The 56415-nt window shown below is 67.6% G+C and carries 47 protein-coding genes and 3 tRNA genes (2 of these 50 running past the window's edge); 24 read left to right on the forward strand and 26 right to left on the reverse strand.

Features of this window, described 5'->3' with window-relative positions; all coding sequences use genetic code 11:
* Window positions 1-526, reverse strand: the 5' portion of a protein-coding gene (locus tag AC5P5W_RS02055; protein WP_032956855.1) for a Csu type fimbrial protein. It extends 5 nt beyond the left edge of the window; 526 of the gene's 531 nt are visible here — the first part of the coding sequence; it begins with the start codon at window positions 524-526; the stop codon falls past the left edge of the window.
* 230 nt (window positions 527-756) lie between these two features.
* On the opposite strand from AC5P5W_RS02055, the gene map reads away from it, so the two are divergent.
* The 6 genes from map to dapE are packed head-to-tail and all read left to right on the forward strand — an operon-like array spanning window position 757 to window position 7647.
* Window positions 757-1542 carry a type I methionyl aminopeptidase gene (gene map, locus AC5P5W_RS02060; protein WP_005412748.1) on the forward strand — a complete coding sequence of 262 codons (786 nt, stop codon included), beginning with the start codon at window positions 757-759 and terminating at the stop codon, window positions 1540-1542.
* 20 nt (window positions 1543-1562) lie between these two features.
* The gene (locus AC5P5W_RS02065) at window positions 1563-4172 is read left to right on the forward strand and encodes a [protein-PII] uridylyltransferase (RefSeq protein ID WP_495220874.1); all 2610 of its coding nucleotides are present in this window, start codon (window positions 1563-1565) and stop codon (window positions 4170-4172) included.
* A complete protein-coding gene (dapD, locus tag AC5P5W_RS02070) occupies window positions 4172-5251 on the forward strand; it encodes a 2,3,4,5-tetrahydropyridine-2,6-dicarboxylate N-succinyltransferase (RefSeq protein ID WP_014646511.1) in 1080 nt (359 codons plus the stop codon). The genes AC5P5W_RS02065 and dapD overlap by 1 nt, the downstream gene beginning before the upstream one ends.
* A 2-nt stretch (window positions 5252-5253) precedes the next feature.
* Window positions 5254-6120 carry a hypothetical protein gene (locus AC5P5W_RS02075; protein ID WP_014646512.1) on the forward strand — a complete coding sequence of 289 codons (867 nt, stop codon included), beginning with the start codon at window positions 5254-5256 and terminating at the stop codon, window positions 6118-6120.
* Window positions 6121-6151: 31 nt separating this feature from the next.
* Window positions 6152-6523: an arsenate reductase gene (locus AC5P5W_RS02080; RefSeq protein WP_014646513.1), complete on the forward strand. Its 372-nt coding sequence runs from the start codon at window positions 6152-6154 to the stop codon at window positions 6521-6523.
* Window positions 6520-7647, forward strand: coding sequence for a succinyl-diaminopimelate desuccinylase (gene dapE, locus AC5P5W_RS02085; RefSeq protein ID WP_197574138.1), 1128 nt, complete (start codon window positions 6520-6522; stop codon window positions 7645-7647). The genes AC5P5W_RS02080 and dapE overlap by 4 nt, the downstream gene beginning before the upstream one ends.
* A 120-nt stretch (window positions 7648-7767) precedes the next feature.
* On the opposite strand, the gene AC5P5W_RS02090 is transcribed toward dapE, so the two are convergent.
* Window positions 7768-8646 (reverse strand): SEL1-like repeat protein, encoded by an 879-nt coding sequence (locus tag AC5P5W_RS02090; RefSeq protein ID WP_197575511.1) that lies wholly within the window; start codon window positions 8644-8646, stop codon window positions 7768-7770.
* A 338-nt stretch (window positions 8647-8984) separates the two neighbouring features.
* On the opposite strand from AC5P5W_RS02090, the gene asnB reads away from it, so the two are divergent.
* Together asnB and AC5P5W_RS02100 are read left to right on the forward strand one after the other, a co-directional pair.
* Window positions 8985-10676 carry an asparagine synthase B gene (gene asnB / locus AC5P5W_RS02095; RefSeq protein WP_014646516.1) on the forward strand — a complete coding sequence of 564 codons (1692 nt, stop codon included), beginning with the start codon at window positions 8985-8987 and terminating at the stop codon, window positions 10674-10676.
* Between the two features lie 101 nt (window positions 10677-10777).
* Entirely contained in the window at window positions 10778-12166 is a 1389-nt protein-coding gene (locus tag AC5P5W_RS02100) for a cation:proton antiporter domain-containing protein (protein ID WP_014646517.1), read from the forward strand.
* A gap of 82 nt (window positions 12167-12248) precedes the next feature.
* On the opposite strand, the gene AC5P5W_RS02105 is transcribed toward AC5P5W_RS02100, so the two are convergent.
* The gene (locus AC5P5W_RS02105) at window positions 12249-14576 is read right to left on the reverse strand and encodes a penicillin acylase family protein (RefSeq protein ID WP_046429734.1); all 2328 of its coding nucleotides are present in this window, start codon (window positions 14574-14576) and stop codon (window positions 12249-12251) included.
* Window positions 14577-14700: 124 nt separating this feature from the next.
* On the opposite strand from AC5P5W_RS02105, the gene bfr reads away from it, so the two are divergent.
* Window positions 14701-15189, forward strand: a complete 489-nt coding sequence (gene bfr, locus AC5P5W_RS02110) for a bacterioferritin (RefSeq protein ID WP_005408763.1) — start codon at window positions 14701-14703, stop codon at window positions 15187-15189.
* Between the two features lie 318 nt (window positions 15190-15507).
* On the opposite strand, the gene parC is transcribed toward bfr, so the two are convergent.
* Window positions 15508-17751, reverse strand: a complete 2244-nt coding sequence (gene parC, locus AC5P5W_RS02115; protein ID WP_197574755.1) for a DNA topoisomerase IV subunit A — start codon at window positions 17749-17751, stop codon at window positions 15508-15510.
* Between the two features lie 60 nt (window positions 17752-17811).
* A complete protein-coding gene (locus AC5P5W_RS02120) occupies window positions 17812-18693 on the reverse strand; it encodes a helix-turn-helix domain-containing protein (RefSeq protein WP_046429737.1) in 882 nt (293 codons plus the stop codon).
* 172 nt (window positions 18694-18865) lie between these two features.
* Between AC5P5W_RS02120 and emrR the strand changes: the two genes are divergently transcribed.
* Genes emrR through emrB form a run of 4 tightly spaced genes read left to right on the forward strand, consistent with a single transcriptional unit; the run spans window position 18866 to window position 23586 of the window.
* Complete coding sequence (emrR, locus tag AC5P5W_RS02125; RefSeq protein WP_014646521.1) at window positions 18866-19309, forward strand: multidrug efflux system transcriptional regulator EmrR; 444 nt, start codon at window positions 18866-18868, stop codon at window positions 19307-19309.
* On the forward strand, window positions 19306-20799 hold the full coding sequence (emrC, locus tag AC5P5W_RS02130) for a multidrug efflux transporter outer membrane subunit EmrC (RefSeq protein WP_046429738.1): 1494 nt from the start codon (window positions 19306-19308) through the stop codon (window positions 20797-20799). The genes emrR and emrC overlap by 4 nt, the downstream gene beginning before the upstream one ends.
* Before the next feature lie 11 nt (window positions 20800-20810).
* Window positions 20811-21992, forward strand: coding sequence for a multidrug efflux MFS transporter periplasmic adaptor subunit EmrA (gene emrA / locus AC5P5W_RS02135; RefSeq protein WP_032956867.1), 1182 nt, complete (start codon window positions 20811-20813; stop codon window positions 21990-21992).
* Between the two features lie 7 nt (window positions 21993-21999).
* The gene (gene emrB / locus AC5P5W_RS02140) at window positions 22000-23586 is read left to right on the forward strand and encodes a multidrug efflux MFS transporter permease subunit EmrB (protein ID WP_005408769.1); all 1587 of its coding nucleotides are present in this window, start codon (window positions 22000-22002) and stop codon (window positions 23584-23586) included.
* A 152-nt stretch (window positions 23587-23738) separates the two neighbouring features.
* Here emrB and AC5P5W_RS02145 read toward each other — a convergent pair.
* Both AC5P5W_RS02145 and AC5P5W_RS02150 read right to left on the reverse strand, forming a co-directional pair.
* A tRNA-Leu gene (locus tag AC5P5W_RS02145) sits at window positions 23739-23823 on the reverse strand.
* A gap of 50 nt (window positions 23824-23873) precedes the next feature.
* Window positions 23874-24773: a LysR family transcriptional regulator gene (locus AC5P5W_RS02150; RefSeq protein WP_075075670.1), complete on the reverse strand. Its 900-nt coding sequence runs from the start codon at window positions 24771-24773 to the stop codon at window positions 23874-23876.
* 98 nt (window positions 24774-24871) lie between these two features.
* On the opposite strand from AC5P5W_RS02150, the gene AC5P5W_RS02155 reads away from it, so the two are divergent.
* Window positions 24872-25618: a TSUP family transporter gene (locus AC5P5W_RS02155; protein ID WP_197574754.1), complete on the forward strand. Its 747-nt coding sequence runs from the start codon at window positions 24872-24874 to the stop codon at window positions 25616-25618.
* A 56-nt stretch (window positions 25619-25674) separates the two neighbouring features.
* Here the strand turns inward: AC5P5W_RS02155 and AC5P5W_RS02160 are convergent.
* Together AC5P5W_RS02160 and AC5P5W_RS02165 are read right to left on the reverse strand one after the other, a co-directional pair.
* Window positions 25675-25759, reverse strand: a tRNA-Leu gene (locus tag AC5P5W_RS02160).
* A 206-nt stretch (window positions 25760-25965) separates the two neighbouring features.
* A tRNA-Leu gene (locus AC5P5W_RS02165) sits at window positions 25966-26050 on the reverse strand.
* 128 nt (window positions 26051-26178) lie between these two features.
* On the opposite strand from AC5P5W_RS02165, the gene rnr reads away from it, so the two are divergent.
* From rnr to rlmB, 3 genes are all read left to right on the forward strand, one after another.
* Window positions 26179-28638, forward strand: coding sequence for a ribonuclease R (gene rnr, locus AC5P5W_RS02170; RefSeq protein WP_197574753.1), 2460 nt, complete (start codon window positions 26179-26181; stop codon window positions 28636-28638).
* 84 nt (window positions 28639-28722) lie between these two features.
* Window positions 28723-29205, forward strand: a complete 483-nt coding sequence (locus AC5P5W_RS02175) for a GFA family protein (protein ID WP_197574752.1) — start codon at window positions 28723-28725, stop codon at window positions 29203-29205.
* A 77-nt stretch (window positions 29206-29282) separates the two neighbouring features.
* A complete protein-coding gene (gene rlmB / locus AC5P5W_RS02180; RefSeq protein WP_005408775.1) occupies window positions 29283-30026 on the forward strand; it encodes a 23S rRNA (guanosine(2251)-2'-O)-methyltransferase RlmB in 744 nt (247 codons plus the stop codon).
* 77 nt (window positions 30027-30103) lie between these two features.
* Here rlmB and AC5P5W_RS02185 read toward each other — a convergent pair whose 3' ends face one another.
* Genes AC5P5W_RS02185 through AC5P5W_RS02195 form a run of 3 tightly spaced genes read right to left on the reverse strand, consistent with a single transcriptional unit; the run spans window position 30104 to window position 34736 of the window.
* Window positions 30104-31543, reverse strand: coding sequence for a TolC family protein (locus AC5P5W_RS02185; RefSeq protein ID WP_126411883.1), 1440 nt, complete (start codon window positions 31541-31543; stop codon window positions 30104-30106).
* Window positions 31540-33498, reverse strand: coding sequence for a MacB family efflux pump subunit (locus AC5P5W_RS02190; RefSeq protein WP_126411884.1), 1959 nt, complete (start codon window positions 33496-33498; stop codon window positions 31540-31542). Before AC5P5W_RS02190 ends, AC5P5W_RS02185 begins: the two co-directional genes overlap by 4 nt.
* Window positions 33495-34736, reverse strand: coding sequence for an efflux RND transporter periplasmic adaptor subunit (locus AC5P5W_RS02195; RefSeq protein WP_014646531.1), 1242 nt, complete (start codon window positions 34734-34736; stop codon window positions 33495-33497). Before AC5P5W_RS02195 ends, AC5P5W_RS02190 begins: the two co-directional genes overlap by 4 nt.
* A 204-nt stretch (window positions 34737-34940) precedes the next feature.
* Between AC5P5W_RS02195 and AC5P5W_RS02200 the strand changes: the two genes are divergently transcribed.
* From AC5P5W_RS02200 to AC5P5W_RS02210, 3 genes are all read left to right on the forward strand, one after another.
* Window positions 34941-35669 (forward strand): response regulator, encoded by a 729-nt coding sequence (locus AC5P5W_RS02200; protein WP_041863210.1) that lies wholly within the window; start codon window positions 34941-34943, stop codon window positions 35667-35669.
* A 6-nt stretch (window positions 35670-35675) separates the two neighbouring features.
* Window positions 35676-37085 (forward strand): ATP-binding protein, encoded by a 1410-nt coding sequence (locus tag AC5P5W_RS02205; RefSeq protein WP_032956880.1) that lies wholly within the window; start codon window positions 35676-35678, stop codon window positions 37083-37085.
* A 176-nt stretch (window positions 37086-37261) separates the two neighbouring features.
* The gene (locus AC5P5W_RS02210; RefSeq protein ID WP_053495256.1) at window positions 37262-40288 is read left to right on the forward strand and encodes a ligand-binding sensor domain-containing diguanylate cyclase; all 3027 of its coding nucleotides are present in this window, start codon (window positions 37262-37264) and stop codon (window positions 40286-40288) included.
* A 162-nt stretch (window positions 40289-40450) separates the two neighbouring features.
* Here AC5P5W_RS02210 and rnt read toward each other — a convergent pair whose 3' ends face one another.
* The 11 genes from rnt to pstS (AC5P5W_RS02265) form a co-directional block, all read right to left on the reverse strand.
* Window positions 40451-41101: a ribonuclease T gene (rnt, locus tag AC5P5W_RS02215; protein WP_032956522.1), complete on the reverse strand. Its 651-nt coding sequence runs from the start codon at window positions 41099-41101 to the stop codon at window positions 40451-40453.
* Window positions 41102-41232: 131 nt separating this feature from the next.
* Window positions 41233-41754, reverse strand: a complete 522-nt coding sequence (locus AC5P5W_RS02220) for an HvfX family Cu-binding RiPP maturation protein (RefSeq protein ID WP_032956524.1) — start codon at window positions 41752-41754, stop codon at window positions 41233-41235.
* Window positions 41755-41778: 24 nt separating this feature from the next.
* Window positions 41779-42534, reverse strand: a complete 756-nt coding sequence (locus AC5P5W_RS02225; RefSeq protein WP_069117332.1) for an HvfC family RiPP maturation protein — start codon at window positions 42532-42534, stop codon at window positions 41779-41781.
* Complete coding sequence (locus AC5P5W_RS02230) at window positions 42527-43402, reverse strand: HvfB family MNIO-type RiPP peptide maturase (protein WP_197574751.1); 876 nt, start codon at window positions 43400-43402, stop codon at window positions 42527-42529. Before AC5P5W_RS02230 ends, AC5P5W_RS02225 begins: the two co-directional genes overlap by 8 nt.
* The gene (locus AC5P5W_RS02235) at window positions 43389-43742 is read right to left on the reverse strand and encodes an HvfA family oxazolone/thioamide-modified RiPP metallophore (RefSeq protein WP_014646537.1); all 354 of its coding nucleotides are present in this window, start codon (window positions 43740-43742) and stop codon (window positions 43389-43391) included. The genes AC5P5W_RS02230 and AC5P5W_RS02235 overlap by 14 nt, the downstream gene beginning before the upstream one ends.
* 237 nt (window positions 43743-43979) lie before the next feature.
* Complete coding sequence (gene phoU, locus AC5P5W_RS02240; RefSeq protein ID WP_005408787.1) at window positions 43980-44687, reverse strand: phosphate signaling complex protein PhoU; 708 nt, start codon at window positions 44685-44687, stop codon at window positions 43980-43982.
* Between the two features lie 76 nt (window positions 44688-44763).
* Entirely contained in the window at window positions 44764-45594 is an 831-nt protein-coding gene (gene pstB, locus AC5P5W_RS02245; protein ID WP_005408788.1) for a phosphate ABC transporter ATP-binding protein PstB, read from the reverse strand.
* Window positions 45595-45613: 19 nt separating this feature from the next.
* Window positions 45614-46477 (reverse strand): phosphate ABC transporter permease PstA, encoded by an 864-nt coding sequence (gene pstA, locus AC5P5W_RS02250; RefSeq protein ID WP_014646538.1) that lies wholly within the window; start codon window positions 46475-46477, stop codon window positions 45614-45616.
* The gene (gene pstC, locus AC5P5W_RS02255) at window positions 46477-47445 is read right to left on the reverse strand and encodes a phosphate ABC transporter permease subunit PstC (RefSeq protein WP_005412771.1); all 969 of its coding nucleotides are present in this window, start codon (window positions 47443-47445) and stop codon (window positions 46477-46479) included. The genes pstA and pstC overlap by 1 nt, the downstream gene beginning before the upstream one ends.
* A 79-nt stretch (window positions 47446-47524) precedes the next feature.
* Window positions 47525-48613: a phosphate ABC transporter substrate-binding protein PstS gene (pstS, locus tag AC5P5W_RS02260; RefSeq protein ID WP_014646539.1), complete on the reverse strand. Its 1089-nt coding sequence runs from the start codon at window positions 48611-48613 to the stop codon at window positions 47525-47527.
* A 416-nt stretch (window positions 48614-49029) separates the two neighbouring features.
* Entirely contained in the window at window positions 49030-50046 is a 1017-nt protein-coding gene (pstS, locus tag AC5P5W_RS02265) for a phosphate ABC transporter substrate-binding protein PstS (protein ID WP_014646540.1), read from the reverse strand.
* 554 nt (window positions 50047-50600) lie between these two features.
* Between pstS (AC5P5W_RS02265) and AC5P5W_RS02270 the strand changes: the two genes are divergently transcribed.
* Window positions 50601-51833 (forward strand): porin, encoded by a 1233-nt coding sequence (locus tag AC5P5W_RS02270; protein ID WP_014646541.1) that lies wholly within the window; start codon window positions 50601-50603, stop codon window positions 51831-51833.
* Window positions 51834-51914: 81 nt separating this feature from the next.
* Here the strand turns inward: AC5P5W_RS02270 and nth are convergent, their stop codons facing one another.
* From nth to AC5P5W_RS02285, 3 genes are read right to left on the reverse strand one after another with little or no spacing between them, the layout of a single operon-like run.
* On the reverse strand, window positions 51915-52607 hold the full coding sequence (gene nth, locus AC5P5W_RS02275) for an endonuclease III (protein WP_197574662.1): 693 nt from the start codon (window positions 52605-52607) through the stop codon (window positions 51915-51917).
* Window positions 52607-52960 carry a hypothetical protein gene (locus AC5P5W_RS02280; RefSeq protein ID WP_049442206.1) on the reverse strand — a complete coding sequence of 118 codons (354 nt, stop codon included), beginning with the start codon at window positions 52958-52960 and terminating at the stop codon, window positions 52607-52609. The genes nth and AC5P5W_RS02280 overlap by 1 nt, the downstream gene beginning before the upstream one ends.
* Before the next feature lie 4 nt (window positions 52961-52964).
* Window positions 52965-53747, reverse strand: coding sequence for an enoyl-CoA hydratase/isomerase family protein (locus AC5P5W_RS02285; RefSeq protein ID WP_049407492.1), 783 nt, complete (start codon window positions 53745-53747; stop codon window positions 52965-52967).
* Window positions 53748-53914: 167 nt separating this feature from the next.
* On the opposite strand from AC5P5W_RS02285, the gene AC5P5W_RS02290 reads away from it, so the two are divergent.
* The 3 genes from AC5P5W_RS02290 to AC5P5W_RS02300 form a co-directional block, all read left to right on the forward strand.
* Window positions 53915-54616, forward strand: a complete 702-nt coding sequence (locus AC5P5W_RS02290) for an FKBP-type peptidyl-prolyl cis-trans isomerase (RefSeq protein ID WP_014646545.1) — start codon at window positions 53915-53917, stop codon at window positions 54614-54616.
* A gap of 177 nt (window positions 54617-54793) precedes the next feature.
* Window positions 54794-55597, forward strand: coding sequence for a CoA pyrophosphatase (locus tag AC5P5W_RS02295; RefSeq protein WP_197574663.1), 804 nt, complete (start codon window positions 54794-54796; stop codon window positions 55595-55597).
* Window positions 55594-56415, forward strand: the 5' portion of a protein-coding gene (locus AC5P5W_RS02300; protein ID WP_197574664.1) for a sulfurtransferase. It continues 81 nt past the right edge of the window; only the first 822 of its 903 coding nucleotides appear in the window; the start codon lies at window positions 55594-55596; the stop codon falls past the right edge of the window. The genes AC5P5W_RS02295 and AC5P5W_RS02300 overlap by 4 nt, the downstream gene beginning before the upstream one ends.

A 56415-nucleotide genomic window follows, 5' to 3' on the forward strand; every position in this document is an offset into this window, starting at 1 on the left:
AGGTGATCGTGGCGGTAACCGTATCCAGGTAGTTACCGGTGGCCGGGTTGTTGGTGCTCAGGTTCAGGATCTGGCCATAGACGATGTAGGGCACGGCCAGGCCAGTGCCGATGCCGGCCTGGGTATTGGTGCCGGTTGTGGCGCCCCAGACCAGGGTATGTGCGGCATCCTGGTAGAGCTGGTAGCCGACATAGTTGTTGGCGGTCACCGCGGCATTGGTGTTCTTCATGCGCCGGGTGGTGACGTCGTTGGCGGTGCCGGCGTTGGCGCCCGCGTTCAGCGCAATCGTGTAGGGCGTCAGTGCCGAGCACTGCGCGGTCACCGTACCCTGGCCCAGGGTGGGCGTGGCGGTGGTCGAGGCCGCCGTGCCGAAGTCGACGTTGGTGGCGGCCGCCGCCGTGATGGTGCAGGCCTTGGTGACCACCAGGGTGACGTTGAAGGTGGTGGTGTCGGCGGCCAGCGCCGGGCTGGACAGCAGGAGCCCGGCCATGACCCATGTCAGCGGGGATCGAACTGGGGATCGCATGGACAACCTCCCTGACCCGAAGGTCCGTTGAACAAGGCGAAGACGGCACGTTCGGCGCCGCTTTGACGACAGTGGGTCCAGCTTAGGAGGCGTAAGTGTCTGTAATCCGTGATAAATAGGCAGGCGCAAGAGTGGAGGCCATCACGCTTTCACTTTCCTTGCCGGAATCGTGCATGGCCCGGATCGCCAGTTGGGCGGCGTTCGTTCAGATTGCGGCCGGATCGGCGATAATGGGTGCCATGAGCGTGAATCTGAAAACCCCGCAGGAAATCGAGATGATGCGCATCGCCGGCCGCCTGGCCAGCGAAGTGCTCGACATCGTCACCCCCCACGTCAAGCCCGGTGTCACCACCGAGGAACTGGACCGCATCTGCCACGACCACATCGTGAACGTGCAGGGTGCCATTCCGGCCAACGTCGGCTACCGCGGCTTCCCGAAGACCGTGTGCACCTCGGTCAACAATGTCATCTGCCACGGCATCCCCAGTGAAGGGAAGGTGCTCAAGGATGGCGACATCATCAATATCGACGTCACCGTCATCAAGGACGGCTGGCACGGCGACACCAGCCGCATGTACTTCGTCGGCACCCCGTCGGTGATGGCCCGCCGCCTGGTGGAAACCACTTACGAAGCGATGTGGCGCGGCATCCGTGCGGTGCGTCCGGGCGCCACCCTGGGCGACATCGGCCATGCCATCCAGAGCTACGCCGAAGGCGAGCGTTTCAGCGTGGTGCGCGAGTACTGCGGCCACGGCATCGGCAAGGTCTACCACGACGAGCCGCAGGTGGTGCATTACGGCCGCCCGGGCCAGGGCCTGGTGCTGCAGCCCGGCATGACCTTCACCATCGAGCCGATGATCAACGAGGGCACCCGCTACAACAAGGTGCTGCCGGATGGCTGGACCGTGGTGACCAAGGACCGCAAGCTGTCGGCGCAGTGGGAGCACATGATCGCGGTCACCGAGACCGGCGTGGACGTGCTGACCCTGTCGCCAGGCGAGTCGCAGGTTTCCTGAAGATGCTGCCGGCGAGTTCGCTGCTGGACACGCCGGCCGCGTCGCTCAACGACCCGGATTGGGCTGCTGCCGCGCGCCAGGCGCTGCAGCAGGCCGACGCGCGCCTGTACCGCCGCTTCGACCAGGGCGACAACATCGATCGCCTGCTGGCGTTGCGCGCGCGCGCTGCCGACCATCTGATCCGCCTGGCCTGGCAGCGCTGCCTGCCGGCCGACAGCGGCCTGTCGCTGTTCGCGGTCGGCGGCTATGGCCGCGGTGAACTGTTCCCGCGTTCGGACATCGACCTGCTGGTGTTCGGCGATCCGCCGGCACAACTGGCGCACGAGGCGGCATTGGCGCGCCTGTTCGCGCTGCTGTGGGACTGCGGATTGGCTGTCAGCCATGCGGTGCGTTCTGCATTGCAGTGCCGGGAGGCGGCGGCTGACCAGACCGTGCTGACCGCGTTGATCGAGGCGCGCCCGATCCTGGCCGATGATGCTGCGCGCCGCGCGCTGCGCGAGGCGATCGACGACCGCGAACTGTGGCCGGCACGCGCCTTCTTCCTGGCCAAGCTGGAAGAGCTGCGCAACCGCCACCAGCGCTTCGGCGATACCGCCGACAACCTGGAGCCGGACCTGAAGGATGGCCCCGGCGGCCTGCGTGATCTCAATACGCTGGGCTGGATGGCGTTGCGTGCCTTCGGCGTGCGCGACCTGGAGGCCCTGGTCGGGCTCGGCCACCTGGGCGCCGACGAAGCCGCGGCGTTGAAGCGCGAACGTGCAGTGCTGGCGCGGTTGCGCTTCGGCCTGCACCTGGTCGCGCGCCGTCCGGAAGAGCGCCTGCGTTTCGATTACCAGAAGACCCTGGCCGCGCGGCTGGGCTTCGAAGACGATGCCGAGAACCTCGGCGTCGAGAAGATGATGCAGGGCTTCTACCGCGCCGCGCTGGTGGTGCGCCGGATCAGCGACCGGCTGCTGCAGCGCTTCGAGGAACAGTTCGACGGCGAGGCCCAGCCGGAGCCGCTGACCGTGGGTTTTTCCCTGCGCCGTGGTTACCTGGCCGCCAACGAGGCCGACTGGCCGCGCGGCGACATCGGCCAGGTGTTCGCCCTGTTTTCCAGCTGGGCCAACAACCCGCAGGTACGCGGCCTGCATTCGCTCACTGCGCGTGCACTGGCCGAGTCGCTGCCGCTGCTGCCGGCCTATGACCAGGCCGATGCCGATGCACGCGAGCAGTTCCTGGCCCTGCTGCGCGGCCAGCGTCCGGTCGATACGCTTTCGCGCATGGCGCGGCTGGGCGTGCTTGGCCAGTGGATTCCCGCGTTTGCCCAGGTCAGCGGGCGCATGCAGTTCGACCTGTTCCATGTCTATACGGTCGACCAGCACACGCTGATGGTCCTGCGCAACATCGGCCAGTTCGCCAGCAGCCGCGCCGACGAGCGCTTCTCGATCGCGCACGAAGTGTGGCCGCGCCTGCGCAAGCCGGAACTGCTGCTGCTGGCCGGCCTGTTCCATGACATCGCCAAGGGGCGCGGCGGCGACCACTCGGAGCTGGGTGCGGTGGACGCGCGCGCGTTCTGCCAGGCGCATGCGCTCAGTGGCACCGATACCGAGCTGGTGGCATGGCTGGTCGAACAGCACCTGCGCATGTCGGTGACCGCGCAGAAGCAGGACATCGCCGATCCGGTGGTGATCCATCGCTTCGCCACCCTGGTCGGCAGCCGCGACCGCCTGGATTACCTGTACCTGCTGACCTGTGCCGACATCGCCGGCACCAGCCCGAAACTGTGGAATGCCTGGAAGGACCGCCTGCTGGCCGATCTGTACTTTGCCACCCGGCGCGCGCTGCGCGAGGGGCTGGAGCACCCGGTACCGGCCGCCGAGCGCGTGGCCGAGGCACGTGACAGTGTGCGCGCACTGGTGCGCGAGCAGGGTTACGACGATGCCACCATCGACCGCCAGTTCGCGGTGATGCCGGATGAGGGCTTCATCCGCCTGCGCCCCGAGCAGCTGGCCTGGCAGGCCGCCGCACTGGTGCCGGTGAAGCAGGGCCAGGCGCTGGTGAAGGTGCGCCGGATCAGCGTCGACGACCCGGCGCTGGAAGTGTTCGTGCACTCGCCCGACCGTGATGGCCTGTTTGCCGCGATCGTGATGACCCTGGACCGCAAGGGCTACGGCATCCATCGCGCGCGCGTGCTGGACGGTCCGGCCGACACCATCTTCGATACCTTCGAAGTGAACCCGGCCGACACCTTTGCCGATGGCAGCAGTGCCAACCTGGAAGCGGCACTGCGCGAGGCACTCAACGGTGACCTGTCGCGCCTGCGGCCGTCGCGCCGGGTGGTACCGCGGCAGCTGCGGCACTTCCGCTTCGCCCCGCGCATCGAGTTCCGCGATGAACCGGGCGCAACCCGATTTGCCCTGGTCGCACCCGACCGTCCCGGCCTGCTGGCCGATGTGGCGTTCGTGCTGCGCAACCAGGGCCTGCGCGTGCATGATGCGCGCATTGCCACGTTCGGCGAACGCGCCGAAGACACCTTCGTGATCAGTGACGAACACGACCTCCCCCTGACTGAACCTGCCCGGCAGCAGCTGCATGACGCGATGCTGGCCTGCCTGGACCCTGATCGAAACGCCGGAGACCCCGCCTGATGGCCACCAAGCCCGCCAAGAAGACCGCCGCGACCCCCAAGAGCGCAGCGGCCCGGAAACCCGCTGCTGCCGCACCGGCCGCGAAGAAGACTCCTGCGCCGAAGAAGGCCGCTGCGGTGAAGGCCCCGGCGAAGAAAACGGCTGCAGTGAAGCGTGCTGTGAAGAAGCCGGCCCCGGCCAGGAGCGCCGAAGCCGTCCGCGCCGAAACCATCGCCCGCAAGTCGCTGCGCAAGCCGTCGGCACCAGGCGTGGAAGAACTCAAGTTCGGCATCGAGAGCGCCTTCGAGCGCCGCGCCACCTTGACCCTGCACGAGCTGGAAGGGTCGACCAAGCCGCTGGTCAACCGCGTGATCGACGGCCTGGAGAGCGGTGAGTTCCGCGTCGCCGAGCCGGACGGCCAGGGCGGCTGGAAGGTCAATGAGTGGCTGAAGAAAGCCGTGCTGCTGTATTTCCGCGTCAACGACATGGCGGTGGTCGATGCACGCCCGGCGCCGTTCTGGGACAAGGTCGAATCGCGCTTCGCCGGCTATGACGAAGCGAAGTTCCGCCGTGGTGGCGTGCGCGTGGTGCCGGGCGCGATCGCCCGCCGCGGTACCTACTTCGGCAAGGACGTGGTGCTGATGCCGAGCTTCACCAACATCGGCGCCCATGTCGGCGAAGGCACCATGGTCGACACCTGGGCCACCGTCGGTTCCTGCGCGCAGATCGGCCAGCACTGCCATCTGTCCGGCGGCGCCGGCATCGGTGGCGTGCTGGAGCCGCTGCAGGCCAGCCCGACCATCATCGAGGACCACTGCTTCATCGGTGCGCGTTCGGAAGTGGTGGAAGGCGTGGTGGTCGGCCACCACAGCGTGATCGGCATGGGCGTGTTCCTCAGCCAGAGCACCCGCATCTACAACCGTGCCACCGGCGAGGTCACCTACGGCTACATTCCGCCGTACAGCGTGGTGGTGTCCGGCTCGCTGCCGAGCAAGGACGGTACCCATTCGCTGTATTGCGCGGTGATCGTCAAGCAGGTTGATGCCAAGACCCGCAGCAAGACCAGCGTCAACGACCTGCTGCGCGGCCTGGCTGACTGAAGATGACGGCGCCGGAGGATCTGGCGCAGTCCGCGATCTACCAGCATCCGTCCGACACCCTGTTCGGGCGGATGCTGCCGCGCCTGCTGCACGCTCCACGCTGGACCCGGCTGCGCCGCGCGCTGTCGCGGCGCTGGCCGATGCCGGCGCTGGTAAGCGATGTGCGCGACGTGGTCTACGTGAGCTGGTGGGTCGACGTACGCCAAGCGCCGATGCCACCACCAGGCCATCACTACGTGGTCCATGCCGGACGCACGCCCTACACCATCCTCAGCTACCGGCACGGCCACTTCGGGCCCGCGCTGGCCGGGCCGCTGCGCTCGCTGATGCCGTCTCCCCGGCAGAGCAACTGGCGCTGGTACCTGCGTCGTGACGACGATCGGGATGGGACGCCAGTGGTGCTGTTTGATCGCAACGTGATGGACCAGCTGGCCTTCGTCGCCGGCGCGCGCGCTTTCAGCGATGCCATGCAGCCGCATCTGTCGGTGCGCTTCGCGCACGTGGTGCGCGCCGATGGCGGTGGGTACACCCTGATCGAGGGCGGGCAGGGCAGTGCGCCTGCGCTGCACCTCCAGTGGCAGGGCGCTGCGGGCTGGGACGATGCCGGGTGGGCGGCGGCCTTCGGCGGCCACCAGGCCCTGCTGCGCTTGCTGACCTGCCAGGACGAGGCCATCGCCCGCACCTGCGACCAGCGCTGGGCCAGCACCCGCATTGCTCTGCCGGTGGACATCGCGCAGCTGCAACCGCTGCAGCTGGAAGGCGAACAGCAGTGCCCGCGCCTGCAGGCGATGGGCGTGGCGCTGCACGAGGGGCTGGCCTTCCAGCTGCCAAGGGTACCTTTCCGGGTCGTGTCCGAGCGCCTGTTGTGAGATTCTGGCCCTCTGTTTTCCAGCATCACAGATGGCCATGAGCACCACTGTCTACGGTTTGAAGAACTGCGATACCTGCAAGAAGGCGACCAGGTGGCTGGACCGCTTCGGCGTGCCGTACACCTTCGTCGACTACCGCGACAACAAACCCAGCCCGGAAATGCTGTTGGCGTGGGCCGCGCAGCTGGGTGGCCTGGCCGCGATGGTCAACAGGTCCTCCACCACCTGGCGGCAGCTGCCTGACAACCGCAAGGCCGCCGATTCCGAGGCCGAATGGAAGCTGCTGCTGCGCGAGTACCCGCAGCTGATCAAGCGCCCGCTGGTGGTCACGGCCGATGGCACGGTCAGCCAGGGCTTCAGCGACAACGGCTTCAAGGCCCGCTTCGGCGTGGGTGACGCATGAGCGCGGTGCTCGACCTGACCTGCGAGCTGATCGCGCGGCCCTCGGTGACGCCCGATGATGCCGGTTGCCAGGCGCTGCTGGCGGCACGCCTGAAGCAGGCCGGGTTCCAGTGCGATCACCTGCGGCTGGGTGAGGTCGACAACCTGTGGGCGACCCACGGCCAGGGCGCGCCGGTACTGGTGCTGCTGGGCCATACCGACGTGGTGCCGACGGGCCCTCGTGAGGCCTGGGCCAGCGATCCGTTCAGCCCGCAGATCCGCGATGGCGTGCTGTATGGCCGTGGCGCCGCCGACATGAAGGGCAGCGTGGCGGCGTTCGTGGTGGCCGCCGAGCAGTTCGTTGCCGCGCATCCTGATCATCACGGCACGCTGGCGGTGCTGCTGACCAGCGACGAGGAAGGCGACGCCATCGATGGCGTGCGCCACGTCGCACGCCTGTTCGCCGAACGCGGCCAGCGCATCGACTGGTGCATCACCGGCGAGCCGTCTTCGACTGCGACGCTGGGTGACCTGCTGCGCGTGGGGCGTCGCGGCAGCCTGTCGGCCAAGCTGCGCGTGCAGGGCGTGCAGGGCCACGTGGCGTATCCGGAGAAGGCACGCAACCCGATCCACCAGGCGGCGCCGGCCCTGGCCGAGCTGAGTGCGCGGCGCTGGGATGACGGCTACGAAAGTTTCCCGCCGACCAGCCTGCAGGTCTCCAACATCCATGCCGGTACCGGTGCCAACAACGTGATTCCCGGCGAGCTCGAGGTGGATTTCAACATCCGCTACAACCCGCACTGGGATGCACCGAAGCTGGAAGCGGAGATCACCGCGCTGCTGGAACGGCATGGCCTGCAGTACACGCTGAAGTGGCACCGCAGCGGCGAGCCGTTCTACACCCCGGAGGGCACGCTGCGCGCCACCGCGCGTGCGGTGCTGGCCGAGCACATCGGCCGTGCACCGGAAGAAAGCACCGGCGGCGGCACCTCCGATGCCCGCTTCATCGCGCCCTTGGGCGCGCAGTGCATCGAAGTGGGGCCGGTCAACGCCAGCATCCACCAGGTGGACGAGAACGTGCGCGTGGCCGATCTGGAGGCATTGCCGGGGCTGTACCAGCGGCTGGTGGAGCGGCTGCTGGCGTGAACCTGCGACGCTGGGTGCCGACCGTTGGTCGGCACGCCTTTCGCCGGCATTGCTTTCCTGTAGAGCCGAGCCATGCTCGGCTGCTTCTGCAGGGAATGCCCAGCCGAGCGTGGCTCGGCTCTACTCAGAAAAAATGAAGAACGGCGGCTCGACCGCTTTTTCCCAGTAGCTCGGCGCCGCCATGTAGAAGCGCTGCGCCTCGGCCCGGGCGAACCAGCGTGCGGCTGCGTCGGTGTCCTTCTCCACGCGCGGTGCACCGCGGCCCAGCAGCAGTCCGGCGAAGTACTGGCCGAACACATTGCCCTTCTCGCCGGCACGCTGGTACAGCTGCAGCGCACGTGCGGGATCGCGCGGCAGTCCCATGCCCTTTTCCAGCAGCGCGCCCAGGTCTACCTGCGCTTCGGCATCGCCACGCTCGGCGCGGCGCTGGATCTGCGCAACCAGTGGATGCACGGTGCCATCCTGTGCGGCCACCGCATCCGGTAGCCGTGACGATGAACTCGGGTAGCGCTCGTAGATCATTCCGCGCAGGTCCCAGCGCAGCGCCTGTTGCGCGTCGCCTCGCTGACGATAGGCCTTGGCGAGTTCGTAGAACGCATAGGGAATGCCGTGGTAGGCCGCCGCCAGGTAGGCGCGTTCTCCGCGTCGCCAGGACGCACGCAGCACCGGCGCCGGATTGATGTGGGGGCTGTCGGCATGCCGCAGCGTGCCGGAGATCCAGATCCTGCCCAGTGCTTCTTCCGCCTTGGTGTTGTGGAAGGTCCAGGGTGTGACCGCGGCGGCACGCTCGTAGTAGGCGATGGCGCGCGGATCGTTGAAGCGTTCGAAGGTTTGCGCAGTGTCAAAGGCACCCTCGAAGCTGCCGTCGGTGCCGTGTTGCTCCAGGCCCTGCAGCTGGGCCGGCGGCAGGGGCGAGGGTGGGGCCAGGGTCTGGCAGGCGGCCAGGCCCAGGCAGAACAGGGCGGCCAGCGCCGCGTTGCGTCCAGTGCGGTGTTGCATTTCCATTACACGTTTCACGGCCGGCCATTATGCGCGCCGGGGAGTGGTTGCCAACGCAACGGTTGCACCATGCCGGAAAGCGGGGTAGGGTCAATGCCATGTCGATCCGCCTGGCCACCGCCGTCAATAACAACAACCGCAATAATCTGCGCGCGAATAATCGTGCGCGGCCGATGCGGGACTGCGCCCTGGGTAGATAGACAGCAACACACGCCCGGACACCAGAAAACCCGCATCGGTCGATGCGGGTTTTTTTGTGCCCGGGCGTAGTCCCACCCGGGCCTGGATGGCCGGTCGAACACCCTCCCACCCGTGAAATCCCCAACAGGAGCTCCCCCATGTGTTCGATCTTCGGAATCTTCGGCCTGCAGGCCGGTGACGATCTTCCCGCCCTGCGCCGGCACGCGCTGGAACTGTCGCAACGCCAGCGCCACCGTGGCCCGGACTGGAGCGGCGTGTACCTCGACGAAGGTGCGCTGCTGGTCCATGAACGGCTGGCCATCGTCGATCCGGCCGGTGGTTCGCAGCCGCTGCTGTCGGCCGATGGCCAGCTGGCGCTGGCGGTGAACGGCGAGATCTACAACCACCAGGCGTTGAAGGCGGCGCTGACCACCACCTACGACTTCCAGACCGGCTCGGACTGCGAGGTGATCAACGCGCTCTACCGCCAGGGCGGCGCGCCGGCGCAGTGGCTGGAACAGCTCAACGGCATCTTCGCCTTCGCGCTGTGGGACCGTGACAGTGGACGCGTGCTGGTGGCGCGCGACCCGGTGGGCGTGGTGCCGCTGTACTGGGGCCACGATGCCCAGGGGCGCTTGCGCGTGGCCTCGGAAATGAAGGCGCTGGTCGATACCTGTGCCGATGTCGCGCAGTTCCCGCCGGGCCACTATTTCGACAGTGCCAGCGGTGAGCTGGTGCGCTACTACCAGCAACCGTGGCGCGACTACGCCGACGTGCAGGGCCGCCAGGCCGATCTGGCTGAACTGCGCCAGGCGTTCGAGCATGCGGTGGAGCGCCAGCTGATGAGCGATGTGCCTTATGGCGTGCTGCTGTCCGGTGGCCTGGACTCGTCGCTGGTGGCGGCGGTGGCCGCGCGCTATGCACGTCGTCGCATCGAGGATGGGGGACAGACCGAAGCCTGGTGGCCGCGCCTGCACTCGTTCGCGATCGGCTTGAAGGGCTCGCCCGATCTGGCCGCCGCAGCGATCGCCGCCGAAGCGCTGGGCACCGTGCATCACGGTTTCGAGTACACGTTCGAGGAAGGCCTCGATGCGCTGCCGGAGGTGATCCGCCACATCGAGACCTACGACGTCACCACCATCCGCGCATCGACGCCGATGTTCCTGCTGGCGCGGCGGATCAAGGCGATGGGCGTGAAAATGGTGCTCTCCGGCGAGGGCAGCGACGAGATCTTCGGTGGCTACCTGTACTTCCACAAGGCACCGGATGCGCGTGAATTCCACGACGAGCTGGTACGCAAGCTCGACGCCCTGCACAACTACGACTGCCTGCGCGCCAACAAGTCGATGATGGCCTGGGGCGTGGAGCCGCGCGTGCCGTTCCTCGACCGTGAGTTCCTCGATGTGGCGATGCGCTTCGATGCCGCGCACAAGATGGTCGGTGCCGGCTTTGGTGGCCGCCGCATCGAGAAGGCGGTGCTGCGCGAGGCGTTCGATGGCTACCTGCCGGACAGCATCCTGTGGCGGCAGAAGGAACAGTTCAGCGATGGCGTGGGCTATGGCTGGATCGATGGGCTGAAGGCACATGCCGAGGCGCAGGTGAGCGACCGTGTACTGGCGGCCGCCGACAAGCGCTTCCCGCACAACCCGCCGCAGACCAAGGAGGCGTACTACTACCGCCACCTGTTCGAGCAGTTCTTCCCGAGCCGGGCAGCGGCCGAGACCGTGCCGGGAGGCAAGTCGATCGCCTGTTCGTCGCCCGCGGCCATCGCCTGGGACGCCAGCTTCGCCGCGGCGGCGGATCCGTCGGGTCGCGCGATCGCCGGCGTGCACGAGCAGGCACTGGCCTGAGCACCCCAAAAAGGGGACGGAGGGGATTAAGTCGTTTGTGGCACAAACGACTTAATCCCCTCCGTCCCCTTTTTGTATGATCGCCCCCTGCGCATTGGGGAATGTTCATGGACGTACAGGCAGGCGGCAACGCGCCGCCCACGAAATGGGGATGGCGCTACCTGGCGTGGGCCGGGGTTCCGTTGCTGGCTGGCGTGCTGCTGGCGCGGTATGCCGGGCCGGCGGCGCCCGAGGCGGTTGCCCGTGCCTCCGTCGCCGCCGAAGGCGGCTGGGTGCAGCATCTGGCGTCTCCGCTGGGCCTGTTCCTGCTGCAGCTGCTGGTACTGCTGCTGGTGGCCAAGGGCGCGGGGGCGCTGCTCAAGCGCATGGGACAGCCGGCGGTGATCGGCGAAATGGCCGCTGGCCTGATGATGGGGCCGCTGGTGCTTGGCAGCCTGCTGCCGCAGCTGCATGGTGCGCTGTTCCCGGCCAGTTCGCTGGGCCCGCTGGGCATGCTCAGCCAGCTGGGCGTGCTGATGTTCCTGCTGGTGGCCGGTGCCGAACTGGACCTGGCGGCGCTGCGTGGCCGCCGGCGTTTCGCCTTTACCGTCAGCCATGCCGGCATTGCAGTGCCGTTCGTGCTCGGCGTCGCCTTGGCGATCTGGCTGTATCCGCAGCACGGCCCACAGGGTGTGGGCTTCACCGCATTCGCACTTTTCGTAGGCATCTCGATGAGCATCACGGCCTTCCCCGTGCTGCTGCGCATCCTGGCCGACCGCGGGATCACACAGACGCCGCTGGGGCAGACCGCGATCGCCTGCGCTGCCTTGGGCGATGCCACCGCGTGGTGCCTGCTGGCGCTGATCGTGGCTGCCGCCCAGGCCAGCGGCTGGTTGCCGGCCAGCCTCAACCTGGTGTGCGTGGTCGCGTTCGTGGCGCTGATGCTGGGGCTGGTGAAGCCGTGGTTCGCGCGCCGGCAGATTGCGCCGGGCCGTGAGGGGCGCTGGCTGCTCGGCATCCTGCTGCTGTCGCTGGGCAGTGCGCTGGTCACCGAGATGCTGGGCATCCACGCGCTGTTCGGCGCGTTCGCTGCGGGTGTCGCGGTATCGTCCAACGCGCAGCTGCGTGACCTGCTGATGGCACGTGTCGAGCCGTTCGCGGTCACGCTGCTGCTGCCGTTGTTCTTCGCCATGACCGGGCTGCGCATGCGCGCCGATGCGCTGCAGGCCAGCGACATCGTGCTGTGCGTGGTGGTGATCGCGGTGGCCACGACGGGCAAGCTGCTGGGCACCTTCAGTGCCGCGCGCAGTGCCGGCATGCCCACGCGCGAAGCGTGGCGGCTGGGCGCGCTGATGAACACCCGCGGCCTGATGGAGCTGATCGTGCTCAACCTGGGGTATGAGCTGGGCCTGCTCGGTGACCGCCTGTTCGCGGTGCTGGTGATCATGGCACTGGTGACCACGGCGATGACCGGGCCGCTGCTGAACCTGATCGAACGGCGCAGGGCCTGAGCGTTGAACGGTAGTGCCGGCCGCTGGCCGGCAACCTGATGATGCTGGACACACCTGCATGGATGCCGGCCAGCGGCCGGCACTACCGCGCTGGCACCAGTGTCATCACGTGCTGCGTCTTGCCCGGCAGGAACGGTGTCGGGCGCCCATGCACCCAGTCCTCGTGGCCGGCACCCCAGTACGGTGACAGCGGATGGCCGCTCTGGCCGCCGGGCATGTGCACGATGCCGTCGGCCTCGTGGCCGGGCGAGACCACCATGCGCTCGGAGGCGCCGAAGTTCGGCGTCTGCACGCGCGGCATGTCCCGGTCGCCGGGCAGGCGGTCGGCGGGCATGCACAGCCAGCGCTTGGCGATGTCCGGCAGCGCCCGTGCAATGGGGTGGCAGATCGCCGCGGTATTGCGTTCACCCCAGCTGCGCTTGGCCAGCGGCCCCTGCTTGGCCAGCTCACCCTCGGTACGGCGGGCGGCGTCGATCAGCAGCGCATCCCAGCTGTCGAAGGCCGGTGGCAGCAGGTTGGCCGGGCGCTGTTCCAGCATCGGCCAGGCCACGCCTTCCAGCTGTGCCAGGCGTGGGTCCAGGTAGGCATCGCCCAGCTGCGCGTTGGCCGGGGCCAGCAGTGCATCGGACAGCGTGGCCATGACCTGCGTGCGGAATTCACGCACCACCCGGTAGCTGACCGAACTGGCCGAGGCGCGCCCGCCCCATTGATGGCTGGCCTCCTTCAAACGCTTCAGCGCAGGGTCGTCACTGCGTTCGATGACGTCGTGCAGCAGAGCCCACCAGCGCTGCAGGAACACCGCGCGGTCGTCGAGCTGGATCGCCAGCAGGTCGTGCTCGTCGAAGCGCTCCTGGATTGCCAGCAGGTCGCGGATCTGCCGCGCCCGCGCACCCAGGTCATAGCCGCCGTTGCCGACGCTGGCGAGTGCCTCGCCGTCGAGTACGCGTCCATTGGCGGTCCACAGGCGATGGTTGGGGGGATCGATCAATGCCGGCGAGGCATCGCTGCGGATCGGCCACGGCGCGCAGCCCTGGTTGCTGGCGGCATTGAAGCCGGCCGGTGCACAGCCGGGGCCGCGGTCCGGGCGAGCGCCGATCAGGCGCCAGGCAATGCGCCCGCTGCGATCACCGACCACCAGGTTCTGTGCGGGGATGCCGGCACGGTCGGCGAAGTGCAGTGCACCGTCGAGGTCACCGGCGCGGGCCAGGTCAGCGAAATCCAGGCGTACGGCACCGGGCAGGTGTGCGACCCAGCGCAGGGCGTCGCCACTGCCATCGGCATGGGTATGCAGGATCGGCCCCCAGTCGGTTTCGCGCACCGCGAACAGCACGTCGGCCTGGCCGGCCACGGCGATGCGCTCTTCGTGCACGGTCACGGCGGCGTTGGCCGGTTCCGTGCGATAGTCCGCCGTGTCGATGTAGCTGTTGGTGAAGCCCCAGGCGACGTGCCCGTTGCTGCCGACGATCACCGCCGGCAGGCCCGGCAGGGAGAAGCCGGTGACATCGACCTGGCCGCCGGCGGCCTGTGGGTCGGGGTAGCGCAGGCGCACGCGGAACCACAGGCCGGGTGCACGCAGGCCCAGGTGCATGTCGTCGGCAACGATGGCGCGGCCGTCGGCGGTAAGCGCCCCGGCCACCGCGAAGTTGTTGCTGCCGATGACGTCGCCCTCTTCCTGCTCAGTGCCCGTTTTTCCCTTCAATGTGCGCAGGTCCAGCTGGCTGGCATCGGGCAGGGCGGCGTTGCCGGTGGGTTCGCCAAACAGCGGCGCATCCCATTCGGTGCCGTCGTGGGCGATCAGCGCGTACAGCGCCGGCGGCACCACTGCGCGGATGCGGCTGAGCGCAAGCTCGGTCTGGTTGCCGGGGTCCTGCAGGTCGGCATACATGGCCAGCCCGGTCAGCACGCTGTCGCTGGCCTGCCACGGTTGTGGTGATTGCCGCAGCAGCAGGTAGGCCCATGGGCGCACGGAGAGATCGGCCAGGCCTTCGTTGACGCCATCCACGTAGGCGCGCACGGCCGTGCCGTTGTCGCCCAGTGCGGCCTGCAGATTCGCCTCGGTGCGTGCACGCAGCCGGTGCACGCGCATGCGCTTGTCGGCGTCGATGGCCTTCGGCCCGAACAGCGCCGACAGCTCGCCAGCGGCACTGCGGCGCATCAGGTCCATCTCGAAGTAACGTTCCTGCGCGTGTACGCGGCCGAGCGCACGCATCGCGTCGGCCTGGCTGCCGGCAGTGATGGTGACCACGCCCAGCCCATCGCGCTCGATGGTGACCGGCTTGGCCAGCCCCGGCAGCGCATGCTCGCCGTCCAGGTCGGCCAGGCTGCCGCGCAGCAGCAGCCACAGCACCAGTGCGGTGACCAGCACGATGGCGATCAACACGCCCAGCACCCAACGCCATGTACGTCGCATCGCACGTCCTTTCCGAACTCGTGGGCCGATTGTAGCCGCAGGCGCAACTGCGACTGATTCCGATTAGATCACCGTATTTTGAAATGCGGCACCCTATGCCGCATCGATTCACAGGAGCCCCCCCATGAAAGGCAACCCGGACGTCATCGCCTGCCTGAAGGAACTGCTGCGCGGCGAGCTTGCTGCGCGCGACCAGTACTTCATCCATTCCCGCCGCTACGAGGACCAGGGCCTGTTCGCGCTGTACGAGCGCCTGAACCACGAGATGGAAGAGGAAACCCAGCATGCCGATGCGCTGCTCCGCCGGATCCTGTTCCTGGGTGGCGACCCGGACATGCGCCCGCATGCCACCGAGCCGGGCAAGACCGTGGAGGAGATGCTGCAGAAGGATCTCGATACTGAATACGCCGTTCGGAACAATCTCGCCGCCGGCATGAAGCTGTGCGAGGAGAAGGGCGATTACGTGAGCCGCGACATCCTGCTGGCGCAGCTGAAGGACACCGAGGAAGACCACGCCTGGTGGCTGGAGCAGCAGCTGGGCCTGATCAAGCGCATCGGCCTGGAGCTGTACCAGCTGAGCAAGATCGACGGCAACGGCGCCCCGGCGCACTGAGCGGGCATCGTTTTTGTAGAGCCGAGCCAATGCTCGGCTGCCTTCTGGTAGAGCCGACCGCTGGTCGGCTGCTCTGCAGAAAGCAGCCGACCAGCGGTCGGCTCTACCAGGAGCCAAAAGCAGCCGACCAGCGGTCGGCTCCACCAGCAGCACAGCGTTCTGTCGCCCGCCAGCACCGGAGCACCGCCAGCCAGCCTTCGCCCGCCAGCCGCTCCACCGCCCGCCAGCCGACAACGAAAAAGCCGGGGAATGCCCCGGCTTTTTCGTGCCTGGGGTCAGAGCCCTTTCCCATGGAAAGGGATCCGACCCCCGTACCTCTTATTCCACCGACAGCCCTTCCACCTTCTGCCAGCCGCGCGGCAGCAGGTGGCCGCGGGTGGCGCGGGCGCCGAGGTAGGCGTCGAGCTCGTTGAACTTCAGGCCCATGGTGCGCTGGCCGCTGCGCACCTGCAGGGTCTGCCCCGGGCTGATCGCCACGATGGCGACCACGCGTTCAGTGGCGAGCTTGGCCTTCGGGATCTCGATGATCTTGTTGCCCTTGCCCTTGTCCAGTTCCGGCAGGTCGTTGGCGGCGATCGCCAGCAGGTTGCCGGAACTGGTCACCGCCACGATGCGGTCGGTGGCCACGTTGGCGACCATCGACGGGGTGAGCACCGACGAGCCGGACGACAGGTTCAGCATCGCCTTGCCGGCCTTGTTGCGACCGATCAGGTTCTCGAAGCGGGTGACGAAGCCGTAGCCGTGGCTGGAGGCCAGCACGAAGCGGGCATCCGGCTCGGCACTGGCCAGGGTCACGAAGCTGGTACCCGCTGCCGGCGAGAAGCGGCCGGTCAGCGGCTCACCGTTGCCACGCGCGGAGGGCAGGGTGTGCACCGGCGTCGAGTAGGCGCGGCCCTCGCTGTCGAGGAACGCGACCTGCTGGGTGCTGCGCGCACGCACTGCGCCCTGCAGGGCGTCGCCGTCGCGGTAGGACAGGGCGGACGCATCGACGTCGTGGCCCTTGGCCGCTCGGATCCAGCCCTTCTCCGACAGCACCACGGTCATCGGCTCGCTCGGCACCAGCTCGGTCTCGTCGATGGCCTGCGCGGCCTGGCGCTGCACCAGCGGCGAGCGGCGTGCGTCGCCGAACTTCCTGGCGTCGGCGGTCAGTTCGTCGCGGATCAGCTTCTTCAGCTTGGCCTTGCTGTCGAGGATGCCGAGGATCTTCTCGCGCTCCTTGGCCAGCTCGTCCTGCTCGCCACGGATCTTCATCTCTTCCAGGCGGGCCAGCTGCTTCAGCTTGGTTTCCAGGATGTACTCGGCCTGTTCCTCGGACAGGCCGAAGCGCGCGATCAGCGCGCCCTTCGGTTCGTCCTCGGTACGGATGATGTGGATCACCTCGTCCAGGTTGAGGAAGGCGACCAGCAGGCCTTCCAGCAGGTGCAGGCGGCGCTCGACCTTCTGCAGGCGGTGCTGCAGGCGGCGGGTGACGGTGTTGCTGCGGAAGGTCAGCCATTCGCTGAGCAGCATCTTCAGGTTCTTCACCTGCGGACGGCCGTCCAGCCCGATCACGTTGAGGTTGACGCGGTAGCTGCGCTCCAGGTCCGTGGTCGCGAACAGGTGGCCCATCAGCTGGTCCGCGTCGACGCGGTTGGAACGTGGCACCAGCACCACGCGCACCGGGTTGGCGTGGTCGGATTCGTCGCGGATGTCCTCCAGCCACGGCAGCTTCTTGGCGCGCATCTGCGCGGCGATCTGCTCGATCACCTTCGACGGCGACACCTGGAACGGCAGCGCCGTCACCACGATGTTGTTGGCCTCCTTGGTGAAGGTCGCACGTGCACGCACGCTGCCGTTGCCGGTCTCGTAGATGTTCCGCAGGTCGTTGGCCGATGTGATGATCTCGGCGCTGGACGGATAGTCCGGGCCCTGCACGTGCTCGCACAGGTCGCGCACGCTGGCATCGGGGTGGTCCAGCAGGTGCAGCAGTGCGCTGACGATCTCGTTGAGATTGTGCGGCGGCACGTCGGTGGCCATGCCCACGGCGATGCCGGTGGTGCCGTTGAGCAGCAGGTGCGGCAGCCGTGCCGGCATCCAGGTCGGCTCCTGCAGGGTGCCGTCGAAGTTCGGTGCCCAGTCGGTGGTGCCCTGGCCCAGTTCGCCCAGCAGCACTTCGGCGATCGGGGTCAGCTTGGATTCGGTGTAACGCATCGCCGCGAACGACTTCGGGTCGTCGCTGGAGCCGAAGTTGCCCTGGCCCTCGATCAGCGGATAGCGGTACGAGAACGGCTGTGCCATCAGCACCAGGGCCTCGTAGCACGCGCTGTCGCCGTGCGGGTGGTACTTACCGATGACGTCACCGACGGTGCGCGCGGACTTCTTCGGTTTGGACGCGGCATTCAGGCCCAGCTCGCTCATCGAATAGATGATGCGGCGCTGCACCGGCTTCAGGCCGTCGCCGATGAACGGCAGGGCGCGGTCCAGGACCACATACATCGAGTAGTCGAGGTAGGCGCGTTCGGCGTACTCGCGCAGCGGCAGTTGTTCGAATCCGTGGAACACGGGGCGGGCAAGTTCGGTCATGCGGCGTTGTTACCTGTTGTCGGGAGGCGGCGACGGCGGTCGCCGCTCGCAATCCTGTGATTATCCGGATGCGGCGGGGGATGCCAAGCCGCGCGCAGGGTCCAGCCCGGTTTCCAGGCCGTGCCCGGCCCGTGCCAGGTAGCGACCGGGCGGCAGCCCGAAGTGGCGGCGGAACACGGTAACGAACGCGCTGGCGCTGCTGAAGCCCAGCGCGTGGGCGATGTCGGCCACGCTGCGGCCGTCGGTCAGCTGGCGCAGGGCCTCTGACAGGCGCGCCTGCTGCCGCCACTGGGCGAAGCTGAGCGTGGTCTCGTCGCGGAAGTGACGGGTCAGGCTGCGCGGTGACAGACCGGCCCAATGCGCCCATTCGGCCAGGCTGCGTTCGTCGGAGGGGTCGGCCAGCAACTGCGAGGCGATCTTCAGCAGGCGCCGGTCGTGCGGCATCGGCAGGTGCATGCGCTGGCGCGGCGCGGTGCGGATCTCGTCCAGCAGCACGTCGATGATGTGCTGGCGCTCGGGCGTGGTGTCATGGCCGAGCGGCCATTCGCAGATGCGGTCGGCCAGCGCCTGCGCCAGCTTGGACAGGCCCAGCACGCAGGGGTCGGCGGGCAGGGTGGCGCAGGCCGGTGCAGCCAGTGCCATGCCCCAGCCGCGCAACGGGCCGTCGAGGGTGACGGTGTGCGGTTCCAGCGGCGGCATCCAGCCGGCCGAGCCCGGCGCCAGCGACCACGTGCCATGCGAGGTGCGGGTGGTCAGCAGGCCGCGTTCGACGCAGATCAACTGGGCACGCTGGTGGTGGTGCCAGTCGACCTCGCGGGCCAGGCCCTGCTGGCTGTCGAAGCGGAAGGCGATGACCGGCGGGCCGTCGTTGCGCTCGAACCAGTCCAGTGCCTCATCTCTGAGTAGGCGTTTGGGAACCTGAATTTCTGCCTTGTTCATCATGTCCGCTGGCTGAAATGTGACATCCATTGGCTGGATTGTACTACCGGGCCACCTGACCAGATCATTAAGGTAGGCGCCTTCACTGATCGAGCCCGCTGCTGCAACACAGCATTCGATGCCAGATCGAATATTTCCATTGAGAAATATTTTTTTTGGAAGAGAATGCTCCCCCATGATCTGTCCTGCAACCACTCCCCCCAGCTTCGGCCTGCTGCTGCGCCAGGTGCGCGACGGCCTGGTGCGCCAACTCGACGCGTCCATGGCGGAAGAAGATCTGGGAATCGGCTTCACCCATTACATCGGGTTGAAGGTGCTTTCCCACATGGCGCCCTGCACCGCCAACGAACTGGCCCAGGCCATCGACCAGGTGCCCAGCGCGGTCACCCGCCTGCTGGACAAGCTGGAGGCGCTGGGCTGCGTCCGCCGCGAGGCGCATGCGCAGGACCGGCGGGCACTGCAGATCGTGCTGACCGACGAAGGCCGTGCGTTGTGGGCGCGGCTGAAGCTGCGCGGCGACGCGGTGATGGATTACGCGCTGCGTGATCTTTCCGCCGACGAGCGCACGCTGCTGCTGTCCCTCCTTACCCGAATCCGCGATTCACTGACGACCCCATGAACCCGATCCCGCATTCCACTCTCCGCCGGTCCGGGCGCGCGCTGCTGGTGTCAGCGCTGGCGCTGGCCCTGGCCGCCTGCGCCAGCAGTCGTGGCCTCAACCCGCAGGGCCACGTGCTTGACGTGGACAGCCTGCACAGCGAACGCACCCTGGCTGACACCGACCTGAGCGCCGCCGGCTTCCCGGCGCAGGACTGGTGGAAGGCACTGGGCGATGCGCAGCTGGACGCACTGGTCGCCGAAGGCCTGGCCGGTCATCCGAGCCTGGACGCCGCCGACGCGCGCCTGCGCCAGGCCCAGGCCCAGGTCGGTACCGCGCGCGCCGACGAGCTGCCCAGCCTGTCGGTGTCCGGCGGCTACACCGGCCTGCGCCTGCCCGAGTCGATGGTCGGCAGCGAGATGGGCGGCCGCTATGGCGGCAGCAGCCAGGTCGCCTTCGATTTCAGCTACGGCGTGGACCTGTGGGGCGGCAAGCGCGCTGCCTGGGAAGCCGCCGTGGATGGCGCGCATGCCGCCACCGTTGAAGCCCAGGCCGCACGCCTGAACCTGTCCACCGGCATTGCCCAGGCCTATGCCGACCTGGCCTACGCGTGGCAGCTCAACGACGTGGCCGAGGAAGAACTGACCCGCTCGCAGAAATCGCTGCAGCTGACCCGCCAGCGCCGCAGCGCCGGCATCGACAGCGATCTGCAGGTGCGCCAGGCCGAGGCCCGCGTGCCGGCCGCGCAGCAGCAGGTGCTGGCCGCGCAGCAGCGCATCGACGCCGCCCGCACCGCGCTGGCTGCACTGGTCGGCAAGGGGCCGGACCGTGGCCTGTCGATCCAGCGCCCGCAGCCGTTGAACCCGATGGCACTGCAGCTGCCGGGCGTACTGCCCAGCGAACTGCTCGGCCGTCGCCCCGACATCGTGGCTGCGCGCTGGCGCGTGGAAGCGGCCGACAAGCAGATCAAGGTCGCCAAGACCAAGTTCTACCCGAGCTTCAACCTGACCGCGCTGGCCGGCGTGGTCGCCCCGAACGTGGGTGACCTGCTGAAGAGCAGCTCGACCTTCGCCTACATCGGCCCGGCGTTGAGCCTGCCGATCTTCGAAGGCGGCAAGCTGCGCGCCAACCTGGCCAACACCGACGCGCAGTACGACCTGGCGGTGGCCAACTACAACCAGGCTGTGCTCGATGCACTGCGCGACGTCGCCGACCAGGTCAACGCGGTGCGCTCGCTGGCGCAGCAGGCGCACGCGCAGCAGCAGGCAGTGGACACCGCACGCTCGGCCTTCGACCTGGCCCAGCAGCGCTACCGCGCCGGCATCGGCAGCTACCTGGACGTGCTGACCGCGCAGTCCACCCTGCTGCAGTCGCAGCAGCAGCTGGCCGGCCTGCAGTCGCAGCAGGTGCAGACCTCGGTGCGCCTGAGCAAGGCGCTGGGCGGTGGTTTCCAGCCCGCCGACACCGACCGCGCACCGATCGCCTCCCATTCCGATTCCTCGCATTCCTGAAGACGCCCGCCATGAGCCAGACCCAAGACACCGCGGCCCCGGCCGCCCCCAACCGCCGCGGCAACCTGCTGCGCGGCCTGTTCGTGATCGTCGTGCTGCTGCTTGCCGCCCTGGCGCTGTGGTACTTCATGTTCGGCCGTTGGTTCGAAGAGACCGACGATGCCTACGTGCAGGGCAACCAGGTGCAGATCACCCCGCTGGTGGCCGGTACCGTGGTCGCCATCAATGCCGATGACGGCATGCGCGTGGAGCGCGGCCAGCTGCTGGTGCAGCTGGACCCGTCCGACACTTCGGTGGCGCTGCAGCAGGCCGAAGCCAACCTGGCCAAGACCGTGCGCCAGACCCGTGGCCTGTACCGCAGCGTGGAAGGCGCGCAGGCGGACCTGAACGCCCGCCAGGTGACCCTGAAGCGCGTGCGCGAGGACTTCGCCCGCCGCAAGGATCTGGCCGCCACTGGCGCCATTTCCAACGAAGAACTGGCCCACGCCCGCGACGAGCTGGCTGCGGCCGAAGCGGCCGTTGCCGGTTCGCGCGAGACCGTCGAGCGCAACCGCGCGCTGGTCGACGACACCGTGATCGCCACCCAGCCGGACGTGCAGGCCGCCGCCGCGCAGCTGCGCCAGGCCTTCCTCAACAACGCCCGCGCCGGCATCGTCGCGCCGGTCACCGGCTACGTTGCCCGTCGTTCGGTGCAGGTGGGCCAGCGCGTGCAGCCGGGCAATGCCCTGATGGCCGTGGTGCCGACCGAGCAGATGTGGGTCGAGGCCAACTTCAAGGAAACCCAGCTGCGCCATATGCGCCTGGGCCAGGAAGTGGAGCTGAAGTCGGACCTGTATGCCGGTGACGTGAAGTACAAGGGCCGCATCCAGAGCCTGGGCCTGGGTACCGGCTCGGCGTTCTCGCTGTTGCCGGCGCAGAACGCCAGCGGCAACTGGATCAAGATCGTGCAGCGCGTGCCGGTGCGCATCGCCATCGATGCCAAGCAGCTGGCCGAACACCCGCTGCGCATCGGCCTGTCGATGAAGGCCGAAGTGAGCCTGCGCGACCAGAAGGGTGAAGTACTGCCGAGCACCCCGGCCAAGGGCACCGTGTTCGACACCGACGTATATGCCAAGCAGCTGCATGATGCCGATGAGGTGATCCACACGATCATCCAGGGCAACCTGCCGCAGCAACAGGCAAAGGTGGGCTGAGGTCGCCATGTCCGCACAAGCTCCAGCCGCACCCGGCGCTCCGGGTGCACCGGCGGCGCCGGGTGCGGCCTCCGGGTTCCTGCCACCCAGCGTCGCCCTGTGCACCGTGGGCCTGGCGATGGCGTCGTTCATGCAGGTGCTCGACACCACCATCGCCAACGTTTCACTGCCGACCATCGCCGGTAATCTCGGCGCCAGCTCGCAGCAGGCGACCTGGGTCATCACTTCGTTCGCGGTCAGCACGGCCATCGCGCTGCCGCTGACCGGCTGGCTCAGCCGTCGCTTCGGCGAGCGCAAGCTGTTCGTCTGGGCCACGCTGGCCTTCGTCATCACCTCGCTGCTGTGCGGCCTGGCGCAGAGCATGGGCATGCTGGTGCTGTCGCGTGCGCTGCAGGGTTTCGTGGCCGGCCCGATGTACCCGATCACGCAGTCGCTGCTGGTCTCGATCTATCCGCGCGAGAAACGCGGACAGGCATTGGCGCTGCTGGCGATGATCACGGTGGTGGCGCCCATCTGCGGTCCGATCCTCGGTGGTTGGATCACCGACAACTACAGCTGGGAATGGATCTTCCTGATCAACGTGCCACTGGGCATCTTCGCCGCGCTGGTGGTGGGCAACCAGCTGAAGGGACGCCCGGAGCAGATCGAGAAGCCGAAGATGGACTACGTCGGCCTGGTCACCCTGGTGATCGGTGTCGGTGCCCTGCAGCTGGTGCTCGACCTGGGCAACGACGAGGACTGGTTCTCGTCGATGAAGATCGTGGTGCTGGCCTGCGTGGCGGTGGTGACGCTGACGGTGTTCCTGATCTGGGAGCTGACCGACAAGGATCCGATCGTTGACCTGAAGCTGTTCCGGCACCGCAACTTCCGCGCCGGTACGCTGGCGATGGTGGTGGCCTACGCGGCGTTCTTCAGCGTGGCGCTGCTGATCCCGCAGTGGCTGCAGCGTGACATGGGCTACACCGCGATCTGGGCAGGCCTGGCGACGGCGCCGATCGGCATCCTGCCGGTGATCATGACGCCATTCGTCGGCAAGTACGCATCGCGCTTCGACATGCGCATGCTGGCCACGGTGGCCTTCATCGTGCTGTCGATGACCAGCTTCCTGCGTTCGAACTTCAACCTGCAGGTGGACTACATGCACGTGGCCGGCGTGCAGCTGATCATGGGCATCGGCGTCGCGCTGTTCTTCATGCCGGTGCTGCAGATCCTGCTGTCGGACCTGGATGGGCGCGAGATCGCGGCGGGCTCCGGCCTGGCCACGTTCCTGCGTACGCTGGGTGGCAGCTTCGCGGCGTCACTGACGACGTGGCTGTGGGCGCGGCGTACCCAGGTGCACCATGCCGACCTGACCGAGCACATCTCGGCCTATCAGCCCGGCATGCAGGACCAGGTGACGGCGATGGGGCAGGGCGACCTGCAACACGGTGCAGCGGTACTGAACAACATGATCAACCACCAGGCATCGCAGATGGGCTTCAACGACATCTTCTTCCTGCTGGGCTGGATCTTCCTGGCGATCATCACGTTCCTGTGGCTGGCCAAGCCGCCGTTCGGCGCGGGTGCAGGTGCTGCCGCCGGTGGCGGGCACTGATCGTTCATTGCTGTTGAAACGCAGAAACCCCGCCGCAAGGCGGGGTTTTTCTTTTGGTGGATCCACGCCACGCATGGGTGGATCTCGGGCGTGAATTCCCAGACCCCGGAAACGAAAAAACCCGCTTTCGCGGGTTTGATCATCTTGAGTCGTGGTGCCCAGGAGAGGACTCGAACCTCCACGGTTTTACCCGCTAGTACCTGAAACTAGTGCGTCTACCAATTCCGCCACCTGGGCGACTCAGGAGATGAATTATGGGGAGCGACAGAAGATGTGTCAACAACATTTCACACTTTTTTCTGGGGCTGCACGCCCAGGTGATGCAGCAGGCTGCGCATCGCCGGTGACAGTCGTGTCCACTCGGCAAAGCAGGCGCACAGGCGTCGTTGCGCCCACGCATCGGCGAGCGGTACGGCGACGGTGTGCGTGCTGCGCCGATGCTGGCGCGCGATGGTCCGCGGCACGATGCCGACGCCGATGCCGTGGCCGACCATGATGCACACGCCTTCGAAGGTCTTCATGCGGATGCGTACATCCAGGCGGCGCCCGATGTCGCGCGCCTGGGCCTCGATGTAGGTCTGCAGTGCATTGCCGTCGGCCAGGGCAACGAAGGTCTCTCCGGCAGCCTCGGCAAAAGCCAGGCTGCGCCGGGTCGCGAAGCGGTGGTCGGCCGGCAGCAGCATCACCAGGGGATCTTCGGCGACCACATGCTGCTGCAGGCCGGCAGCGTCGACCGCATCGCTGATGATGCCGGCTTCGGCCTGGCCGGCACTGATCGCGCGTACGACTTCGGGGCTGGTGCGCTCCAGCAGTTCCACATGCAGGCGTGGGCGTCCGGCCAGCCACGGCGCGAGCCGCGAGGGCAGGTAGTTGGTCAGCGCGGCGGTGTTGGCATACAGGTGCAGGGTGCCGCGCGCACCCTGCGCGAACGCCTGTAGTTCGCCACGCAGCTGTGCCTGCTGCTGCAGGATCAGGCGTGCGTGGTGGGCGAGGGCGGCGCCGGCCTCGGTCAGGCTGACGCCGCGTGGGTGCCGGTGCAACAGCGCGGTGCCGGCATCGGCTTCGATCGTGCGCAGGCGCTCGCTGGCTGAACCCAATGCCAGGTTTGCCTGTGCCGCGCCGGCGGTGATGCTGCCGGCTTCGGCGATTGCCAGGAACAGGCGCAGGTCGGCGATGTCCATCCGCATGTCGTGCCTCATTGCTGATCCGGCGCCTTCGGGTCAGCCGAAGGCTGGGCCGGGAAGACCGCATTGTGCGCCTGGCGAGGGCCCGGTCCAATGAAGCCATGCATGAATCGACATACTTCTATTTGCTGCTGGTGGTGGTGTTCGTGCTGGCCGGCGTGGTCAAGGGCGTGACAGGGATGGGGTTGCCGACGGTGGCGATGGGCCTGCTGGGCAGCACCCTGTCACCGGTGGCGGCGGCGTCGATGCTGTTCATTCCAACCTTCGTCACCAATGCGTGGCAACTGCTGTCCGGGCCGTCGGTGGGCCACATCGTGCGGCGTTTGTGGCCGATGATGCTTGCCGTGGTGGTGGTGACGCTGGGTTCGGCCGCACTGCTGGTGCGGGTCGATCGCACCTGGTCGCGCGTTGCGCTGGGCGTGGCATTGGTGGTCTATGCCGCCTATGCGTTGCTCGCGCCGGTGTTCCGCGTGCCGCAGCGGCGCGAGCGCTGGCTGGGGCCGCTGGTGGGTGCGCTGTCCGGCGTGGTGACGGGGGCGACGGGTGTGTTCGTGATGCCGGCGGTGCCGTACCTGCAGTCGCTGGGATTGCAGCGCGAGGAGCTGGTGCAGGCGCTCGGGCTGGCGTTCACCGTGTCGACGATTTCGCTGACCACCGGTCTGGTGCTGCACGGTGCGTTCGGCATCCAGCAGCTGGGGCTGAGTGCGCTGGCGGTGCTGCCGGCGCTGCTGGGCATGTGGCTGGGCCAGGTGATCCGGCAGCGCATCAGCGCGCGCGTGTTCCGCGCCTGCTTCCTGGGGTTCCTGCTGCTGCTCGGGCTGGAACTGGTGCTGCGGCCGTTGTTCTGATGCCGGATCCGGGGCATGAAAAAACCCGCTTTCGCGGGTTTTTCTCATTCTCGACGTGGTGCCCAGGAGAGGACTCGAACCTCCACGGTTTTACCCGCTAGTACCTGAAACTAGTGCGTCTACCAATTCCGCCACCTGGGCGTCGAGGAGCGAGATTATGGGGTGCCGTGACGGGGGTGTCAACACTTTTTGCTGATCCCGGGTCGGTTGCCGTTGCGCATGCGAAACGGGCTCTGCCCCCCATCTCACTCGCTTGGGGCCAGAGCCCTTTCTCTGGAAAGGAATCCGACCCCGGCTGCCGGATCACAGGCAAAAAAAATCCCCGCCGAAGCGAGGAGTTTTTTCGTTGGTGCCCAGGAGAGGACTCGAACCTCCACGGTTTTACCCGCTAGTACCTGAAACTAGTGCGTCTACCAATTCCGCCACCTGGGCGTTCCAGAGCCGCAATTGTGAAGATGAATCCGCAGGCTGTCAACGACTTCCTGAATGTTTTTGACGCGATCGCTTGAAGGCGACCGCTGACCCGTTCTGCACGCCGCCAGCGGCTACCATGTAGGGCGATGACTACCAAAAAACCAAGCAAGGGCGGGAGCAAGTCCCGCAGCCAGGCCCCGAACAAGGGCGCCAAGGCGGGTGCAGCCCGCACCACCAAGCCGGGCAAGCCGCTGCCGGGCTGGTTCCCCGAATTGAATGAAGGCGGTGCACCGCCACGCGGCCGCAAGGTCCGCAGTACCGATGCACCGGGCCCGGCCCCGGGCCGCAAGCTGCCGCCGGCCGGCAAGGTGATCGACGATCCCTATGCCGCCCGCGAAGCGGAGAAGTACGAACAGCCCATCGCCAGCCGCGAGGCCATCCTGGCCCTGCTGGAGCGCTGCGAAGGGCCGCAGACCGCCGAGGAACTGGGCGCGCGCCTGGGCCTGACCGCTCCGGACCGGGCCGAAGCGCTGTCGCGCCGGCTCGGTGCGATGGTCCGCGACGGCCAGCTGGTGCAGAACCGTCGCGGCGGTTTCGCCCCGATCCAGACCCTGAACCTGGTCACCGGTGTGGTGATCGCCAACCCGGAAGGGTTCGGCTTCCTGCGCCCGGTCGAGGGCGGCGACGACCTGTTCCTGCCGCCTTATGAAATGCGCAAGGTCATGCACGGCGACAAGGTGCTGGCCCGCGTGACCGGCATCGATCACCGTGGCCGTCGCGAAGGCAGCATCGCCCGCGTGCTGGAGCGCGGCATGACCCGCCTGATCGGCCGCTTCAGCATCGAGATGGGCATCAACTACGTGGTGCCCGACGACAAGCGCGTGCAGCGCAACGTGCAGGTGCCGCCGGACCAGACCGGTGGTGCGCGCGACGGCCAGCTGGTGGTCTGTGAACTGACCCAGGCGCCGGACAGCCGCCGCCCGCCGATCGGCCGCATCATCGCGGTGCTCGGCGACAAGCTGACCGCGTCGCTGGTGGTGGAGACCGCCATCCATGGCCACGAGCTGCCGTTCGAGTTCCCGCAGGAGGTGCTGGACGAAGCGGCCTCGGTGCCGCTGGTGGTCGAGCCGGCGATGATTGGCGACCGTGTCGACCTGCGCAGCACGCCGCTGGTCACCATCGATGGCGAGGATGCCAAGGACTTCGACGACGCGGTGTACTGCGAGCCGAATGCCGAGGGTTTCCGCCTGGTGGTGGCGATTGCCGACGTCTCGAATTACGTTCGCCCTGGTACGCCGCTGGATGAAGAGGCGCAGAAGCGTGCGACGTCGGTGTACTTCCCGGGCTTCGTGGTGCCGATGCTGCCGGAGACACTGTCCAACGGCATCTGCTCGCTGATGCCGAAGGTCGACCGCATGTGCTTTGTCTGCGACATGCAGATCGACCGCGATGGCCTGGTCACGCATTCGCGCTTCTACGAGGCGGTGATGAACTCGCATGCGCGCCTGACCTACACCCAGGTGTGGAAGGCGGTGGGCGAGGACGATGCCGATGCCAAGGCCTGGATGGGCGACCTGCTGCCGCAGGTGCAGCGCCTGCACCAGCTGTACAAGGTGCTGTCCAAGGCACGCGCCAAGCGCGGTGCCATCGAATTCGAAAGCAGTGAAGTGCGCTTCGTGCTGGACAACCGTGGTGAAGTGACCCAGGCCGGCATGCTGGTGCGCAACGACGCGCACAAGCTGATCGAGGAGTGCATGATCGCGGCCAACGTCGAGGCCGCCAGGTACCTGCTGTCGCGCCATGTGCCGGCGCCGTACCGCATCCACGAGAAGCCGCCGGAAACCAAGTACGCCGACCTGCTGGAATTCCTCAAGGAGTTCAAGCTGAGCCTGCCGCCGTGGTCGAAGGTGCGCCCGGGCGATTACACCAAGCTGCTGAAGAAGATCCGCGACCGCCCCGATGCCACGCTGCTGGAATCGGTGTTGCTGCGCAGCCAGAGCCTGGCGATCTACAGCCCGGAGAATCACGGCCACTTCGGCCTGGCGCTGGAGGCGTACGCGCACTTCACCTCGCCGATCCGCCGTTACCCCGACCTGCTGGTGCACCGTGCGATCAAGCATGCGTTGTCCGGCAAGCCGCTGGACAAGTTCACCTACAACGCGCGCGAAATGGCGGCCCTGGCGCTGCAGTGTTCCGAGCGCGAGCGCCGTGCCGACGAAGCCGAGCGCGAGGTCGACGAGCGTTACCGCGCGGCGTGGATGGAAAAGCACGTGGGCGGCCAGTTCGACGGCGTGATCAGCGGCGTGACCAGCTTCGGCCTGTTCGTGGAACTGGACGAGTCCAAGGTGCAGGGCCTGGTGCATGTGACCCAGCTGCCGCAGGACTATTACAAGTTCGACGCCACCCGCAAAACGCTGACCGGCGAACGCCGCGGCAGCAGCTACCGGCTGGGTGACCGCGTGCGGATCCTGGTGCTGAAGGCCAGCATGGAAGAGCGCAAGATCGACTTCCGCCTGGTCGAGCACAAGGGCGAGGACGAGGGCGATGGCCTGCCGCCGCCGCCCGAGCGGGGCAAGCCGGCCAAGCGCACCAAGAAGAAGTATTGAAAGGTGTGCCGACCAACGGTCGGCACCTACCGCAACTGGTAGGTGCCAACCTTGGTTGGCACGACGTTCCGGAGGAACCCCAGCATGCAAGGCCAACCCGAATACAGTGGCGGCTGCCAGTGCGGCGCGGTCCGCTTCCAGGCGCGTGGCGAGCTCACCGACGGCTCGATCTGCCATTGCCGGATGTGCCAGAAGGCGTTCGGTGCCTATTACGCGCCGCTGGTATCCGTGCGCGGCGTGCAGTTCAGCTGGACCCGCGGCCAGCCGCGCCATTTCCAGTCGTCCAACGTGGTGCGGCGTGGTTTCTGCGCCGACTGCGGTACACCCCTGACCTATGAAGCCCCGGATGGCGTGGCCGTGGCTGCCGGCGCCTTCGATGAGCCGGAACGCCTGCCACCGACGATCCAGTACGGGGTGGAGCGCAAGCTGCCGTTCGTCGACAGCCTGTCCGGCCTGCCGGCGCGGCGCACCGAGGACGACGTCGCCGCGCTGGAGTTCCTGGCCACCATCGTCTCCCACCAGCACCCCGACCACGACACCCCGCACTGGCCGCCGCGCAGTCGGTAACGCCCCTCTGCGGCCGGTCGCAGCGCCCGGCCTGCCGATGCTCTACCATAGCCACCCCCTTTCCGGTCCCCGCCCGCATGAGCAAGAACAGCCAGTGGATTGTCGGCGTCAACGCCGTCGCCTCCTCCATCGAGAACGACGCCGAGAACGTCCGCGAAGTGCTGGTCGAGGCCGGTGCGAAGAACCCGCGCCTGACCGAGATCGAAGAGAACGCCCGCCGCAAGGGCATCGATGTGCGCAAGGTGAACAGCCAGGCGCTGGACGGTGTTGGCGGTTCGGTGCGCCACCAGGGCGTGGCCGCGCGCTACGCCGCCGCCCGTACCTACAGCGAGAACGAGCTGGAAGGGCTGGTCACCGCGGCCGAGGGCAAGGCCCTGCTGCTGGTGCTCGACGAGGTGCAGGACCCGCACAACCTCGGCGCCTGCCTGCGCTCGGCCGCTGCCGCCGGGGCGACCGCGGTGATCATCCCGAAGGACAAGTCGGCCACGGTCAATGCCACTGTGCGCAAGACTTCGGCCGGTGCCGCCGACCTGATCCCGGTGGTGGCGGTGACCAACCTCTCGCGCTGCCTGAAGGACCTGCAGAAGCAGGGCGTGTGGATCTACGGCCTGGCCGGTGAAGCCACGGCCTCGCTGTACCAGCTGGACCTGAAGGGCAACATCGCGCTGGTGCTGGGCGGCGAAGCCGATGGCCTGCGCCGCCTGACCCGCGAGAACTGCGATGGCCTGGTCAAGATCCCGATGCCGGGCGAGATCGAGAGCCTGAACGTCTCCGTCGCCGCCGGCGTCAGCCTGTTCGAGGCCGTGCGCCAGCGCGGTTGATCGGCCAGCGCGATGTGATCGGGGTCAGATTCCTTTTCCAATGGGAAAAGGGATCTGACCCCGTTTCATGTCCCGCCTCACCCCGCGCTGCCGCCCAACGCCTTGAACAGCGTCACGTCGTTGTTGAGCTGGCCCTGGCGCGCGCGTGCCAGCGACAGTTCGGCATCACGCCGGGTCTGCTGCGCTTCCAGCCAGGTGCGCAGATCGGTGGCACCCACGCGGTAACGCACTTCCTGCGCGCGTTCCACTTCCACCGCTTCGTCGTATGAAGCCTGCGAGGCCGCCACCTGGCGCGCCAGCTGCTCGCGCGCCGACAGTGCGTTGTCCACTTCCGAGAGCGCGGTATACAGCGTCTTGCGGAAGTTGCTGGCGGCGATCTGGTAGGCGATGCCGGCGATATCGGTATCCAGCTGCGCACGCTGCAGGTTGAGGAACGGCAGCGACAGGCCGGCGCCCAGCGTGGCCACCGGGTTGCGCAGTACATCGCCCAGCGAGGTCGCGCTGGAACCGAGGCTGCCGGTCAGGCTCAGCGCAGGGTAGTACTGGGTGGCGGTGACCTTGATGGTCTTCAGGCTGTTGCGCAGGCGAAGTTCGGCCGCGCGCAGATCGGGGCGGCGGCCGAGCAGATCGGTCGGCAGGCCTTCGCTGATGGCTGGGCTGCGTGCGCCCAGCAGGTCCTGTGGTTCGTCCTGCTGGGGCCAGGGCGTGCCGTCCAGCAGCACGGTCAGCGCATTGCGCACCTCCACCCGCTGCTGTTCCAGCGCGCTCTGCGAGGACCGCTGCGACTGCAGGTTCTGCAGTGCCTGGCGCACTTCCAGGCGCGATACCGCACCGGCGTCGAAGCGGGCCTGCACCAGTTCGCGGGTGCGTTCCAGGCGCTCCAGGTTGGCCTGGCCGGTGGCGATCGACTGGTTGAGGTAGGCCAGGTTCCAGTACTGGGTGATGGTGTCGCTGATCACCAGCAGCGCGGTGTTCTGCCGATCTTCCTCGCTGGCCTCGGCTTCCCAGCGGGCGATGTCGCGCTGGGTGCGCAGGCGGCCCCACAGGTCCACTTCCCAACCCAGCGAGACGCCGGTGGAATAGCTGCGGCGCCAATCATCAGACTGGTCGGTGGCGCGGCTGGCGCTGCCGCTCACGCCGGATGACGAGGGCTGCGGCCACAGTGCGTTGCTGGCCAGGCCGGCCTGCAGGCGCGAACGCTGCACGGCCAGGCCGGCGGCGGCCAGATCGCTGTTGGCGGCCAGCGCCTGCGCCACCAGGCGGTCCAGGCGTTCATCGCCGAAGCCGGTCCACCAGGTGTCCTGGCGGATGTCGCGGCCCGGTGTATCCAGGCTGCTGCGCGGGTCATCGGCTGGCGCGTTGAGGGTGGCATCGCCACGTCCGTACTGCGCCGCCACGGCCGGGTCGTGCACCGGGTAGCGGCCGACCGACGCGCAGCCGGACAGGGCGAGTAGAACGGCACCGGCCAGCAGCAGGTGCCGGGGAGCGGGGAAGGGCAGTCGGGTCATCATCTTCATTCGCGGGCCAGGGCCTCCACCGGGTCGAGCTGCGCGGCGTTGCGCGCTGGCAGGAAGCCGAACGCAACGCCGATCAGGGTCGAGCAGGCAAACGCGGCGACGATCGAGGCGGTGGAGAACAGCACCTGGAAGTCGCTGGCGAAGCGGCCGATCATCGAGCCCAGCAGCAGGGCCAGGCCGATACCGAGCACGCCGCCGAGCAGGCAGACCAGCACCGCTTCGATCAGGAACTGCTGGCGGATATCACTCTGCCGTGCGCCGACGGCCATGCGCACCCCGATCTCGCGGGTGCGCTCGGTCACCGATACCAGCATGATGTTCATCACGCCGATGCCACCGACCAGCAACGCGATGGCGGCGATGGCACCGATCAGCAGGGTCATCGTGCGCGTGGTCTGCTCGATGGTCTCGCGGATCTCGGCGCTGTTGCTGAGGAAGAAATCCTCGGTGCCATGGCGCAGGGTCAGCAGGCGGGTGATCGCTTCCTGCGCGGCGTCCATCGGCGTGTCATCGTCCACGCGCACGGTGATGCTGGACACGTGGCTCTGGCCGAGCATGCGCGACATCACCGTGGTGTACGGCACCCACACGCTGAGGCTGGTGCTGCCGCCGAAGCCGAAACTCTGCCGCTTGGCCACGCCGACCACGCGCGCCGGCACGTTGCCGAGCAGGATCACCTGGCCGACCGGGTCGACATCGGGAAAGAACTGGGACTGGGTGTTCTCGTCGATCACCGCCACCTGGCCCAGGCCCTTGACCGCATCGGCATCGAAGAAGCTGCCGCTGAGCAGGGTCACGCCCTTGACCCGGAAGAACTGCTCGCCAACGCCGCTGACCTGGGCGGTGGACGACTGGTTGCGGTAACGCGCGGTGACCGAAGTCGATACGCTGGGGGTGGCGCTGTCCACGTAGCTCTGCCTTGCCAGTGCATCGGCATCGCTGGCCTTGAGCGTCTGTACGCGTGCCGAGCGCATGTCGCCGAAACCGCGGCCGGGATAGACGTCGATGGTATTGGTGCCGAGCGCGCTGATGTTCTGCAGGATCTGCTGCTGGGAGCCATTGCCCAGCGCCACCACCGAGACCACCGAGGCGATGCCGATGATGATGCCGAGCATGGTCAGGAAGGTTCGCAGCCGATGTGCGTTCATCGCCAGCAGCGCCATGCGGAACGCCTCGGTGAAGCGGTCGCGCGCGGCCCGCCAGCTGTTGCCGCGGGCGACGCCGGTACTGGCCTCGCGCTGCGCACGGTAGGTCGGCGCATTCGGGTTGGCGCGGTCGGCGATGATCTCGCCATCGCGGATTTCGATGATGCGCTGCGCGTGCTCGGCCACGCTCATGTCGTGGGTGACGATGATGATGGTGTGGCCTTCGGCATGCAGTTCGCCGAGGATCGCCATCACTTCCTCGCCGGATTTCGTGTCCAGCGCGCCGGTCGGTTCGTCGGCCAGGATCACCTCGCCGCCGTTCATCAGGGCGCGTGCGATCGACACGCGCTGCTGCTGGCCACCGGACAGCTGGCCCGGCTTGTGATGCATGCGGTCGCTCAGGCCCAGCCGCTGCAGCAGTTGCTCGGCACGCGCGTTGCGCACCGGGCCGGGGCTGCCGGCGTACACCGCCGGCACTTCCACGTTGCCGCGCGCATCCAGGTCGCCGAGCAGGTGGTAGCGCTGGAAGATGAAACCGAAATGCTCGCGGCGCAGTTCGGCCAGTTCGTCCGGTTGCATCTTCCCGGTTTCGCGGCTGGCCACCTGGTAGCTGCCACGGCTGGGACGATCGAGGCAGCCGAGGATGTTCATCAGCGTCGACTTGCCCGAGCCGGACTGGCCGACGATGGCCACCATCTCACCGGCGTGGATGTCGAGATTGACGTCGCGCAGCACGGCGATCACATCATCGCCGGCCGGGAATTCACGTCGCAGGTCGCGCAGGCGCAGCAGCGGCGCCGTCGTGCTCATCGGCGCCCCATGCCCGGGCCGCCAACCCGCATCTGCATGCCGCCGCGGTTGCCGCCGCCGGCGCTGGCACCGGCCGCACCCGCTTCGCCGACCACCACGCGCTCGCCTTCCTTCAGCCCGGACAGGATCTCGGCCGAGGCGCCATTGTTGATGCCCACCGTGACCTTGCGCGGCTGCGGCTGGCCCTTGTCGTCCAGCACCCGCACCATGCGCTCGTCGCCACGGCGCTTCGGCCCCAGCGCCACTGCCGGCACCATCAGCACGCCCTTGGCCTGCTTGAGCAGCACCGAGACCTGCGCGGTCATGTCGATGCGCAGCGTGCCATCCGGGTTCTCCACGTCGAACAGCGCGTTGTAGTAGACCGCGCTGCTGGAACTGGAACTGGAGGAGCTGCTGGAGCTGGATGAATTCTCGTTGGCGATCGAGGCTGGCGCCGGATTGATCTGGCGCAGCGTGGCGTGGTACTTGCGGTCCGGGTCGCCGAGCGTGGTGAAGTACACCGGCATGCCGGCCTTGATCTTGACCACGTCGGCCTCGGAGATCTCCGCATTGACGGTCACCACGTCCAGCCGCGCCAGCATGACGATGGTCGGCGCGGTCTGGTTGGCGTTCACCGTGCGGCCTTCCTCCGCCACCACCGCCACCACGGTGCCGTCCATCGGCGCGGTGATGCGGGTGTAGGCCAGGTTGGCGCGGGCGGTGCCCAGCTCGGTTTCGCGGCCCTTGATCTGCGCCTCGTAGGACTGCAGCTGGGCACGGGCGGTCTTCAGCTGCGCCTCGGCGGCATCGTATTCCTGGCGCGAGGTGGCCTCGGCGGCTAGCATCTGCTGCTGGCGCGCGAATTCCAGTTCGGCCTGGCGCAGGGTGGCCTGCTGGACGGCGCGCTGGGCGGTGACCTGGTCCAGCGAGGCCTGCGCGTTGAGCACCTGGTTCTGCTGGGTGGTGGCGTCGATCTCGGCAATCAGGTCGCCTTCCTTCACGGTGTCGCCCAGCTGCACCTTCAGCGACTTGATCTGGCCCGAGGCCTGCGCACCGACGCTGACCAGCTTGTAGGCATCGATCACGCCGGTGGCGTCCACCGTCTGCTCGATGTCACCGCGGCTGACCGGCGAGGTGGCCACCGCCGGCGCGGCGGGCTTGCGCAGCAGCCACCAGGCGGTGGCGGCGACGATCAGGGCAAGCAGGGCGATCAGTATCAGGCGACTCCGGCGTGTCGCGGGCAGCAGGCGGAACGTCACGTCGTGGCTTCACTCTCGGGGCCGCGCGTGCGGCGTTGGCGGGCATTGTGAAGACCGGGCGATGGACGGCTCAATCCTCGGGGTATGTCTGTATGTAACACTGTCGGTGAATACGCGTAACCACAGGTATCCCGCCCGTGGGTGGATACACTGGTACGCATTGCCCCGGATGCGGTTCAGCTGCCGACACGGGATGATCGCGACATGGAGACTGAAAACCCGATGCATCGACTGCTGATCGTCGACGACGACAACGACATCCGCACGCTGCTGGCCGAGCAGCTCGGCCGCGCCGGTTACCTGGTGAGCACGGCGGCCGATGGCACCGCCATGCGCCAGCTGCTGGACCGCGAGCACGTGGACCTGATCGTGCTCGACCTCAACCTGCCGCGCGAGGATGGCCTGACCCTGTGCCGTGACCTGCGTGCGCGTTCGAACACGCCGGTGATCATGCTGACCGCACGCGCCGAGCCGATCGATCGCGTGCTGGGGCTGGAAATGGGCGCCGATGACTACCTGGCCAAGCCGTTCGAACCGCGCGAGCTGCTGGCACGCATCCGCAACGTGCTGCGCCGGACCGAGGCGCTGCCGGCCAACCTGGAGCCGCTGGCGGTGCGCCGTGCGCGCTTCTCGCGCTGGGTGTTCGACTTGGAACATCGCCACCTGGTCGATCCGGATGATCGCGTGGTGGTGCTGTCCGGCGCCGAGTTCCGCCTGCTGCGGGTGTTCATCGCGCACGCCAACAAGGTGCTGTCGCGCGAGCAGCTGGTCGCGCTCAGCAGTGGCCGCAACTACGAGGCACAGGACCGCGCGATCGACCTGCAGGTCAGCCGCCTGCGCAACAAGCTGGGCGACGACGGTGGCCCGGACGGACTGATCAAGACCGTGCGCAACGAGGGCTACGTGCTGGCCTCCGCGGTCAACCTGGAATAAGCCGCGATGAAGCGCCTGCGCCATTTCCTGTCCTCGATGGTCGGGCGGTTGTTCGTGATCCTGTTGCTGGGCATGGCGGTGGCTGCGATCGGCGCGACCATGCTGGCCACTTCCAAGCGCCAGCAGGAGTTCGAGCGGCAGAACCTGAACCGCATCGCCGACCGCCTGCAGGGCTACGTCAACCTGCTGGACGGCAATCCGGAGCTGCGCGAGCGCCTGCTGGCGATCGGCGGGCCGAGCGTGCGCGCGCTGCAGCCCGGAGCCCGCCTCGGGCGTGCCGACACGGCGCTGATGGAAGTGCTGGAAGACCGCCCCGGACCGGTGTCGCGCGCGCATGTGCACTTCGCTTCGTTCCGCTCCTGCATTCCCAAGCTGCAGGACCTGCTGCCGCCGCCACCGCCGGGTCACCGGCGGCCGCCGCGCGAACGCGACCCGGCGTTCATCCCGCCCAAGTGCCGCGCGGTGGACGTGACCCTCAACGACGGCACGCTGCTGAAACTGGCGCTGGACTCGCCGGCGGTGGCGCACAACGGCATCCTCGCCGTGGACCCGTGGTTCCTGACCCTGCTGGTGCTGGCGATTGCCGTGCTGGCCTATATCGTTGCGCGCATGGCCAGTGCGCCACTGCAGGAACTGGCCGCCGCTGCCGAGGATCTCGGCGACGATCTGCAGCGCGACCCGTTGCCACTGCGCGGGCCGCGTGAAGTGCAGCGCGCCGCCGAAGCCTTCAACGCCATGCAGCATCGCCTGCAGCGGCACCTGGCCGAACGCACGCAGATGCTGGCGGCGATCACCCATGACCTGCAGACGCCGCTGACCCGGTTGCGCCTACGCCTGGAGAATGTCAGCGACGAAGCCCTGCGCGAGCGCCTGATCGGTGACCTGGCGGCGATGCAGGCGCTGGTGCGCGAGGGCCTGGAACTGGCCCGCAGTGCCGAGAGTGCCGAGCAGCGCGCCGCACTCGACCTGGATTCACTGCTGGAGAGCATCGTCGAGGACACCGCCGAAGGCGGCGCCGACGTGGTCTTCGAGGGGGGCAGTGGTTCGGTGCTGATGCTGCGTCCGCTGGCCATGCACCGCCTGTTCTCCAACCTGGTGGACAACGCGGTGATGTACGCGCAGCGGGCGCGGGTACGGGTCGAGCGCAGCGGCGGTGCGATCACCGTAGTGGTGGCCGATGACGGCCCCGGCCTGGCCGAAGAGCAGCTGGAGGCGGTGTTCGATCCGTTCGTGCGGGTGGAAACCTCGCGTTCGCGCCAGACCGGCGGGGCCGGCCTGGGCCTGACCATCGCCCGCGCCCTGGCCGAGAAGGACGGCGCGCGGCTGTGGCTGCGCAACCGGGCCGAAGGTGGCCTGGAGGCGGTGGTGCAGTGGCCGGCCAGTGCCCAGGTGGTGGCGCCCGGCCGCGCCGGCTGAGCCGGCGGGCCGCGGACGGTGACGCCGGGGCCGGGGTTTGGCCTATCATCTGCCCATCTCCCCAGTCTCCCCTCGATGAGCCAGCCCGTTCCCGCCGGCATGCCAGTGCGCGCTGCCCGGCTGTTCCCGCACGCTGCCGCGCCCTGCAGCCGCACCTGGCCGCCGCTGCTGCGGTGATGGGCGGGCAGGGGGACGAGGGGCGCTGGGTGGAGCGCCGCGCATCAGGATTCAGGCGGGCACTGCGGCAGGGCCTGCTGTGGTTGCTGCTGGCCCTCGCGCTGCCGCTGGCGGCACAGGAGGGCGCGCCCCCGCTGCGCGACTACGCCATCGACGTATGGACCTCGCGCAACGGCCTGCCGCACAACTCGCTGCGCGACATCGCACAGACGCCGGAGGGCCATCTGTGGTTCGCCACCTGGGAAGGGCTGGTGCGCTACAACGGACTGGACTTCACCGTGTTCGACCGCAGTACGCGCCCGGGCCTGCGCGACAACGGCATCGGCGCACTGTTCGTCGACCGCCAGGGCGGGCTGTGGATCAGCGATTCGCGCGGCAACGTCAGCCACCGCGGCAGCGACGGCCAATGGCGGGTCTGGGAGCACCAGGCCGGTACACCGCAGGTGCTGATCCAGTCCATGCAGATGGACAGCCAGGGCCGGCTGTGGCTGCTGTACGAAGGCAAGGGCATCGGCTACCTGACGCCGGATGCCGGCATCGTCTACCAGGCACCGGCGGCGGACCTGCCGATGGCGATGAGCTTCACCAAGCTGGTGGTCGATGCACAGGACCGGGTATGGGTCGGCACGCTCGACGGGCTGGTGCTGCGCGACAACGACGGCGTGCTCAAGCGCGCGCCCGCCGCGTGGGGGCTGGGCGCCGGCAGCGGCCTGTCGTGGCCGTACCGGGCACCGGATGGCGCGCTGTGGATCGTCGCCGGCGAGCGCCTGTACCGGGTGGAGGACGACGAGCTGGTGCTGGTGCACCGCCTGCCGGGCCAGCTGCACATGACCTCGATGCTGCAGGACCGGCATGGCGATCTGTGGCTGGGTACCGAGAACCAGGGCCTGCTGCGCATTTCCGCCCATGGCCTGGAGCGGCTGCCGGCCGGCCTGAACCTGCCGGGCGGACGCGTGGTCAGCCTGCGCGAGGATGCCGAAGGCAGCATCTGGGTGGGAGCCAATGGGGGCCTGTACCGCCTGCGCGAAACACTGTTCAGCAGCTTCACCGAGCGCGATGGGCTCAGTGGCGACTACGTGCGCACGGTGTTCGAGGATCGCGACCGCCAGCTGTGGGTCGGCAGCGCCAGCGGCCTTGACCTCCAGACCCGCGACGGTCGTTTCCGCGCGGTGCCGCTGCACAACCGCGGCGGCAAGGCGCCCTCGGTACTGAGCCTGGCACAGGGGCCGGACGGTGACCTGTGGGTGGGAACCTTCGGCGACGGCGTTTACCGGCTGGGTCGCGATGGGGGCCTGCGCCACAACTATGCGGCGGCTGACGGCATGCCGGGCGGCAACATCCGTGCGATCACCGTTGACCCGCAGGGCGTGGTCTGGGCCGGCACGCAGAAGGGCGTGGTGCGCATCGACGGCGACCGGGTGCAGGTCTCGAACGTGCCGGGCATGCCCGGCGGCCTGATCACCGCGCTCGAGCATGACCACCAGGGCAACCTGTGGATCGGCACCATCGAAGGCATCCGCGTGCTGCGTGGCGACCACGTGCAGTCGATCGACCTGGCCCCGCTGGGGGGCGGCCGCAGCGTGTTCGGTTTCCACCAGCTGGGCGATGCGATGTGGATCAGCAGTGATCGTGGCCTGTACCGCTGGCGCAACGGTGCGCTGGCGCGGGTCGGCCTGGAGCAGGGCATGCCGGTGGACGCGGTGTTCCAGCTGGTGCCGGACCGCCTCGGCAATGTCTGGATCAGCAGCAACCGTGGTGTGCTGCGCACCGACATGGCCACCCTCAATGCGGTGGCCGATGGCCGCACGCCGCGGGTGGTGCTGGAGCGCTACAACGAGATCGACGGCATGGCCAATGCACAGGCCAATGGCAGCTCCAGTCCATCGGCGATCCTGCGCCAGGATGGCACGTTCTGGGTGGTCACCGCCGGTGGCCTGAGCACGGTCGACCCGCAACGCCTGCAGCGTTTCCGCGAGCGGCCATCGCCGCCGGCGGCGATCGAGAGCGTGCAGGTGGATGGTGCGCCGGTGCACTGGGAGGGACCGGATCGCAATTACATTCCCGGTGGCCGCCGGTTGGCGGTGAGCTATGTCGGCCTGAGCTACCTGATGTCCGACCGGATCCGCTACCGCACGCGGCTGGACGGCCTCGATGCCGGCTGGGTCGAGCGTGGCCCGCAGCGCAGCGTCGAGTTCGTTGGCCTGCCGCCGGGCGACTACACCCTGCATGTGGCTGCGGCGCATCCGGGCGGCAGCTGGGGCCAACAGGAGGCGGTGTGGAGCTTCAGCGTCGAGCCGTTCTGGTGGCAGCGGCGCAGCGTGCAGGCGCTGGGCGGGCTGTTGCTGCTGGCCGGCCTGGTGGCACTGTACCGCCTGCTGCTGCAGCAGCTGAAGGCCAGCAACCTGCGCCTGGCGCGGCGGGTGGACGACGCGACCTTCGACCTGCAGGCCAAGACCGTGCACCTGCAGGCGCTGAACCAGGAAAAGACCGAGCTGGCCGAACGCTTGGCGCGCCAGGCCGAAGCCTTCGAGCGCCAGGCCCGTGAGGATGCGCTGACCGGGCTGGCCAACCGCCGCGGCTTCGACGAGACGCTGGCGCGTGACTTCGCCCGTTCGCAGCGCAGTGGTCATCCACTGTGCCTGGTGGTGCTGGACATCGACCATTTCAAGGACGTCAACGACCGCCACAGCCACAGCATCGGCGATGCCGTGCTGGTGCAGGTGGCGACGCTGATCGCAGCCGCCAGCCGCGACTCCGACCTGCCGGCGCGAACCGGCGGCGAAGAGTTCGCGCTGCTGCTCAATGACACCCGCCTGGAGGAAGCCGCGCAGCTGTGCGCGCGCCTGCGCGGCCTGTTCCATGACCACCCCGACTGGGCCGGTGTGGAAGGCCTGCGCGTGACCTTCAGTGCGGGGCTGGTGGAGCTGGATGCCGACGACCGCACCCCGGCGCTGCTGTACCAGCGCGCCGACCGCGCGCTGTACCGCGCCAAGAGCGACGGCCGCGATCGCACGAGCATTGGTTGATCGCATCCACGCATGGCGTGGATCTACTGTGCGGCGATTGATTCGCCACCATGCATCGATGGAACGACGTCGGCCTGTAGAGTCGAGCCGTGCTCGACCACCGCGCGGCAGCGCGGAAAAAGGTGCAGCCGAGCATGGCTCGGCTCTACAGAAAGCGCTTTCTTACCGCGGCCAGGCGTTGGCGATGGTGCAGAACAGCCGCGCGGTCTGCTCGGTGTCATATACCGCGCTGTGCGCTTCATTCGCATCCCAACCCAGCCCGGCGGCAGTGGCCGCACGCGCCAGCACGGTCTGGCCGTAGGCGATACCGGCCAGGGTGACCGTGTCGAACACGCTGAACGGATGGAACGGGTTGCGCTTGTGGCCGGTCCGCGCCACGGCCGCGTTGACGAAGCCGAGGTCGAAATGGGCATTGTGGCCAACCAGGATCGCGCGCTGGCAGCCGTACTTCTTCATCGCCGCACGCACCGGAGTGAAGATGTGGTCCAACGCCGCTTTTTCTTCCTTGGCCAGCCGGAACGGATGGTCGAGGATGATGCCGGTCACTTCCAGCGACTTCGGGTCGATCTCCAGGCCCTCGGCCGGGACCACGTGGGCACTGGCGGTCTGGCCGGGGTAGAGCAGGCCGTTCTCGTCCATCTCGATCGGCACCGCAGCGATTTCCAGCAGCGCGTTGCGCTGGCTGTCGAAGCCGCCGGTTTCGACATCCACCACCACCGGCAGGAAGCCGCGGAAGCGTTGTGACATCGCGCGCTGCGCCTGGGGAAGTGCGGAATCGGGAACGGCGGCAGGTGCGGGGATGGGGTCAGTCATGCGTGAATTCTATCAGAGCGGCCCTGAGCGCCCGGCCACGCAGCCCATGCCAGCCACCGTGGTGGCACGAACGCAGAACCCGGTAGGTGCCAACCTTGGTTGGCACATGACGCGCCGACCAAGGTCGGCATCTACCGAACCGCTGGCCGCGCAGGTGTGGCCGAGGGAGACCACCGCGCCAACCAGGCGTCCACGCTCAGCTTGCCGGCGCCGGTGAAGATCAGCGGCAGCAGCATGGCCATGAACAGCACCGGCAGCTTGAAGTTGCCGAAGCCCTGGTCGCTGATCGCATAGCCCATGGCCAGGTCGGCCAGCGAGTTCCACTCCATCGGCCAATGCACCGCATAGGTGGCCACCACGGTCAGCACCAGCAGGCTCGCGGCGGCGAAACGGGTGCCGAAACCGAACAGCAGGCAGGCCGCCCCGAGCAGTTCGAACCAGGTCGCCAGTTGCCAGTTCAGGGTGGCCGGCAACTGGTCGAACGGGAATGGAAAGGCGTCCTGCAGGTCGGCGAACCAGTTCTGGCCGCGCAGCTTCTCGCGGCCGGATTCGAAGAATTCCCAGGCCAGCAGCAGGCGCAGGCCGAGCGGGGCCAACCAGGGGGCGAGACGGTCCAGCTGGTCACGCGCGGCGGCCAGGGTCGGAAGGTTCATCAGGGGATCTCCGCAAATGGGGTGTCAGGGCGGGGCGGTGAGCGGGCCGATCACGCCGGCCTGCAGGAACTGCCGCAGCAGCGCGGCACCGGGGCCGGCCAGCGCGTCTTCGGCCAGCCCATGCGTGGTGGCGAGGCGTTGCAGGTACGTACGGCCTTCCAGCCCAGGCTGTTCACCGATGCTGGACAGCAGGTGCACCGCCAAGGGGCTGAGCGCGGCGAATCGCACTTCACCGTCGGCTTCGCGGCGGACCAGCAGGCCGGTGGGTTCTGGGAGGGGCTGGGTCGGCGCATCCTCTGCACCGAGACGGTGCACCGGCCACTGGTACAGCAGCGGCCACGCCAGCGGCGAACGCTGCAGCGGCACCCGCAGCGGATCGACATCGCCAGGCGCAGGAAGTGGCTCGGCCTGCAACTGGTACAGCGCGGTTTCCACCCACTCGTAGTGGGCCAGTTCGGCCAGCGCCGGGTGCGGCAGCTGCGACTGTGCCTGCAGCCACTGCACGAACTCGGCGGCCAGCTCGGTGAACAGGGGGGTCTGGCAGCGATGGGTGGCGAAGTAGTGGCGCACCAGCGCGCTCCATGCCGGTTCGCCGAGCAGGCGGACGCAGACCGGGAAACCGTTGCTCAGGAGCCCGAGCAGGTTGTTGAACAGCAGGTGCTGGTACACCGCCAACCGGCGTGCATCCAGGCCGGCCGGTGCCGGCACCGCCTGTGGATCGCGCAGGTGCGCGGTGAACGCGTGCTGCTGCGCGCGCAGGGTGTCGATAGCGTCAGCCATGTGCAGCCCCGGCGTGTGCGGCCTGCAGGCGGCGGATGGTCTGCAGTTCGCCCTGCAGTTCCGCATAGGGCGGGAAATTGAAATCGCGTTCGAGCAGGGTGGGGCGTGGGCCGATGCGAGCATAGGTACGCGCCAGCAACTCCCAGACCGGATCAATCACCGCGCTGCCATGGGTATCGATCTTCAGGTCGGGTGCCTCGTCCAGGTGCCCGGCCACGTGCAGGCAGACGATGCGCTGCGCGGGCAGGCCGGCGATGAAGGCATCGGCATCGTAGCCGTGGTTGCAGGCGTTGACGTAGACGTTGTTGACGTCCAGCAGCAGGTCGCAGTCGGCTTCGGCGAGCACCGCATTGGTGAACGCCAGCTCGTCCATCGCCGGTTCCGGCGCCAGGTAGTAGGACACGTTCTCCACCGCGATGCGGCGGCCGAGCAGGTCCTGCACGCGGCGGATGCGCTGCGCGGTATGGCGCACGGCTTCGTCGGTGAAGGGGATCGGCAGCAGGTCGTACAGGTGGCCGTCGTCGCTGCAGTAGCTCAGGTGCTCGCTGTACAGCGGCACGCGGTGCTTTTCGAGGAACCGGCCGACCTGCTCCAGCAGCGGGGTGTCCAGGGCGGCACTGCCGCCCAGCGACAGCGACAGGCCGTGGCAGCTCAGCGGATGGCGGTGTGCCAGTTCGGCCAGGGCATCACCGGCCGGGCCGCCGACATGGATCCAGTTCTCCGGCGCGCATTCCAGGAAGTCGAAGTCGCCTGCCGGAGCGTCACGCAGATCCTGCAGCAGCGCCCGGCGCAGGCCCAACCCTGCAGCCGCCGCGCGAAGCGGCGACTGCGGGTGGACGAGGCTGGCGCGGACGTCAGTGCTTTCCACCGCACTTGCCTTCGCCGCACTTGCCTTCAGCCGACTTCGTGTCGCCGGTCTTGGCCTTGGCGCCCGCTGCGCCGGCAGCCTTGCCCTTGTCGGCACCGCACTTGCCTTCGCCGGTCTTGCCGTCGGCACCACACTTGCCTTCGGCGTGCTTGGTCGCGTCGGCTGCCATCTTGGTATCGGCGGCCTTGGCATCGGTGCTGGCCTTGGCTGCCTGGCCGGCCACCAGGTAGCCCTGGGCGAGGTCGCTCATGCTCAGCGCCGAGGCGCTGGCGGTCATGCCCAGGCCGGCGGCCAGGGCGGTAGCGGTCAGCAGGGACAGGGTCTTGTTGGAACTGCTCATCGGTCTTACTCCTGGGTGGTGGGCAGGTGCCCGGGGTGAATCGATGGTGCAGCGATCCTACTCAACGAATCCTCGCCAAGAACTCAAATTTTCGTGAGATCTGTTACAGAAGCATCCGGCAGGTCCGCACCGGGCACGCGTGGCGCCCACAATGCGGATGAAACACCCCAAAAAAGAAGGCCGCTGTCACCAGGACAGCGGCCACCTTGGAGTCGACTCCGGTGTTGCAGTGCAGCGTCAGGGCTGGCCGGTGCTGGAGGTCTCGTCGCGCTTTTCACGCGGTGGCAGCGGCTGCTCGCCATGCACCAGGAACCATACGTTCTCGGCGATGTTGGTGGCGTGGTCGCCCACGCGCTCCAGGTTCTTGGCCATGAACAGCAGGTGCGTGCACGGGGTGATGTTGCGCGGGTCTTCCATCATGTAGGTCAGCAGCTCGCGGAACAGCGCGGTGTACTGCGCGTCCAGGCGGGCGTCGTCCTCACGCAGTTCCAGCGCGGCATCAGCATCGTTGTCGCGGTAGGCGGCAATGGCACGCCGGACCTGCTGCGCGGCCAGGCGGCCCAGTGCACGCAGGCCCTGGATCTGCGGCAGCGGCGGCACCTTGCCCAGCGCGATCGAGCGCTTGGCGACGTTGGCAGCGTAGTCACCGATGCGCTCGATGTCGGCCGGAATGCGCAGGCCGGCAAGGATCTCGCGCAGGTCGCGCGCCATCGGGCCACGCAGCGCCAGGCGCATCACGTCGTGGCTGATCTGCTGTTCCAGCGCATCGATCGCCTCGTCGTTGGCGATGATGCGATGGGCAGCGTTCTCGTCGCGCTTCTCGATCACGTCCATCGACGCTTCGAGCTGGGCGACGGCCATCTCGCCCATGCGCACGATCTCGGCCACCAGGCGCTGCTGCTCTTCGTCGTAGCTCTTGACGATGTGGTCGTTGGGAAGGTTCATGGTTGTTCCACTCTGTAGAGTCGAGCCACGCTCGACTGATGGTGTCTGTAGGGTCGAGCCGTGCTCGACTGACGTTTCAGCCGAAGCGGCCGGTGATGTAGTCCTCGGTCTGCCGCTGCGACGGCTGCGAGAAGATCACTTCGGTGCGGTCGTGCTCGATCAGGTCGCCCAGGTACATGAAGGCGGTGTAGTCGGACACGCGAGCGGCCTGCTGCATGTTGTGGGTGACGATCACGATGGTGTACTCGTGCTTGAGTTCTTCCACCAGCTGCTCGATGCGGCTGGTCGAGATCGGATCCAGCGCCGAGGTCGGCTCGTCCAGCAGCAGCACCGACGGGCGCAGGGCCACGGCACGGGCGATGCACAGGCGCTGCTGCTGGCCGCCGGACAGGCCCAGTGCGCTCTGCCCCAGCTTGTCCTTCACTTCGTCCCACAGCGCGCCCTGGCGCAGCGCCTGCTCGACGCGGTCGGCCATGTCGGCCTTGCTCAGCTTCTCGTGGTGGCGGATGCCGTAGGCCACGTTCTCGAAGATGGTCATCGGGAACGGCACCGGCTTCTGGAACACCATGCCGACCTTGCTGCGCAGGCGGTTCATCGGGTACTTCGGCGACAGGATGTTCTCGCCGTCCAGCAGCACTTCACCGCGCGCTTCCAGCTTCGGGTACAGCGCGTAGATGCGGTTGAAGATGCGCAGCAGGGTCGACTTGCCGCAACCGGAAGGACCGATCAGCGCGGTCACGCGCTTTTCCGGGATTTCCAGGTTGATGCCCTTCAGGGCGTGGAACTTGTCGTAGTAGAAGTCCAGTCCACGCGCAGCCAGCTTCACCGGCGACGGCGTGTGCAGGCTCTCGTGCGAGGACGGCACGGCGATGCGCTGCATCGGCACGGCGTTGGAAAGGTCGTTCATGGCATTATCCACGGAAAGGTCAGTCATGGGAGATACGGTTGCGCAGCAGGATGCCGCGGGCGGCAAGGCTCACCAGCAACACGAAGACAGTCAGCACCAGGGCACCGGCCCAGGCCAGCACCTGCCAGGATTCATACGGGCTGCCGGCGAACTGGTTCATCACCACCGGCACCGAGGCCATCGGCTGGAAGATGTTGTTGTTCCAGTACTGGTTGCCGAAGGCGGTGAACAGCAGCGGTGCGGTCTCGCCGGAGATGCGGGCCAGTGCCAGCAGGATGCCGGTGATGATGCCGGCCGAGGCACTGCGGTACAGCACCTGCACAATCACCTTCCACTGCGGGATGCCCAGCGACAGGGCCGCTTCGCGCATCTGCGAGGGCACCAGGCGCAGCATCTCGTCGGTGGTGCGTACCACCACCGGCAGCACGATGAAGGCCAGCGACAGCGCACCGGCGAACGCCGAGAAGTTGCCGCCGGTCTGCATCACGTACAGGGTGTAGACGAACAGGCCGAGCACGATGGACGGGGCCGACAGCAGGATGTCGTTGACGAAGCGGACCACGGTGCCGGCCTTGCGGGCGTTGCCGTACTCGGCCAGCCAGGTGCCCGCCAATACGCCCAGCGGGGTGCCGATGCCGATGGCCAGCGCACACATCACGGCGCTGCCGAAGAACGCGTTGGCGAGGCCGCCTTCCTGCATCGGCGGCGGCGTCATCTTGGTGAACAGATCCAGGTTGATGCCGGCCAGGCCCTTGGAGGCCAGGGTGAACAGGATCCAGCCCAGGAAGAACAAACCGAACAGCGCGGTGGCGCAGGAGGCGGTGATCGCAACGACATTGCCGATGCGGCGGCGCAGGTACAGGGAGTCAGCGGTGCTGGACATCAGTTGCCCTCCTTGCGGGACAGGCGCATCAGCATCAGGCGGGCGATGGCGAGCACCACGAAGGTGACGATGAAGAGGACGAAGCCGAGCAGCAGCAGGGCCGAACGGTAGGTTTCAGTGGCTTCACCGAAATCGTTGGCGATCAGCGCAGCAATGGTGGTGCCCGGTTCCAGCAGCGACGGCGACAGGCGCACGCTGTTGCCGATCACGAAGGCCACCGCCATCGTCTCGCCGAGGGCGCGGCCGAGGCCGAGGAAGATGCCGCCGATCACCGCCGAGCGGGTGTAGGGCAGCACGATGTCCCAGCTCACTTCCCACTTGGTGGAGCCCAGCGCATAGGCCGATTCCTTCAGGCGGGTCGGCACGGTCAGGAACACTTCGCGCATCACCGAGGAGATGAACGGAATGACCATGATCGCCAGCACGAAACCGGCGGTGAGCATGCCGATGCCCAGCGGCGGGCCCTGGAACATCGGGCCGATGATCGGCCATTCGCCCAGGGTCTCGTTGAGGAACGGCGTGACGTACTCGGTCATCACCGGCACCAGCACGAACAGGCCCCACATGCCGTAGATGATCGAGGGAATGCCGGCCAGCAGTTCGATGGCTGTGCCGACCGGGCCACGCAGCCAGCGTGGCGCGACTTCGGTGAGGAAGAAGGCGATGCCGAAGCTGACCGGCACGGCGATGACCATCGCGATGACGGCGGTGACCAGGGTGCCGTAGATCGGGGCGAGCGCGCCGAATTTGTTTTCGACCGGATTCCAGTCGGCGGAGAAGAAGAAGCTCAGGCCCTGCATCTGCAGGGCATGGCGGCCGCCCCACAGCATCGACAGCGCGGCGCAGGCCAGGGCGATCAGGACGAAGATGACGGTGCCGACCAGCACCCATCGGAACAGTTTGTCGTTGCGGGCATCACGCGCATCACGCGTGGACGGGGCGGCTACAGGCTGGGCGATGGCATTCATGGGGACGGCAGGGCCAGGAAGGGGCGGGGCGGCACGGCGTGGAAGCGGTGCCCGCGCGGGGCGGGCACCGTCGAGTCCGTCACTTCAGGTCGGTCGCCCAGTAGGCCTCGATCTGCTTGACCAGTTCGGCCGGCAGCGGCACGTAGTGCAGCTCGTTGGCCTGGGCTTGGCCGTTCTCGAAGGCCCACTTGAAGAAGGCCAGGGTGTCCTGGTTGCGCTTGGCGTCCTTCGGCTGCTTCTGCATCAGCATGAAGTTGGTGGCGGTGATCGGCCACGCCTGCTCGCCCGGGGCGTTGGTGATGACCAGGTTGAAGTCCTTGGCGCTGGCCCAGTCGGCGCTGGCGGCCGCCGCGGCGAAGGTTTCCGCGCTGGGCTCGACCCAGTTGCCGGCGGCGTTCTGCATGGCGGTGTACGGCATGCCGTTCTGCAGCGCGTAGGCCAGCTCGACGTAGCCGATGGAGCCCTTGATCTGCTTCACGTACGAAGCGACGCCTTCATTGCCCTTGCCACCGACGCCGTCCGGCCACTGCACCGAGGTGCCTTCGCCGACCTTGCTCTTCCACTCCGGGCTGACCTTGGACAGGTAGTTGGAGAAGTTGAAGGTGGTGCCCGAACCGTCCGAACGGTGGACCAGGGTGATCTTGCCGTCCGGCAGCTTCACGCCCGGGTTGGCGGCGACGATGGCCGGATCGTTCCAGGTCTTGACCTTGCCCAGGAAGATGTCGGCCAGCAGGGCGCCGCTCAGGCGCAGCTTGCCGGCTTCCAGGCCTTCGATGTTGACCACCGGCACCACGCCGCCGATGGCCGACGGGAACTGGGCCAGGCCGGCCTGTGCCAGCTCTTCGCTGCTCAGCGGCTTGTCGGAGGAGCCGAAGTCGACGGTGCCGGCCTTGATCTGGGCGATGCCGCCGCCGGAGCCGATCGACTGGTAGTTGATCTTGGCCCCGGTGGTGGCGTTGTAGTCGGCCGACCACTTGGAGACCAGCGGGAAGATGAAGGACGCGCCCGCGCCGGACACTTCGGCGGTCACCTTGGCACCGGCAGCGGCCGGGGCAGCGGCACCGTCGGCCGCCGGCTGCTGCGCGGCCTGCTTGTCGCCACCGCAGGCCGACAGGCCCAGGGCGATGGCCAGGGAAAGGGCGGCAAGGCCGGCCGAGTGCAGTTTCATGGTCACTCCATAGCGGGGAAGAGCCGACGTGGTCGGCGGATGCGGCTATGAAATGATGTTTTTGTTACAGCCGTATTACGACCATGACAGAGGTGTCCTGGATCACGTTCTGACAAGGGTTTCACCGGGTTGGCCCCCATCCGGCAGAGCCCCGGAGACCCCGGATCTGCGCACCGGTATGGCGGCCGGTTGGCCCGTGTGGAGTCAAGCCATGTTCGACGGCTCCCTGCCCTCGGTAGGTGCGGACCGTCGGTCCGCACGCTTCAGCACCCAGCCGAGCGTGGGCTCGGCGCTGCAGAGGCAGATGCATGCATCCCCGAAAACAAGAAGAGCGCGAGATCTCGAGGATCTCGCGCCCGGTTGGGGCCGGCGGGGGAGAGAGGACCCGCCGGCCCCGTTCCTGCGGGGGAACGTGCTTACTTCAGGTTCTGCGACCAGTAGGTCTCGATCTGGCGGACCAGGCTGTCCGGCAGCGGCACGTAGTCCAGCTGGCGGGCCTGGGCGTCGCCGCTCTTGTAGACCCAGCGGAAGAACTCCTGGGTGGCCTTGCCGTTGGCAGCGTTCTTCGGCTTCTTGTGCACCAGGATGAAGTTGGTGGCGGTGATCGGCCAGGACTCGGCGCCCGGGGCGTTGGTCATCACCAGGTAGAAGTCCTTGGCGCTGGCCCAGTCGGCGCTGGCGGCAGCGGCGGCGAACGATGCATCGCTCGGCTGCACGAACCTGCCGGCAGCGTTCTTCATCGCCGTGTACGACAGCTTGTTCTGCAGTGCGTAGGACAGTTCGACGTAGCCGATGCCGCCCTTGATCTGCTTCACGTAGGCAGCAACGCCTTCGTTGCCCTTGCCGCCGATGCCGGCCGGCCACTGGACCGAGGTGCCTTCACCGACCGAGCTCTTCCACTCCGGGCTGACCTTGGACAGGTAGTTGACGAAGTTGAAGGTGGTGCCCGAACCATCCGAGCGGTGCACGACGGTGATCTTGGCGCTCGGCAGGGTCACGCCCGGGTTCAGCGCGGCGATGGCCGGGTCGTTCCAGGTCTTGATCTTGCCCAGGAAGATGTTGGCCAGCACGGTGCCGTCCAGCTTGAGTGCGCCCGGGGCGATGCCGGCCACGTTGACCACCGGCACCACGCCGCCGATCACCGACGGGAACTGGGCCAGGCCCGAGGCGGCCAGTTCTTCCGGCTTCAGCGGTGCATCGGAAGAGCCGAAATCAACGGTCTTGGCCTTGATCTGCGCAATGCCGCCGCCGGAACCGATCGACTGGTAGTTGACCTTGTTGCTGGTGGCAGCGTTGTAGTCGGCCGACCACTTCGACATCACCGGGTAGATGAACGAGGCGCCCGCGCCGGTGATTTCAGCGGCGTTGGCGGCGAACACGGACGACGCTGCGAAGACGGCAACGGCAACGCGCGACTTGAAGGCGTGGATCACGGGGTGGCTCCTGGGTTGATTGGAATGCGGGGTTACCCGCCCGGCGCACATTCCATAACGGTTCGATGACAGCGCGGGGACCGTTGTATGACGCATCCGTTACAGCGCTGGCTGACGCTTGCGCAGCGCGGGCCGTGAAGGTTTCGCGCAGCGGCTGAGGCGGTCGTGCGGGCACAAGGGAGGTGCGCCGGCGCCGGTTGCGGTCACCTTGCATAGGTGGCCGATGAGGTGACGGCTGGCTCCCTTCGCGCGGTCTGCGCCTGGCGTTGCGCAGGGATTCCGCGTCATCCGCGCGAAGCCGGGCGGTGCGGACCAGGGTGACCCGGCGGCTTGCCCGCGTGTCGGTGCCGATACACCACGCCATGGGGCGCAAGGGATCGATAAGCATGTGCGCGCAAATGAGTCGTACGCATGACCGCACGAAGAAATCTGGGGTTGGTGCTCAATCTGTCATTCGGCTGTCATGGTTTTAACGGAACGTTCGCAAAACGCTTGACCGGCCTGCCGGCGTGGCGTTCTGCCCAAGCCATTCCAACCCTCTGGAGAAATCCAAAATGCGTTCCCATTTGCTCGCCGCCGCGGTCGTTGCAAGCCTCGGTCTGGTTTCCGCCGACGCCTTCGCAGCCCCCGCCAGCTCGGGCGTGTCCCAGGCACAGTTGCAGCAGCTGCAGGCACAGATCGCTGCGCTGCAGGCCCAGGTCCAGCAGTTGCAGAACGATTCGCAGGCGCTGCAGGCGCAGTCCGACGCGCAGTCCGAAGTGAACATCACCCAGGCGCAGGCCCTGGAAGGTGCGCAGAAGACCCAGACCAGCGTCGACAAGCTGGCCAAGCTGGTCAATGACAACAAGATTGGCGGTCGCATGTTCTTTGACCTGACCAACATCGACAAGACCAGCAACGGCAAGGACACCGCCGCCAGCGGCACCGGCCTGGACGTCAAGCGCTTCTACCTGACCGTCGACCACAAGTTCAACGACATCTGGTCGGCCAACCTGACCACCGACTTCCAGTACAGCTCGGCCATCGGCAACACCGAACTGTTCGTCAAGAAGGCCTACGTGCAGGGCAGCTTCGACCCGGCCTTCAACCTGCGCGTCGGTGCCGCCGACATGCCGTGGATCCCGTACGTCGAGAAGTTCTACGGCATGCGCTATGTCGAGAACACCCTGACCGACCGCCTGAAGTACGGCAACTCGTCCGACTGGGGCCTGCATGGCTTCGGCAACCTGGGCAACAACTTCAACTACGCCGTCTCGGTCGTGTCCGGCGCCGGCTACAAGAACCCGACCCGCAGCAAGGGCATGGACGTGGAAGGCCGCGTGGCCTACACCCCGAACGAGAACTTCGTGGTCGCCGTCGGCGGCTACAGCGGCAAGCTGGGCAAGGAAACCGACATCCAGAGCGCCGAGAACACCTACACCCGCGCCAACGCGATGGTGGCCTACGCCGACAGCAACTTCCGCGTCGGCGGCGAGTACTTCCAGGCCAAGAACCTCAACAACGTGCTGACCGTTGCCACCGACAAGACCAGTGGCTGGTCGGTGTGGGGCAGCGTGCGCGTGACCGACGGTGGCATCAACGTGTTCGGTCGTTACGATGACACCGACGTCAGCAAGACCCTGGACCCGACCCTGAGCGACAAGTACTGGAACGTCGGCGTCGAGTTCCCGGTCATGAAGAACCTCAAGCTGTCGACCGTGTACAAGTACACGCACCTGGCCAACGCCAGCGACAAGAAGAACGACAAGACCAAGGAATTCGGCGTCTGGGGCGACCTGTCGTTCTGATCTCCTGAAGCACCCTTGTCCATACACGCGGACGGCGGGCCTGGTGCCCGCCGTCTTCGTTTCGTCACAACACGATCCGCGTCACGTCTCGGCTGTGGTCTTTTCCTTGAACCGGCACAGGTCGGCGATCACGCAGCCCGGGCAATCCGGCTTGCGCGCCTTGCACACGTAGCGGCCATGCAGGATCAGCCAATGGTGCGCGTCGAGCAGGAACTCGGCCGGAATCACCTTCACCAGCGTGTCCTCCACTTCGCGCACGTTCTTGCCGGGGGCCAGGCCGGTACGGTTGGAGACGCGGAAGATATGCGTATCCACCGCCATCACCGGCTCGCCGAAGGCGGTGTTGAGCACCACGTTGGCGGTCTTGCGGCCCACACCGGGCAGCGCTTCCAGCGCTTCGCGGTCGCGCGGCACTTCGCCGCCGTACTTCTGCAGCAGGATCGCGCAGGTGGCGATCACGTTCTTCGCCTTGGCGTTGAACAGCCCGATGGTGGCGATGTACGGCTTCAGGCCATCCTCACCGAGCGCGAGGATCTTCGCCGGCGTGTTGGCGACCGGGAACAGGCGGCGGGTGGCCTTGTTGACGCCGACGTCGGTGGCCTGGGCGGACAGCGCCACGGCCACCAGCAGTTCGAACGGCGAGCTGTACTCAAGCTCGGTCTTCGGGTGCGGATTGAGCTCGCGCAGGCGGGTGAACATTTCCACCACGTCGGCGCTCGGCATGCGGCCGCCGCGCCGCGCCGGTGCGCGGGCAGTCTTCTTCGCGGTGGCCATTACGGCTCCTTGCCGGTGACGCGGGCCTTGGCCCGGGCGAGAATCGCGGCCGCCGCGGCGGGCAGGGGGGGCTTCACGTCCGGCGCCGGGGGCGGGGTGCGACGTGCATCGCGCTCGGCTTCGCGGCGGGCCAGGCGCACCGCGCGGGCGCGATAGCGTTCGCGTGCGGCCCAGGCCGTACGCAGTTGCTGCTGGGCCTGCTGAAGCCGCTGCGGAAGGTCCGGGTGGCCAGGCAGCAGCTGTTCGTCGCCGGCTCGGGCGACGTAGTCCATCAGCCCCGCCTGCAGGGCGCCATCGAGATCGTCTGCCTGGACCCGGGCGAACAACTGCGCGGGGTTGGGTCGGGATGCCATGGCGTCAGCGGTTCTGGAAGGCCGGCGGGCGGCGCTGCAGGAAGGCACTGGTGCCTTCACGCATGTCCTCGGTGGCGAACAGCAGGCCGAACTGCGCACTTTCGTATTCCAGCCCGGCCTCCAGGCTGCACTCGCCGCCCACGTGCACCGCGTCGAGCAGGCCACGCAGGGCCAGCGGTGCTGAGCGTGCCAGCTGGCGGGCGACGTCCTGCACGCGGTTGTCCAGCGCGTCAGCCGGCACGACTTCGTTGACGATGCCCAGCTCCAGCGCACGCGCGGCGTTGATCGGCGCCCCCAGCAGGCACAGCTCCAGGGTGGCGGCGCGGCCACACAGGCGCAGCAGGCGCTGGCTGCCGCCGAAGCCGGGAATCAGGCCGAGATTGATTTCCGGTTGGCCGACCTTGGCGGTATCGGCGGCGATGCGCAGGTGGCACGCCATCGCCAGCTCAAGCCCGCCGCCCAGCGCGAAACCGTTCACGCGCGCGATGACCGGCTTGGGCATGCGTTCGATCTGGCGCATCAGGGCCTGGCCCAGCAGCGAGAAATCACGTCCCTGAACGGCGCTGAGGGTGTTCATTTCCGCGATGTCGGCACCGGCTACGAAGGCCTTCGGGCCCGCCCCGGTCAACACCACCACGCGCACCTCCGGATCGGCAGCGGCGTCCCTGAAGGCATCGGCCAGCGCCTGCAGGGTCGCGGCGTTCAGGGCATTGAGCTTGTCCGGGCGCTGGACGGTCACGGTGCGGATGGCGCCTTCGTCGGCAACAGCGATCAGGGCATCGGCCACGGGGAAACTCCTGGAACGTTAAAAAAAAGTGATATTGAACTCTGCAAACGCAGACGGGTCATAGCCTGCATCGTGAGTAGCGGTTACACGTTGCGCCCGTTATCCTAACCCGTCGCCTCAGGGCGGCGAAGAACGTCCCTGAGTTACCACCCCTGGAGAACTGTTTGATGAAGTTGCGTTCTATCGCGGTCGCCGTCGCGGCCCTGGCCCTGACGGGCAATGCCTTCGCCCAGGACATCGCGTCCGAGAAGGGCAAGCTGAGTTATTACTTCGGTTACGACTACGGCAACAACCTGGCGGAGCTGACCGGTCGCGGTGAGCAGCTGGACATCAACTCGGTGGTGAAGGGCCTGCAGGATGCCTACGCCAAGAAGCAGCCGGCGATCACCGCCGAGCAGCTGAAGCCGGCCGTTGAAGCGTTCCAGAAGCGCGAGCAGGGCCGTGCCCAGGCTGCCAAGGCCGAGTACGAAAAGGCGGCTGCCGAAAACAAGACCAAGAGCGATCAGTTCATCGCGGCGAACAAGGCCAAGGCCGGCGTGCAGTCCCTGCCGAGCGGCGTCCAGTACCGCGTGATCGAAGCCGGCAAGGGCGCCAAGCCGACCCAGGCCAGCACCGTGCAGCTGGAAGTGGCCGGTCCGTTCCCGTACGGCCAGCGCCCGACCGAAGCCCGCCCTGCCCAGCAGATCCCGTCGATCAAGGTCAGCGAAGTTGAAATGAAGGCCATGCGCGAGACCCTGCTGCAGATGCCGGCCGGCTCGAAGTGGGAAGTCACCCTGCCGCCGGACCAGGCCTACGGTGCCGACCCGCGCACCCCGTTCCCGCCGAACGTGGCTGTGCAGTTCGAGATCAAGCTGGTCAGCGTCAAGTAAATCGAAACAGCAAACGAAACGCGCCGGTGATCCCACCGGCGCGTTTCTGTTTGTGCAGCCCCTGGCGGTGAAACGCCCGCGCTGCGCGCGAGCGTCGACTGACAGTCGACTCTACCGTTGGGCCGGGCCACCCGCGCAAATTCAGCCCGATCGCGCTACTGTTGCCGGGTGCAAACAATGGAAGAAACGGCGCGTGTTGTCGCAAGTCCCTGCATCGGAGTGTGCACGCTGGATCCGCACCGGCAATGCACCGGCTGCGCGCGGCATATCGATGAGATCGCGCGGTGGTCGTCGATGAGCAACGAGGAACGCAGCCGCATCCTGCGCCGCGTGCAGCCCCTGCGCGAACAACTGCAGCAATCGCTGCGTGGCTCGCTGGCCGACCACGAGCGACTGATGCGCGCGCTGCACCCCTTGGCCCAACCGCCGGCCGGCGACGGCTGGAACCGCAGTGAGCTGATCGACCTGCTGCCGCCCGGGCCTCCGGTGGAGGCTGCGGTGCTGGCCGGCATCGTCCCGCGCGCCAACGGCGCACAGGTGATCCTGACCCGCCGCACCGAAACCCTGCGCACGCACGGGGGCCAGGTCGGATTCCCCGGCGGCCGCACCGAACCCGATGACCGCGACGCATTGGCGGCCGCGCTGCGCGAGAGCCAGGAAGAAATCGCATTGGCGCCCGGCCAGGTGCAGGCGCTGGGGTATCTCGATCCCTTCGTCACCATCACCGGCTACCGGGTCACGCCGGTGGTGGCGGTGGTCGATCCGGACTTCGTGCCGGTGCCGCAGCCCAGCGAAGTGGCCGAAGTGTTCGAGGTGCCGCTGGATTATCTGATGGCGCCCGACAGCCTGCGCCAGGTCGAAATCACTCATCGCGGCCGGGTCCGCCACGTCCTGGAGTATGGCTGGCCGGGGCAGCGCATCTGGGGCGCGACCGCCGCCATTCTCTACAACCTGCGTCGTCGCCTGGAGCAAGTGAAATGAAGCCGATCGATCCGCCGTGGACCACCCTGGTCGATGTCACCACCCTTGCCGCTGCGCTGGGCGCAGGCGTGCGCGTCGTCGACGCGCGTGCCACCGCCAGCACCGCCGTGCGCGTGGTCGATGCGCGTGCTTCGCTGGCCGATCCGCAGGCTGCGGGCGGCCAGTATCTGGCAGGGCACATACCGACTGCGGTGCATGCCGATCTCAACCGTGATCTGTCGGATCTGACCCGAAGCGGCCACGGCCGGCACCCGCTGCCGGACAGCGATGCGTTCGCCGCGAAGCTCGGCACGTGGGGCATCGGTCCCGAAACCCAGGTGGTGGTCTACGACGGCAGCGACGGCAGCATGGCCGCCTCGCGCCTGTGGTGGCTGCTGCGGCTGATCGGGCACACCCGGGTGGCCGTGCTCGACGGCGGTATTGCCGCCTGGCAGGCCGCCGGTCACGCGCTGGCGAGCGGGCCGACTGAAGTGACGGCGTTACCTGCCTACCCGGGCCGTTTCGACACCACCCAGATCGCCAGCGCCGATGAAATCAGCGCACGGCTGAAGCACGCGCCGGGCTGGTTGGTCGACGCGCGCGCGGGTGAGCGCTTCCGCGGTGACGTCGAGCCGCTGGACCCGGTCGCCGGCCATGTACCGGGCGCGGTCAACCGCCCGTTCGCCTTGAACGTACTCGATGGCCACCTGCGCGACCCACAGGCGCTGCGCGCCGAACTGCAGGGCGTGATCGGCAACCGCGATCCGCAGCAGGTGGTGCTGATGTGCGGCTCCGGCGTGACCGCCTGCCATCTGCTGCTGGCGATGGAAACGGCGGGC

This window comes from Stenotrophomonas sp. YJH_SMC_123 (assembly GCF_059368215.1).

Excerpts from the sequence above, each read along its gene's own strand:
- emrA (WP_032956867.1), top strand. The coding sequence starts at position 20,811 with ATGAGCCAGACCCAAGACACCGCGGCCCCGGCCGCCCCCAACCGCCGC.
- AC5P5W_RS02120 (WP_046429737.1), bottom strand. The coding sequence starts at position 18,693 with ATGATGAACAAGGCAGAAATTCAGGTTCCCAAACGCCTACTCAGAGAT.
- AC5P5W_RS02220 (WP_032956524.1), bottom strand. The coding sequence starts at position 41,754 with ATGAACCTTCCGACCCTGGCCGCCGCGCGTGACCAGCTGGACCGTCTC.
- nth (WP_197574662.1), bottom strand. The coding sequence starts at position 52,607 with ATGGCCACCGCGAAGAAGACTGCCCGCGCACCGGCGCGGCGCGGCGGC.
- AC5P5W_RS02270 (WP_014646541.1), top strand. The coding sequence starts at position 50,601 with ATGCGTTCCCATTTGCTCGCCGCCGCGGTCGTTGCAAGCCTCGGTCTG.
- AC5P5W_RS02105 (WP_046429734.1), bottom strand. The coding sequence starts at position 14,576 with ATGCGACGTACATGGCGTTGGGTGCTGGGCGTGTTGATCGCCATCGTG.
- parC (WP_197574755.1), bottom strand. The coding sequence starts at position 17,751 with ATGACCGAACTTGCCCGCCCCGTGTTCCACGGATTCGAACAACTGCCG.
- AC5P5W_RS02210 (WP_053495256.1), top strand. The coding sequence starts at position 37,262 with ATGGGCGGGCAGGGGGACGAGGGGCGCTGGGTGGAGCGCCGCGCATCA.
- AC5P5W_RS02225 (WP_069117332.1), bottom strand. The coding sequence starts at position 42,534 with ATGGCTGACGCTATCGACACCCTGCGCGCGCAGCAGCACGCGTTCACC.
- asnB (WP_014646516.1), top strand. The coding sequence starts at position 8,985 with ATGTGTTCGATCTTCGGAATCTTCGGCCTGCAGGCCGGTGACGATCTT.
- AC5P5W_RS02200 (WP_041863210.1), top strand. The coding sequence starts at position 34,941 with ATGGAGACTGAAAACCCGATGCATCGACTGCTGATCGTCGACGACGAC.
- AC5P5W_RS02205 (WP_032956880.1), top strand. The coding sequence starts at position 35,676 with ATGAAGCGCCTGCGCCATTTCCTGTCCTCGATGGTCGGGCGGTTGTTC.
- pstB (WP_005408788.1), bottom strand. The coding sequence starts at position 45,594 with ATGAACGACCTTTCCAACGCCGTGCCGATGCAGCGCATCGCCGTGCCG.
- emrC (WP_046429738.1), top strand. The coding sequence starts at position 19,306 with ATGAACCCGATCCCGCATTCCACTCTCCGCCGGTCCGGGCGCGCGCTG.
- AC5P5W_RS02190 (WP_126411884.1), bottom strand. The coding sequence starts at position 33,498 with ATGAGCACGACGGCGCCGCTGCTGCGCCTGCGCGACCTGCGACGTGAA.
- emrB (WP_005408769.1), top strand. The coding sequence starts at position 22,000 with ATGTCCGCACAAGCTCCAGCCGCACCCGGCGCTCCGGGTGCACCGGCG.
- AC5P5W_RS02090 (WP_197575511.1), bottom strand. The coding sequence starts at position 8,646 with ATGCAACACCGCACTGGACGCAACGCGGCGCTGGCCGCCCTGTTCTGC.
- AC5P5W_RS02280 (WP_049442206.1), bottom strand. The coding sequence starts at position 52,960 with ATGGCATCCCGACCCAACCCCGCGCAGTTGTTCGCCCGGGTCCAGGCA.
- AC5P5W_RS02155 (WP_197574754.1), top strand. The coding sequence starts at position 24,872 with ATGCATGAATCGACATACTTCTATTTGCTGCTGGTGGTGGTGTTCGTG.
- AC5P5W_RS02080 (WP_014646513.1), top strand. The coding sequence starts at position 6,152 with ATGGCCATGAGCACCACTGTCTACGGTTTGAAGAACTGCGATACCTGC.
- AC5P5W_RS02100 (WP_014646517.1), top strand. The coding sequence starts at position 10,778 with ATGTTCATGGACGTACAGGCAGGCGGCAACGCGCCGCCCACGAAATGG.
- AC5P5W_RS02290 (WP_014646545.1), top strand. The coding sequence starts at position 53,915 with ATGAAGTTGCGTTCTATCGCGGTCGCCGTCGCGGCCCTGGCCCTGACG.
- bfr (WP_005408763.1), top strand. The coding sequence starts at position 14,701 with ATGAAAGGCAACCCGGACGTCATCGCCTGCCTGAAGGAACTGCTGCGC.
- AC5P5W_RS02150 (WP_075075670.1), bottom strand. The coding sequence starts at position 24,773 with ATGCGGATGGACATCGCCGACCTGCGCCTGTTCCTGGCAATCGCCGAA.
- AC5P5W_RS02235 (WP_014646537.1), bottom strand. The coding sequence starts at position 43,742 with ATGAGCAGTTCCAACAAGACCCTGTCCCTGCTGACCGCTACCGCCCTG.
- rnt (WP_032956522.1), bottom strand. The coding sequence starts at position 41,101 with ATGACTGACCCCATCCCCGCACCTGCCGCCGTTCCCGATTCCGCACTT.
- dapE (WP_197574138.1), top strand. The coding sequence starts at position 6,520 with ATGAGCGCGGTGCTCGACCTGACCTGCGAGCTGATCGCGCGGCCCTCG.
- rlmB (WP_005408775.1), top strand. The coding sequence starts at position 29,283 with ATGAGCAAGAACAGCCAGTGGATTGTCGGCGTCAACGCCGTCGCCTCC.
- AC5P5W_RS02175 (WP_197574752.1), top strand. The coding sequence starts at position 28,723 with ATGCAAGGCCAACCCGAATACAGTGGCGGCTGCCAGTGCGGCGCGGTC.
- rnr (WP_197574753.1), top strand. The coding sequence starts at position 26,179 with ATGACTACCAAAAAACCAAGCAAGGGCGGGAGCAAGTCCCGCAGCCAG.
- dapD (WP_014646511.1), top strand. The coding sequence starts at position 4,172 with ATGGCCACCAAGCCCGCCAAGAAGACCGCCGCGACCCCCAAGAGCGCA.
- AC5P5W_RS02075 (WP_014646512.1), top strand. The coding sequence starts at position 5,254 with ATGACGGCGCCGGAGGATCTGGCGCAGTCCGCGATCTACCAGCATCCG.
- AC5P5W_RS02185 (WP_126411883.1), bottom strand. The coding sequence starts at position 31,543 with ATGAAGATGATGACCCGACTGCCCTTCCCCGCTCCCCGGCACCTGCTG.
- map (WP_005412748.1), top strand. The coding sequence starts at position 757 with ATGGGTGCCATGAGCGTGAATCTGAAAACCCCGCAGGAAATCGAGATG.
- AC5P5W_RS02295 (WP_197574663.1), top strand. The coding sequence starts at position 54,794 with ATGGAAGAAACGGCGCGTGTTGTCGCAAGTCCCTGCATCGGAGTGTGC.
- emrR (WP_014646521.1), top strand. The coding sequence starts at position 18,866 with ATGATCTGTCCTGCAACCACTCCCCCCAGCTTCGGCCTGCTGCTGCGC.
- phoU (WP_005408787.1), bottom strand. The coding sequence starts at position 44,687 with ATGAACCTTCCCAACGACCACATCGTCAAGAGCTACGACGAAGAGCAG.
- pstS (WP_014646539.1), bottom strand. The coding sequence starts at position 48,613 with ATGAAACTGCACTCGGCCGGCCTTGCCGCCCTTTCCCTGGCCATCGCC.
- pstA (WP_014646538.1), bottom strand. The coding sequence starts at position 46,477 with ATGTCCAGCACCGCTGACTCCCTGTACCTGCGCCGCCGCATCGGCAAT.
- pstC (WP_005412771.1), bottom strand. The coding sequence starts at position 47,445 with ATGAATGCCATCGCCCAGCCTGTAGCCGCCCCGTCCACGCGTGATGCG.